Source organism: Streptomyces sp. AN091965 (genome assembly GCF_022698285.1).
Classification (GTDB): domain Bacteria; phylum Actinomycetota; class Actinomycetes; order Streptomycetales; family Streptomycetaceae; genus Streptomyces.
Genome location: NZ_JALDMY010000001.1, coordinates 5,303,199 through 5,360,869, shown reverse-complemented (window position 1 = coordinate 5,360,869; position 57,671 = coordinate 5,303,199). Strand labels below are relative to the sequence as shown.

Annotated in this window: 47 protein-coding genes, 1 tRNA gene and 1 riboswitch (2 of these 49 cut by a window edge); of the genes, 26 read left to right on the top strand and 22 right to left on the bottom strand. The window is 73.8% G+C overall.

The genetic code is table 11. The features are described 5' to 3' along the window. The 6 genes from MQV74_RS22735 to MQV74_RS22710 form a co-directional block, all read left to right on the top strand. On the top strand, positions 1–527 hold the final stretch of the coding sequence (locus MQV74_RS22735; protein ID WP_242720403.1) for a bifunctional SulP family inorganic anion transporter/carbonic anhydrase. 1,906 nt of this gene lie to the left of the window's left edge; only the last 527 of its 2,433 coding nucleotides appear in the window; its start codon lies off the left edge, out of view; the stop codon is at positions 525–527. 190 nt (positions 528–717) lie between these two features. Continuing rightward, positions 718–2,718 (top strand): acetate--CoA ligase, encoded by a 2,001-nt coding sequence (acs, locus tag MQV74_RS22730; RefSeq protein ID WP_242720401.1) that lies wholly within the window; start codon positions 718–720, stop codon positions 2,716–2,718. A gap of 269 nt (positions 2,719–2,987) precedes the next feature. Then, positions 2,988–4,385 carry a Na+/H+ antiporter NhaA gene (gene nhaA / locus MQV74_RS22725; RefSeq protein WP_242720400.1) on the top strand — a complete coding sequence of 466 codons (1,398 nt, stop codon included), beginning with the start codon at positions 2,988–2,990 and terminating at the stop codon, positions 4,383–4,385. 87 nt (positions 4,386–4,472) lie between these two features. Further along, a complete protein-coding gene (locus tag MQV74_RS22720; RefSeq protein ID WP_138961037.1) occupies positions 4,473–4,973 on the top strand; it encodes a phage holin family protein in 501 nt (166 codons plus the stop codon). After that, positions 4,970–5,917, top strand: coding sequence for an alpha/beta fold hydrolase (locus tag MQV74_RS22715; protein WP_138961036.1), 948 nt, complete (start codon positions 4,970–4,972; stop codon positions 5,915–5,917). Before MQV74_RS22720 ends, MQV74_RS22715 begins: the two co-directional genes overlap by 4 nt. Positions 5,918–6,048: 131 nt before the next feature. Continuing rightward, positions 6,049–6,237 (top strand): hypothetical protein, encoded by a 189-nt coding sequence (locus MQV74_RS22710; protein ID WP_138961035.1) that lies wholly within the window; start codon positions 6,049–6,051, stop codon positions 6,235–6,237. Between the two features lie 120 nt (positions 6,238–6,357). On the opposite strand, the gene MQV74_RS22705 is transcribed toward MQV74_RS22710, so the two are convergent. The 3 genes from MQV74_RS22705 to nth form a co-directional block, all read right to left on the bottom strand. Then, complete coding sequence (locus tag MQV74_RS22705; RefSeq protein WP_242720398.1) at positions 6,358–7,560, bottom strand: MarP family serine protease; 1,203 nt, start codon at positions 7,558–7,560, stop codon at positions 6,358–6,360. Between the two features lie 112 nt (positions 7,561–7,672). Further along, entirely contained in the window at positions 7,673–8,314 is a 642-nt protein-coding gene (locus MQV74_RS22700) for an NUDIX hydrolase (protein ID WP_242728996.1), read from the bottom strand. 393 nt (positions 8,315–8,707) lie between these two features. Next, on the bottom strand, positions 8,708–9,847 hold the full coding sequence (nth, locus tag MQV74_RS22695) for an endonuclease III (protein WP_242720396.1): 1,140 nt from the start codon (positions 9,845–9,847) through the stop codon (positions 8,708–8,710). Between the two features lie 438 nt (positions 9,848–10,285). Here nth and MQV74_RS22690 point away from each other — a divergent pair, with 438 nt between their 5' ends. Both MQV74_RS22690 and MQV74_RS22685 read left to right on the top strand, forming a co-directional pair. Further along, positions 10,286–10,960, top strand: coding sequence for a Crp/Fnr family transcriptional regulator (locus tag MQV74_RS22690; RefSeq protein ID WP_006382668.1), 675 nt, complete (start codon positions 10,286–10,288; stop codon positions 10,958–10,960). Between the two features lie 118 nt (positions 10,961–11,078). Further along, on the top strand, positions 11,079–11,903 hold the full coding sequence (locus tag MQV74_RS22685) for a nucleotidyltransferase domain-containing protein (RefSeq protein ID WP_242720394.1): 825 nt from the start codon (positions 11,079–11,081) through the stop codon (positions 11,901–11,903). Here the strand turns inward: MQV74_RS22685 and MQV74_RS22680 are convergent. From MQV74_RS22680 to MQV74_RS22665, 4 genes are all read right to left on the bottom strand, one after another. Then, a complete protein-coding gene (locus MQV74_RS22680; RefSeq protein WP_242720392.1) occupies positions 11,900–12,730 on the bottom strand; it encodes an MBL fold metallo-hydrolase in 831 nt (276 codons plus the stop codon). The genes MQV74_RS22685 and MQV74_RS22680 overlap by 4 nt on opposite strands. A gap of 49 nt (positions 12,731–12,779) precedes the next feature. After that, positions 12,780–13,646, bottom strand: coding sequence for an NUDIX hydrolase (locus tag MQV74_RS22675; protein WP_242720390.1), 867 nt, complete (start codon positions 13,644–13,646; stop codon positions 12,780–12,782). 103 nt (positions 13,647–13,749) lie between these two features. Beyond that, the gene (locus MQV74_RS22670; RefSeq protein WP_242720389.1) at positions 13,750–14,205 is read right to left on the bottom strand and encodes a RidA family protein; all 456 of its coding nucleotides are present in this window, start codon (positions 14,203–14,205) and stop codon (positions 13,750–13,752) included. Positions 14,206–14,261: 56 nt separating this feature from the next. Then, positions 14,262–14,423 (bottom strand): DUF4177 domain-containing protein, encoded by a 162-nt coding sequence (locus tag MQV74_RS22665; RefSeq protein ID WP_242720387.1) that lies wholly within the window; start codon positions 14,421–14,423, stop codon positions 14,262–14,264. 82 nt (positions 14,424–14,505) lie between these two features. Here MQV74_RS22665 and MQV74_RS22660 point away from each other — a divergent pair, with 82 nt between their 5' ends. Further along, entirely contained in the window at positions 14,506–15,480 is a 975-nt protein-coding gene (locus MQV74_RS22660) for an ArsA-related P-loop ATPase (protein ID WP_242720385.1), read from the top strand. 49 nt (positions 15,481–15,529) lie between these two features. Continuing rightward, complete coding sequence (locus MQV74_RS22655) at positions 15,530–16,897, top strand: ArsA family ATPase (RefSeq protein WP_242720383.1); 1,368 nt, start codon at positions 15,530–15,532, stop codon at positions 16,895–16,897. Positions 16,898–17,009: 112 nt separating this feature from the next. On the opposite strand, the gene MQV74_RS22650 is transcribed toward MQV74_RS22655, so the two are convergent. Next, positions 17,010–17,354, bottom strand: coding sequence for a WhiB family transcriptional regulator (locus MQV74_RS22650; protein ID WP_171075821.1), 345 nt, complete (start codon positions 17,352–17,354; stop codon positions 17,010–17,012). A gap of 439 nt (positions 17,355–17,793) precedes the next feature. Here MQV74_RS22650 and MQV74_RS22645 point away from each other — a divergent pair, with 439 nt between their 5' ends. After that, entirely contained in the window at positions 17,794–20,082 is a 2,289-nt protein-coding gene (locus MQV74_RS22645; protein WP_242720381.1) for a transglycosylase domain-containing protein, read from the top strand. Between the two features lie 98 nt (positions 20,083–20,180). Here MQV74_RS22645 and MQV74_RS22640 read toward each other — a convergent pair whose 3' ends face one another. Further along, the gene (locus MQV74_RS22640) at positions 20,181–20,648 is read right to left on the bottom strand and encodes a GatB/YqeY domain-containing protein (RefSeq protein ID WP_242720379.1); all 468 of its coding nucleotides are present in this window, start codon (positions 20,646–20,648) and stop codon (positions 20,181–20,183) included. A gap of 131 nt (positions 20,649–20,779) precedes the next feature. Here MQV74_RS22640 and MQV74_RS22635 point away from each other — a divergent pair, with 131 nt between their 5' ends. The 5 genes from MQV74_RS22635 (at position 20,780) to MQV74_RS22615 (ending at position 29,186) form a co-directional block, all read left to right on the top strand. Further along, positions 20,780–21,715 (top strand): metallophosphoesterase, encoded by a 936-nt coding sequence (locus tag MQV74_RS22635; protein ID WP_242720377.1) that lies wholly within the window; start codon positions 20,780–20,782, stop codon positions 21,713–21,715. A 109-nt stretch (positions 21,716–21,824) separates the two neighbouring features. Beyond that, positions 21,825–21,898, top strand: a tRNA-Pro gene (locus MQV74_RS22630). Positions 21,899–22,624: 726 nt separating this feature from the next. Further along, positions 22,625–26,725 (top strand): nSTAND1 domain-containing NTPase, encoded by a 4,101-nt coding sequence (locus MQV74_RS22625; RefSeq protein ID WP_242720375.1) that lies wholly within the window; start codon positions 22,625–22,627, stop codon positions 26,723–26,725. 533 nt (positions 26,726–27,258) lie between these two features. Next, positions 27,259–28,020, top strand: coding sequence for a glycosyltransferase family 2 protein (locus MQV74_RS22620; protein WP_242720373.1), 762 nt, complete (start codon positions 27,259–27,261; stop codon positions 28,018–28,020). A gap of 572 nt (positions 28,021–28,592) precedes the next feature. Next, entirely contained in the window at positions 28,593–29,186 is a 594-nt protein-coding gene (locus tag MQV74_RS22615) for a CDP-alcohol phosphatidyltransferase family protein (RefSeq protein WP_242720372.1), read from the top strand. Between the two features lie 30 nt (positions 29,187–29,216). Here the strand turns inward: MQV74_RS22615 and MQV74_RS22610 are convergent, their stop codons facing one another. Both MQV74_RS22610 and MQV74_RS22605 read right to left on the bottom strand, forming a co-directional pair. Beyond that, the gene (locus MQV74_RS22610) at positions 29,217–30,146 is read right to left on the bottom strand and encodes an FkbM family methyltransferase (protein ID WP_242720370.1); all 930 of its coding nucleotides are present in this window, start codon (positions 30,144–30,146) and stop codon (positions 29,217–29,219) included. Positions 30,147–30,206: 60 nt separating this feature from the next. Continuing rightward, positions 30,207–31,493 (bottom strand): amidohydrolase family protein, encoded by a 1,287-nt coding sequence (locus MQV74_RS22605; protein WP_242720368.1) that lies wholly within the window; start codon positions 31,491–31,493, stop codon positions 30,207–30,209. Positions 31,494–31,688: 195 nt separating this feature from the next. Here MQV74_RS22605 and MQV74_RS22600 point away from each other — a divergent pair, with 195 nt between their 5' ends. Then, positions 31,689–32,138 (top strand): DoxX family protein, encoded by a 450-nt coding sequence (locus MQV74_RS22600; protein WP_242720366.1) that lies wholly within the window; start codon positions 31,689–31,691, stop codon positions 32,136–32,138. 175 nt (positions 32,139–32,313) lie between these two features. Beyond that, positions 32,314–32,817, top strand: a complete 504-nt coding sequence (locus MQV74_RS22595) for a hypothetical protein (RefSeq protein ID WP_242720364.1) — start codon at positions 32,314–32,316, stop codon at positions 32,815–32,817. 6 nt (positions 32,818–32,823) lie between these two features. On the opposite strand, the gene cobN is transcribed toward MQV74_RS22595, so the two are convergent. Next, positions 32,824–36,474: a cobaltochelatase subunit CobN gene (gene cobN / locus MQV74_RS22590; protein WP_242720362.1), complete on the bottom strand. Its 3,651-nt coding sequence runs from the start codon at positions 36,472–36,474 to the stop codon at positions 32,824–32,826. Positions 36,475–36,540: 66 nt separating this feature from the next. Next, positions 36,541–36,695: riboswitch (cobalamin riboswitch) on the bottom strand. 45 nt (positions 36,696–36,740) lie between these two features. On the opposite strand from cobN, the gene cobG reads away from it, so the two are divergent. From cobG to MQV74_RS22575, 3 genes are read left to right on the top strand one after another with little or no spacing between them, the layout of a single operon-like run. Then, complete coding sequence (cobG, locus tag MQV74_RS22585) at positions 36,741–38,237, top strand: precorrin-3B synthase (protein ID WP_242720360.1); 1,497 nt, start codon at positions 36,741–36,743, stop codon at positions 38,235–38,237. Then, positions 38,234–38,896 (top strand): precorrin-8X methylmutase, encoded by a 663-nt coding sequence (locus MQV74_RS22580; RefSeq protein WP_242720358.1) that lies wholly within the window; start codon positions 38,234–38,236, stop codon positions 38,894–38,896. The genes cobG and MQV74_RS22580 overlap by 4 nt, the downstream gene beginning before the upstream one ends. Further along, entirely contained in the window at positions 38,893–40,419 is a 1,527-nt protein-coding gene (locus MQV74_RS22575; RefSeq protein ID WP_242720356.1) for a precorrin-2 C(20)-methyltransferase, read from the top strand. The genes MQV74_RS22580 and MQV74_RS22575 overlap by 4 nt, the downstream gene beginning before the upstream one ends. Positions 40,420–40,452: 33 nt before the next feature. Here MQV74_RS22575 and MQV74_RS22570 read toward each other — a convergent pair whose 3' ends face one another. Further along, positions 40,453–41,202, bottom strand: a complete 750-nt coding sequence (locus MQV74_RS22570) for a cobalt-precorrin-6A reductase (protein WP_242720354.1) — start codon at positions 41,200–41,202, stop codon at positions 40,453–40,455. Positions 41,203–41,232: 30 nt separating this feature from the next. Between MQV74_RS22570 and MQV74_RS22565 the strand changes: the two genes are divergently transcribed. Beyond that, entirely contained in the window at positions 41,233–42,357 is a 1,125-nt protein-coding gene (locus tag MQV74_RS22565; RefSeq protein ID WP_242720352.1) for a cobalt-precorrin-5B (C(1))-methyltransferase, read from the top strand. A 98-nt stretch (positions 42,358–42,455) separates the two neighbouring features. On the opposite strand, the gene cobM is transcribed toward MQV74_RS22565, so the two are convergent. The 3 genes from cobM to MQV74_RS22550 form a co-directional block, all read right to left on the bottom strand. Then, positions 42,456–43,205, bottom strand: coding sequence for a precorrin-4 C(11)-methyltransferase (gene cobM / locus MQV74_RS22560; protein ID WP_138960994.1), 750 nt, complete (start codon positions 43,203–43,205; stop codon positions 42,456–42,458). Further along, a complete protein-coding gene (gene cbiE, locus MQV74_RS22555) occupies positions 43,202–44,488 on the bottom strand; it encodes a precorrin-6y C5,15-methyltransferase (decarboxylating) subunit CbiE (protein ID WP_242720350.1) in 1,287 nt (428 codons plus the stop codon). Before cbiE ends, cobM begins: the two co-directional genes overlap by 4 nt. 87 nt (positions 44,489–44,575) lie before the next feature. Beyond that, a complete protein-coding gene (locus tag MQV74_RS22550; protein ID WP_242720348.1) occupies positions 44,576–45,082 on the bottom strand; it encodes a hypothetical protein in 507 nt (168 codons plus the stop codon). A 425-nt stretch (positions 45,083–45,507) separates the two neighbouring features. On the opposite strand from MQV74_RS22550, the gene MQV74_RS22545 reads away from it, so the two are divergent. Continuing rightward, positions 45,508–46,233: a response regulator gene (locus tag MQV74_RS22545; RefSeq protein ID WP_242720346.1), complete on the top strand. Its 726-nt coding sequence runs from the start codon at positions 45,508–45,510 to the stop codon at positions 46,231–46,233. A 176-nt stretch (positions 46,234–46,409) separates the two neighbouring features. On the opposite strand, the gene MQV74_RS22540 is transcribed toward MQV74_RS22545, so the two are convergent. After that, a complete protein-coding gene (locus MQV74_RS22540; protein WP_242720344.1) occupies positions 46,410–48,116 on the bottom strand; it encodes a sensor histidine kinase in 1,707 nt (568 codons plus the stop codon). Positions 48,117–49,698: 1,582 nt separating this feature from the next. Here MQV74_RS22540 and MQV74_RS22535 point away from each other — a divergent pair. Further along, positions 49,699–50,085 (top strand): hypothetical protein, encoded by a 387-nt coding sequence (locus tag MQV74_RS22535; protein WP_242720342.1) that lies wholly within the window; start codon positions 49,699–49,701, stop codon positions 50,083–50,085. Positions 50,086–50,291: 206 nt separating this feature from the next. On the opposite strand, the gene MQV74_RS22530 is transcribed toward MQV74_RS22535, so the two are convergent. Beyond that, positions 50,292–51,116, bottom strand: coding sequence for a class I SAM-dependent methyltransferase (locus tag MQV74_RS22530; protein ID WP_242720340.1), 825 nt, complete (start codon positions 51,114–51,116; stop codon positions 50,292–50,294). Between the two features lie 70 nt (positions 51,117–51,186). On the opposite strand from MQV74_RS22530, the gene MQV74_RS22525 reads away from it, so the two are divergent. Next, positions 51,187–53,154 (top strand): S9 family peptidase, encoded by a 1,968-nt coding sequence (locus tag MQV74_RS22525; protein WP_242720338.1) that lies wholly within the window; start codon positions 51,187–51,189, stop codon positions 53,152–53,154. A 57-nt stretch (positions 53,155–53,211) separates the two neighbouring features. Further along, on the top strand, positions 53,212–54,000 hold the full coding sequence (locus MQV74_RS22520) for an SURF1 family protein (RefSeq protein ID WP_242720336.1): 789 nt from the start codon (positions 53,212–53,214) through the stop codon (positions 53,998–54,000). 43 nt (positions 54,001–54,043) lie between these two features. On the opposite strand, the gene MQV74_RS22515 is transcribed toward MQV74_RS22520, so the two are convergent. From MQV74_RS22515 to MQV74_RS22500, 4 genes are all read right to left on the bottom strand, one after another. After that, entirely contained in the window at positions 54,044–55,276 is a 1,233-nt protein-coding gene (locus MQV74_RS22515; RefSeq protein ID WP_242720334.1) for a hypothetical protein, read from the bottom strand. Further along, the gene (locus MQV74_RS22510) at positions 55,273–55,926 is read right to left on the bottom strand and encodes a SigE family RNA polymerase sigma factor (protein WP_078869075.1); all 654 of its coding nucleotides are present in this window, start codon (positions 55,924–55,926) and stop codon (positions 55,273–55,275) included. The genes MQV74_RS22515 and MQV74_RS22510 overlap by 4 nt, the downstream gene beginning before the upstream one ends. A 380-nt stretch (positions 55,927–56,306) precedes the next feature. Beyond that, entirely contained in the window at positions 56,307–57,365 is a 1,059-nt protein-coding gene (locus tag MQV74_RS22505; RefSeq protein ID WP_242720332.1) for an aspartate-semialdehyde dehydrogenase, read from the bottom strand. Beyond that, positions 57,362–57,671, bottom strand: the 3' portion of a protein-coding gene (locus MQV74_RS22500; protein ID WP_030682780.1) for an aspartate kinase. The gene runs 962 nt beyond the window's last position; the window shows 310 of its 1,272 coding nt (coding positions 963–1,272); its start codon lies beyond the right edge, outside the window; its stop codon occupies positions 57,362–57,364. The genes MQV74_RS22505 and MQV74_RS22500 overlap by 4 nt, the downstream gene beginning before the upstream one ends.

Sequence of the window (57,671 nt, the reverse complement as noted above, 5' to 3'; positions counted from 1 at the left end):
CGATCGAGTACGCGGTGGACGTCCTGGCGGTCAAGTCCATCACCGTGTGCGGGCATTCGGGGTGCGGGGCGATGCAGGCGCTGCTCAGCTCGCCGCCGTCCGGGGCGCAGACACCGCTCAAGCGGTGGCTGCGGCACGGTCTGCCGAGCCTGGAGCGGATGGCCGCGTCCAGCACCGCCGAGCCCTCCGGCAGGATTGCCCCGCGGCTCGCCGGGCGGGCGCCCGCGGACGCGGTGGAGCAGCTGTGCCTGACCAACGTGGTCCAGCAGCTGGAGCATCTGCGGGCCCACGAGGCGGTCGCGCGACGCCTTGCCGAGGGGACCCTGGAGCTGCACGGGATGTACTTCCACGTCGGCGAGGCCCAGGCCTATCTGCTGTCCGAGGGCACCGGCGGCGCGACCGGCACGCACGGCGGCTCCCCCGGCGGCCGGCCCCTGCCGCACGAGGTGTTCAGCCAGGTGCGGCCCGCGCCCGGGGCAGGCCAGGTGCGGCCCTCGCCCCGCGCGGAGGCCACACCGACGGGCTGAAACGCGCCGACCGGCCGACAGCGGTGGGCCTCCCCTGCGGGAGGCCCACCGCTCCGCGCTCCGGGGGCGCACCAGATCTCGCGCGCCCCGGCGCGCCGCTTATGTGGACCGCCGTCTGCCTGCCACCCTTTACAGGTCTAAACCAATTTTCGGCAAGCCCTTGTCACCAGGGCCGGGTGTCTGATGAGCTGTGGCTTGGGACACAACGGACACCCTGAGAAAGGGAGATGTCGTGAGTAACGAAAGCCTGGCCAACCTCTTGAAGGAGGAGCGTCGCTTCGCGCCGCCGGCCGATCTGGCCGCGCGGGCCAACGTCAGCGCGGACGCGTACGAGCAGGCCAAGGCTGACAGGCTCGGCTTCTGGGCCGAGCAGGCCCGTCGGCTGACCTGGGCCACCGAACCGACCAAGACGCTCGACTGGTCGAACCCGCCGTTCGCGAAGTGGTTCGAGGACGGCAAGCTCAACGTCGCGTACAACTGCGTGGACCGCCACGTCGAGGCGGGCCACGGCGACCGGGTGGCCATCCACTTCGAGGGCGAGCCCGGCGACAGCCGCGCCATCACCTACGCCGAGCTGAAGGACGAGGTGAGCCGCGCCGCCAACGCCCTGACGGAGCTGGGCGTCGGCAAGGGCGACCGGGTCGCCGTCTATCTGCCGATGATCCCCGAGGCGGTCGTGGCGATGCTGGCGTGCGCCCGCATCGGCGCCGCGCACTCGGTGGTCTTCGGCGGCTTCTCCGCCGACGCGATCGCCGCCCGCATCAAGGACGCCGACGCCAAGCTGGTCATCACCGCCGACGGCGGCTACCGCCGGGGCAAGCCGTCCGCGCTCAAGCCCGCGGTCGACGAGGCCCTGAGCCGGGTGGAGGGCGTCGACAAGGTCCTCGTCGTACGGCGCACGGAGCAGGAGGTGGCCTGGACCGAGGGCCGCGACCTGTGGTGGCACGACGTGGTCGGGCGCCAGTCGGCCGAGCACGCCCCGGAGGCGTTCGAGGCCGAGCAGCCGCTGTTCATCCTGTACACGTCGGGCACCACGGGGAAGCCCAAGGGCATCCTGCACACGTCGGGCGGCTATCTGACCCAGGCGTCGTACACCCACCACGCCGTCTTCGACCTCAAGCCGGAGACCGACGTCTACTGGTGCACGGCCGACATCGGCTGGGTGACGGGCCACTCGTACATCACGTACGGACCGCTGTCGAACGGCGCGACGCAGGTGATCTACGAGGGCACCCCGGACACCCCGCACCAGGGCCGCTTCTGGGAGATCGTGCAGAAGTACGGGGTGACGATCCTGTACACGGCGCCCACGGCGATCCGCACGTTCATGAAGTGGGGCGACGACATCCCCGCGAAGTTCGACCTGTCCTCGCTGCGCGTCCTGGGCTCGGTCGGCGAGCCGATCAACCCCGAGGCGTGGGTCTGGTACCGCAAGCACATCGGCGGTGACAACTGCCCGATCGTGGACACCTGGTGGCAGACCGAGACCGGCGCGATGATGATCTCGCCGCTCCCCGGCGTGACCGAGACCAAGCCGGGCTCCGCCCAGCGCGCGCTGCCGGGCATCGGCGCGACCGTCGTCGACGACGAGGCGAACGAGGTGCCCGACGGCGGTGGCGGCTATCTGGTCCTCACCGAGCCGTGGCCGTCGATGCTGCGCACCATCTGGGGCGACGACCAGCGGTTCATCGACACGTACTGGTCGCGCTTCGAGGGCAAGTACTTCGCCGGGGACGGCGCCAAGAAGGACGAGGACGGCGACATCTGGCTGCTCGGCCGGGTCGACGACGTGATGCTCGTGTCCGGGCACAACATCTCCACCACCGAGGTGGAGTCGGCGCTCGTCTCGCACCCGTCGGTCGCCGAGGCGGCGGTCGTGGGCGCGGCGGACGAGACCACCGGCCAGGCCATCGTCGCCTTCGTGATCCTGCGGGGCACGGCGAACGCGGAGGACGAGGGGCTCGTCGCGGACCTGCGCAACCACGTGGGAGCGACGCTCGGCCCGATCGCCAAGCCCAAGCGGATCCTGCCGGTGGCCGAGCTGCCGAAGACCCGTTCCGGGAAGATCATGCGGCGGCTGCTGCGGGACGTCGCGGAGAACCGTCAGCTCGGTGACGTCACCACGCTGACCGACTCCTCCGTGATGGACCTCATCCAGTCCAAGCTTCCGGCGGCGCCGAGCGAGGACTGATCCCTCAGGCGGTCGGCTGCGGGTCCTCCGTGGCCGAGCGCGCAGTTCCCCGCGCCCCCAGGGGCGCCCCGAGGCACCCGGCGCCCGCGCGCCGGGTGCCTCTTTTTGTCCCTAAGGTGGCTTTTGCCGGACACCCCCGCCGCAGCCACCCCCAAGCGATTAGATAAGCTAAGGATCAACGTCAACAACGCGACAAGAATCATCAGGTGCGCCGGGAAGTCTGGTCGGCATGTGCTCAGCCCTGCCTACCCGACCGGAGGTCGACTCCTGTGGCCGCGCCCACCCCCACCAACCGCAAGTTCCTCGGACGCCTCTCCCTGCCCGAGCGCACCTTCGTGGCGAACGCGCTGCGCACCGAGACGGTCGGCGGCGTCCTGCTGCTCATCGCCGCCGTCACGGCCCTGATCTGGGCGAACACCCCGCTCAAGGAGAGCTACGAGAGCGTTCGGGACTTCCATCTGGGCCCCGGCTCGCTCGGCCTCGACCTGTCCGTGCAGCACTGGGCCGCCGACGGGCTGCTCGCGGTCTTCTTCTTCGTCGCCGGGATCGAGCTCAAGCGCGAGCTGGTCGCGGGCGACCTGCGCGACCCCAAGGCGGCCGCGCTGCCCGTCATCGCCGCGATCTGCGGCATGGCCGTACCGGCGCTCGTCTACACGCTGGTCAACACGGTCGGCGGCGGCTCCACGGACGGGTGGGCCGTGCCCACCGCGACCGACATCGCCTTCGCGCTCGCGGTGCTCGCGGTCATCGGCACCTCACTGCCGTCGGCGCTGCGCGCCTTCCTGCTCACGCTCGCCGTGGTCGACGACCTCTTCGCGATCATGATCATCGCGATCTTCTTCACCAGTGACCTGAACTTCGCCGCCCTCGCCGGCGCCGTCATCGGCCTCGCCGTCTTCTGGCTGCTCCTGCGCAAGGGCGTACGCGGCTGGTACGTCTACGTGCCGCTCGCCCTGGTCATCTGGGGCCTGATGTACAACAGCGGCGTCCACGCCACCATCGCCGGCGTCGCCATGGGCCTGATGCTGCGCTGCCACCGCGAGGAGGGCGAGCCGCACTCCCCCGGCGAGCACATCGAGCACCTCGTACGCCCCCTCTCCGCGGGCCTCGCGGTGCCGCTGTTCGCCCTGTTCAGCGCCGGGGTCGCGGTCTCCGGCGGCGCGCTCGGCGACGTCTTCACACGGCCCGAGACGCTCGGCGTGGTCCTCGGTCTGGTCGTCGGGAAGGCGGTCGGCATCTTCGGCGGCACCTGGCTCGCCGCCCGCTTCACCCGGGCCGAGCTGAACGACGACCTGGCCTGGCCGGACGTCTTCGCGGTCGCCTCGCTCGCCGGCATCGGCTTCACCGTCTCGCTGCTCATCGGCGAACTCGCCTTCAGCGACGACCCGGCCCTCACCGACGAGGTCAAGGCGGCGGTGCTCGTCGGCTCCCTGATCGCGGCCGTGCTCGCCACCGTCCTGCTGAAGCTCCGCAACCGCAAGTACCGCGCGATGTGCGACGACGAGGAGCGCGACGAGGACCTCGACGGCATCCCGGACATCTACGAACAGGACAATCCGGATTACCACTTGCGGATGGCGGAGATCTACGAGAAGAAGGCCGCCGAGCACCGCAGGCGGGCGGAAACGTCAGCCGGGTCGGGCGATCCGGACCACGGTCCGGCATGATCTGTCCAGAACCTTCCGCGCGGCGCCGGTCCCGGGGCGGCAGGATTGCGCACGCTGACCGGCAGACAGAGAAATGAGGAGTACGCGATGAGCGCACCCGACGGTCCCGTCGGCACCGAACGCAGCCTCGGCCAGCTCGTCTCCGCGGCGAGCAAAGAGATGTCGGAGCTGGTGCACGACGAGATCGCGCTGGTCAAGGCCCAGCTGACGCAGGACGTCAAGCGCGGTGCGATCGGCAGCGCCGCGTTCATCGCGGCCGTCGCCGTCCTCATCTTCTCGCTGCCGATGCTGAGCTTCGCCCTGGCCTACGGCATCCGCACCTGGAGCGGCTGGAACCTCGCGATCTGCTTCGTGCTGTCCTTCGCGGCGAACGTCCTGGTGGCGGGCGTGCTCGCCTGGATCGGCGTGATCTTCGCCAAGAAGGCCGCCAAGGGCAAGGGCCCGCAGAAGGCCGCGGCCGCGGCCAAGGAGACGGCTGCCGTACTGCAGAACGTCAAGCCGCATCCGCGCCCCGTGACCCCCGCGACGAGCGCCCTTGAGCTGGAGAAGGGTGAGCGGGCCGACGCTGTGGCACGCTCGACTGCATGACGGACCCCGCCAATACCCCCCAGCACGCCTCCGCGACCGCGTCGGCCGTACGCATCGACGGCCCCTGGACGCACCGGGACGTCGCCGCCAACGGCGCCCGCTTCCACATCGCGGAGCTCGGTGACGGGCCGCTGGTGCTGCTGCTCCACGGCTTCCCGCAGTTCTGGTGGGCCTGGCGGCACCAGCTCGTCTCGCTCGCCGACGCGGGCTTCCGCGCGGTGGCCATGGACCTGCGGGGCGTCGGCGGCAGCGACCGCACCCCGCGCGGCTACGACCCGGCGAACCTGGCCCTCGACATCACCGGCGTGGTGCGCTCCCTCGGGGAGCCCGACGCCGCGCTCGTCGGCCACGACCTGGGCGGCTACCTCGCCTGGACCGCCGCCGTGATGCGGCCCAAGCTGGTGCGCCGCCTCGCCGTCACCTCCATGCCGCACCCCCGGCGCTGGCGCTCGGCGATGCTGCGGGACATGAAGCAGACCGCCGCCGGGTCCTATGTGTGGGGCTTCCAGCGGCCGTGGGTCCCGGAGCGTCAGCTCGTCGCGGACGACGGCGCCCTGGTGGGCCGGCTGATGCGGGACTGGTCGGGGCCGCGCCTCCCGGACGACGAGGCCGTGGAGACGTACCGGCGCGCGATGTGCATCCCCTCGACGGCGCACTGCTCGATCGAGCCGTACCGCTGGATGGTGCGGTCCATGGCGCGCCCCGACGGGATCCAGTTCAACCGGCGCATGAAGCGCCCGGTGCGGGTGCCCACGCTCCATGTGCACGGGTCCCTCGACCCGGTGATGCGCACCCGCAGCGCGGCCGGTTCGGGCGAGTACGTCGAAGCGCCGTACCGCTGGCGGCTGTTCGACGGCCTGGGGCACTTCCCGCACGAGGAGGACCCGGTGGCCTTCTCCAACGAGCTGGTGAGCTGGCTGAAGGACCCCGAGCCCGACCGCTGACGCCTCCCGCCGCCGCGGCGTCACCCGAATGCGGGAACGTCAGTCCTACGAACGCCAATTGCCTGGCGCATAGGCCAATTGGGGCCCCTGTGCGCGGTTACCGACCTTGAGGCACGGGCACACGTCCGGGTATGGGCTGGACGCACGACTACAGTGACGTAGCACGCAAGCGCCGCACGGCCACCGTGGTGAACAGCCACGAGAGGGGCGGCCCGCACGAGCAGGGGCCCGCGGGCACCGCTCAGGCGATCGGCATTCCGCGCATCCTGCGGCGCCGCGCGCGCTGGGTCTCGGCGCGGTTGCGGCACACGCGCGACTAGCGTTCCGCTGGGAGGCGCGGCGCGAAATCTGCGGGCCGTCCGTGGCTGGTCGCGCCCACGCGGCGGAGCCGCACATCGAGGTAGCCCCGCGCCCCTTCGGGGCGCTCCCGCATCGCACCCCTAGAGCGCGCACCCCTGGCTGTCGACCTCCTGGTTGGCGGTGCGGCCCCGCTCGATGTCCTCGCGGATCTCGTCCGCCGTCAGGGCGTAGCCGGTGTCGGGGTCGTCGAGCGACTTGGCGAAGACGACGCCGTAGACCTCGCCCTTCGGGGTGAGCAGCGGGCCGCCGGAGTTGCCCTGGCGGACCGTGGCGTACAGCGAGTACACATCGCGGCGGACCGTGCCCCGGTGGTAGATGTCCGGGCCCTTGGCCGTGATGCGACCGCGGACGCGCGCGGGGCGGACGGTGTACGGGCCGTCCTCCGGGAAGCCCGCCACGATCGCGCCGTTGCCGCTCACGGCGTCGCCCGAGGCGAACTTCAGGGCGGGGGCGGGCAGTGACGGCACGTCGAGCACGGCGATGTCGCGCTCCCAGTCGTAGAGCACGACCTTCGCGTCGTACTTCTCGGCCTCACCGCCTATCTGCACGCGGGGCTCGTCCACACCGCCGACCACGTGCGCGTTCGTCATGACGCGGCGCGGGGCGAAGACGAAGCCGGTGCCTTCGAGGGCCTTGCCGCAGCTGTGCGCGTCACCGCTGACCTTCACGATGGAGCGCTTGGCGGTGACGGCGACCTGGCTGCGGGCCAGCTTCGAGTCGGGCGGCGGGACCTCCTTGATCGGCTCGTTCGAGAACGGGCTGAAGACCTGCGGGAAGCCGTTCCTCGCGAGGACCGAGGTGAAGTCCGTGAACCAGGTGTCGGCCTGGCCGGGCAGGGCGCGGTCGATGCCGAGCAGCACCTTGGAGTTGCGGACCTCCTTGCCGAAGGTCGGCAGCGTCGTGCCCGCGAGGAGGGAGCCGATCAGCCAGGCGACCAGGAGCATCGCGACCACGTTGACCAGGGCGCCGCCGGTGGCGTCCAGGGCTCTGGCGGGCTGCCAGGTGATGTACCGGCGCAGCTTGTTGCCCAGGTGGGTGGTGAAGGCCTGGCCGACGGAGGCGCAGACGATCACCACGACGACGGCGATCACCGCCGCGGTCGTGGTCACCTTCGCACCCTCGTCGGTCACGGCGTCCCAGACGACGGGGAGCAGATACACCGCGACGAGACCGCCGCCGAGGAAGCCGATCACGGACAGGATGCCGACGACGAAACCCTGGCGGTAGCCGACGATCGCGAACCACACCGCGGCGAGCAGCAGCAGGATGTCCAGCACGTTCACCGATTCAGTCCTCGCCTCGCATGAGTCCCCGCCCAGCGGTCGCCGTTACGCGCCACGCCTCGCGGGGCGCGCGCCGTCCTCGGCCTCGGTGGCCTCGGACCCCGCAACCTTGTCATGAGCCCCAGTCGAGCGGGACGCGGCGGTCCCTGTCCCACGGGCGCTCCCACCCGGCGAAGTGCAGGATCCTGTCGATGACCCCGGCGGTGAATCCCCAGACCAGGGCGGACTCCACGAGGAAGGCGGGGCCCTGGTGCCCGCGCGGGTGCACGGCCATCGCGCGGTTCGCCGGGTCCGTGAGGTCCGCCACGGGCACGGTGAAGACCCGGGCGGTCTCGGCCTGGTCGACGGCGAACACCGGGCTCGGCGCGCGCCACCAGCCGAGGACGGGCGTCACGACGAAATCGCTCACGGGGATGAACAGGCTCGGCAGCACCCCGAAGAGCTGGACGCCGCGCGGGTCGAGCCCGGTCTCCTCCTCGGCCTCCCTGAGGGCCGCGCGCAGCGGCCCCTCGCCCTGCGGGTCACCGTCCTCGGGGTCCAGGGCGCCGCCGGGGAACGAGGGCTGCCCCGCGTGCGAGCGCAGCGAGCCCGCCCGCTCCATGAGGAGCAGCTCGGGCCCCCGCTCGCCCTCGCCGAAGAGGACGAGCACGGCGGACTGCCGCCCGCCGCCGCCCTCCGGCGGCAGGAACCTGCTGAGCTGGTCGGGCCGCACGGTGGCGGCCGCCCTTACGACGGGGGCGAGCCAGGAGGGCAGGCCTTCGGTGGTGAGGGGGGTCCGCCCGGGGTGCGGAAGGGCGGGGGTGTCCGGGGCCGGGGTGTCCCGGGGGGCGGTGGCGCCCTGCGCGCGGGAGGCGCCGACGGTCTGCGCGCGGGGAGCGTGCGGCTGCCGCGCCCGGGGGGCGCCCGGGGCGGGGTGGGCCTGGGCGCCGCCCGGCGGGTGGGGCCTGGCTCCGCCCGGGGTCTCGTGGGTGTGGGGGCCCCGCGCCCCGTGGGAGTCCGTGCCGTGCTTCTCGCCGTCGTCGCTCATGTCCCTGCCGCCTGTGTGCGTGTCACTCGCGTGCGTCATCGGAACCCCGGTCCCCCCGCGGTCCCCCGTCCGCCCCTCCATCTCTCCACAACGCCACCGGCCCCGCGGATGGTTCCTCGATCACCCCGTGGCGCCGAGCGGCGGCGCGGCCCTGCCCGGATAGTCCGGCGGGGGCTTGAGGCGCTGGCCCGGGAGACCGCCCTTCTCGTACTTCAGGAGCTTCTCGGCCTTCTCCGGGTCCGTCTCGCCCTCTCCGTACGACGGGCAGAGGGGGGCGATCGGGCAGGCGCCGCACGCGGGCTTGCGGGCGTGGCAGATGCGGCGGCCGTGGAAGATCACGCGGTGCGACAGCATCGTCCAGTCGCTCTTGGGGAAGAGGCCGCCGACGACGGCCTCGACCTTGTCCGGGTCGGTCTGGGACGTCCACTTCCAGCGGCGCACCAGACGGCCGAAGTGGGTGTCCACGGTGATGCCGGGGACGCCGAAGGCGTTGCCCAGGACGACGAAGGCGGTCTTGCGGCCCACGCCGGGCAGCTTGACCAGGTCTTCTAGGCGGCCGGGCACCTCACCGCCGAAGTCGTCCCGCAAGGCGGCGGAAAGGCCCATGATCGACCGGGTCTTGGCGCGGAAGAACCCAGTCGGCCGGATCACCTCCTCGACCTCCTCCGGATTCGCCGCGGCGAGGTCCTCCGGGGTCGGGTACTTGGCGAAGAGGGCCGGTGTCGTCTGATTGACCCGCAGGTCCGTCGTCTGCGCGGAGAGGACGGTCGCCACGAGCAATTGGAACGGGTTTTCGAAGTCGAGCTCCGGGTGCGCGTACGGATACACGTCGGCGAGCTCGCGGTTGATGCGGCGGGCCTGGCGGACGAGGGCCGTGTGCGTCTTGGGCGCGGCGGGGGCCTTCACGCCCTGGGCGGCGGCCTTCGCGCCTGCGGCGGGGGCCTTCGCGGGGGCGGCCTTCTTCGCGGGGGCCTTCTTGACCGGGGCCGCCTTGGCCGGGGCCTTGGCGGCGGACTCCTTCTCCGCCGGGGCCTTGGCGGCGGGTGCCTTCTTGGCCGGGGCCTCCTTGGCCGGGGCTTTGGCTGCGGGCGCCTTCTTGGCCGGAGCCTTCGCGGCGCCCGTCGTCGTCTTCTTGGCCGCCCTCTTGGCCGCCGCCCGCTTCGCGGGCCCCTCGGCGGCCGATGCCGCCCCGGCCGACGCCGCCCCGTCCGTCGGCTCCGCAGTGGGCCGAGCGGCCCGTGAAGCGCCTTGATTCGCCATGCGGCCAGCGTACGGGCCCTCACTGACACCGACGGCGGAGATGCGCCGTTGTCACCGCGGAGGACATCGGCGCCGGGCGCGCGCCGGAGCGCGCCCTCCTCCACGCACCCCCCGCGCCCTCACCGACGCGCCGCACGGAGCCCGTTTTGTCCGGATTTCCAGGAGTGGCGGAAGCCTGTTCGCCCACAGCAGAATTGTCCTGCGTACCCGTGCGCCGCGCCGCCGTGGCCTGTGCTCTCACGGGCCCGTAGGCGGGTGTCCGGCTTCCGGCCGGGCGGCCGCGTCCGGCGCCGATCCCCCGGATCAGCCCCCAATTGGCCCCCTTCCGCATTGCCTCCGTCACAAGTGCGGCAGACTTGAGTGACTGATCACACTGTTTGAACCGTCCGGCAAACTGGGGCACCCGTCCCCTGATGCAGGTCGACAAGGAGAGAACTCGTGGACGACGTTCTGCGGCGCGCCCCGCTCTTCGCGGCGCTCGATGACGAGCAGGCCGCGGAGCTCCGCGCCTCCATGAGTGAGGTGACGCTCGCACGCGGGGACGCGCTCTTCCATGAGGGCGACCCCGGAGACCGCCTGTACGTGGTCACCGAAGGCAAGGTGAAGCTCCACCGCACCTCCCCCGACGGCCGCGAGAACATGCTCGCCGTCCTCGGCCCCGGCGAGCTCATCGGTGAGCTCTCGCTCTTCGATCCGGGCCCCCGCACCGCCACCGCCACCGCCCTCACCGAGGTCAAGCTGCTCGGCCTCGGCCACGGCGACCTCCAGCCGTGGCTCAACGCGCGCCCGGAGGTGGCCGCCGCCCTGCTGCGCGCCGTCGCCCGGCGCCTGCGCAAGACCAACGACCAGATGTCGGACCTCGTGTTCTCCGACGTCCCCGGCCGCGTGGCCCGCGCCCTGCTCGACCTGTCCCGCCGCTTCGGCGTGCAGTCCGAAGAGGGCATCCACGTGGTGCACGACCTCACGCAGGAAGAGCTCGCCCAGCTGGTCGGCGCCTCCCGCGAGACGGTCAACAAGGCCCTCGCGGACTTCGCCGGCCGCGGCTGGCTCCGCCTGGAGGCCCGCGCCGTGATCCTCCTGGACGTCGAGCGCCTGGCCAAGCGGTCCCGCTGACCCGTACGCCGTACCGAACGCACCGCGCCCACCGGGCACGGTGCGTTCGGCGTACGCCCCGCCGTGCCGCCCCGGAAAAGTGCGTGCCCCGGGGGCACCCACCCTGCACAGTGGCCCCATGACTCCCGTCAGCCGCGGTCTCGACAGCCAGGGGTACATCGAGCGCGAGGGCTCCCTGGGACGGATCCCGGACGCCTTCCGGCCCGTCGTCGCCGCCGCGCGCGACCGGGTCGCGGACGTCTTCGGCAAGCGGCTCGACAGCGCCTATCTGTACGGCTCCGTGCCGCGCGGCACCGCCCGCGTCCACCGCTCCGACCTGGACCTCCTGCTCGTCCTGCGCGAGGAGCCGAACGACACCGACCGCGCCGACGCGCGCGCTCTGTCCGCCGCCGTCGACGAGGAGTTCACGGAGGTCGACGGCGTCGGCATCCTGCTCCTGAGCCGCGCACGCGTCCTGAGCGAGCACGAGACGTACGACCACGGCTGGTTCCTGGCCTGCCTCTGCACGCCGCTGCTCGGTGCGGACCTGGCCGAATTCCTGCCCCGCTACCGGCCCGACGGCCGGCTCGCCCGGCAGACCAACGGCGATCTGGCCGCGCTGCTCCCGTCCTGGCGCGAGCGCCTCGCCGCCGCCGCGGCCGCGGGCGACGACACGGCCCTGCGAGCCGTGTGCCGGACGGTCTCCCGGCGCCTGGTCCGCACCGGCTTCACGCTCGTCATGCCCCGCTGGCGCGGCTGGACCGGCGAACTCTCCGAGATGGCGGAGGTGTTCGGCCGCTACTACCCCGAGTGGGCCGACCGGATGCGGACGGCCGCCGCCGTGGCGTACGAGCCCGTGGCCGACCCCGGTGTGCCGCGCGAGCTCACGGACACGCTCGGGCCGTGGCTCGCGGCGGAGTACACCGCGCGGCACGGCGTGAAGACACCGGGGCCCTGGGGCTAGATCAGGCCGTGCTCCTTGAGGTACTCCAGCTGCGCGTGCACCGAAAGCTCCGCCGCGGGCCACAGGGAGCGGTCCACGTCCGCGTACACGTGCGCCACGACGTCGGACGCCGTCGTGCAGCCGTTCTCGACGGCCGTCTCCACCTGCGCGAGGCGGCTGGCGCGGTGCGCCAGATAGAACTCGACCGCCCCCTGGGCGTCCTCCAGGACCGGGCCGTGACCGGGCAGGACCGTGTGCACGCCGTCGTCGACGGTCAGCGAGCGCAGCCTGCGCAGCGAGTCCAGATAGTCGCCGAGCCGGCCGTCGGGGTGGGCGACCATCGTGGTGCCGCGCCCCAGGATCGTGTCGCCCGTCAGGACGGCCCGGTCGGCCGGGAGGTGGAAGCAGAGCGAGTCGGCCGTGTGGCCCGGCGTCGGTACGACGCGCAGCTCCAGGCCCCCGGTGGTGATCACATCACCGGCGGCGAGGCCCTCGCCGCCCAGGCGCAGCTCCGGGTCGAGGGCGCGGACCTCGCTGCCGGTCAGCTCGGCGAAGCGGGCGGCGCCCTCGGCGTGGTCGGGGTGGCCGTGCGTGAGGAGGGTGAGCGCGACCCGCTTCCCGGCGCGCTCGGCGGTCGCCACGACCTCGGCGAGGTGCCCTTCGTGCAGGGGGCCCGGGTCGATGACGACCGCGAGGTCGGAGTCCGGTTCGGCGACGACCCAGGTGTTGGTGCCGTCCAGGGTCATCGCGGACGGGTTGGGGGCGAGGACGTTGACGGCGCGGGCGGTGGCGGGGCCGCTGAGCACCCCGCCACGTGGCTGGCCCGGCAGGGCCGCTGCTTCGGTCATGCGGGGATGGCTCCCGTCGGCATCGGGGTGGTCGGCGCGGGCGGCGCGGTCATGCCGCGCCGCCGGAGGGGATGTGCTTGGTGAACTCCTCGTGGCCCGGCCAGGAGAGCACCAGCTCCCCGTCCTCCAGGCGGGCCCGGGCCAGGACGGGGGTGAGGTCGTGACCGGCGGCCGCGGCCACCGCCTCGGCGGCGGCCCGGTGCGGGGCCAGCCGACGCAGCGTGGCGATGGTCGGCGGCATCATGACGAGTTCGCCGCGGTCGTAGCGGGCGGCGGCCGTCGCGGGGCTCAGCCACTCCGTGCGGTCGGCCTCCGTGGAGGCGTTGCGGGTGCGCTGGCCCGCCGGGAGCGCGGCCACGAAGAAGAACGTGTCGTAACGGCGCGGCTCGAACTCCGGGGTGATCCACCGGGCCCAGGCGCCCAGGAGGTCGCTGCGCAGCACCAGGCCGCGGCGGTCGAGGAACTCGGCGAAGGACAGGTCGCGGGCCACGAGGGCCCTGCGGTCGGCCTCCCAGTCGTCGCCCGTGGTGTCGCCGACGACCGAGTCCGGTCCGGGGCCCGCGAGCAGGACACCGGCTTCCTCGTACGTCTCGCGGACGGCCGCGCACACCGTGGCCTGCGCCGCGGCCTCGTCGACGCCGAGCCGGGCGGCCCAGGCGGCGCGCGGCGGACCCGCCCAGCGGACGGCGCGCTCGTGGTCGCGGGGGTCGACGCCACCGCCGGGGTAGGCGTACGCGCCCGCCGCGAAGGGCATCGACGTACGGCGCCGGAGCATGTGCACCTCCGGGCCCTCGGGGGTGTCCCGCAGGAGCAGCACCGTCGCGGCGGGACGCGGGGGCGCCGGGGTCAGCTCGCCGCTCGCGAGGGCGCGGACGCGGTCGGGCCACTCCGGGGGGTACCACTGCCCATCTGCCATGGGCGGAGGCTATCCGAGGTGGCGCGGATGTTCGAGGGTCACCTGTCGGCGCCCGGGGCGGGTGGCCGGGCGGGGCGGGGCCGCCGCCCGGCCACCCGTGGCGCTACGGCTTGAGCTCGACCTGGATCTCGACCTCCACCGGGGCGTCCAGCGGGAGCACCGCCACGCCCACCGCGCTGCGCGCGTGCACGCCCGCGTCGCCGAGGGCCGCGCCGAGCAGCTCGCTCGCGCCGTTGAGCACGCCGGGCTGGCCGGTGAAGTCGGGGGCCGAGGCGACGAAGCCGGTGACCTTCACGACCCGGGCGATCCGGTCCAGGTCGCCCGCGACGGACTTCACGGCCGCCAGGGCGTTGAGCGCGCACAGCCGGGCCAGGTCCTTGGCCTCCTCGGGCGTGACCTCGGCGCCGACCTTGCCGGTGACGGGCAGCTTGCCGTCCACCATGGGCAGCTGCCCGGCCGTGTACACGTACACGCCGGACCGCACGGCCGGCTGGTACGCCGCGAGCGGCGGGACGACCGCGGGCAGCGTGTGCCCGAGCTCCGCCAGCTTCGCCTCCACCCTTCCCTCCCGTCGCCCACCGCCACCCTCAACGGAGGCGCTGCGCGCCGCGCCGCTCACAGCTGCTTCTCGCGCTTCAGATAGGCCACCAGCTGCTCCGGATTGTTCGGGCCCGGGACGACCTGGACGAGCTCCCAGCCGTCCTCGCCCCAGGTGTCCAGGATCTGCTTCGTGGCATGGACGAGCAGCGGCACGGTTGCGTATTCCCACTTGGTCATACGGCGACTGTAATGCCTGGGACCGGCCTGCTATGGACAGCCTCATGCGTAGCCCGCGAGGGGACTGGTTAGGCTCGAAGACGTGAGCAGGCTCCAGGTCGTCAGCGGCAAGGGCGGTACCGGCAAGACCACGGTCGCCGCGGCCCTCGCGCTCGCCCTCGCGACCGAGGGCAGGCGCACCCTCCTCGTGGAGGTCGAGGGCAGACAGGGCATCGCGCAGCTCTTCGAGACGGAAGCGCTTCCGTACGAGGAGCGGAAGATCGCCGTGGCCCCCGGCGGCGGGGAGGTGTACGCCCTGGCCATCGACGCGGAACTGGCGCTGCTCGACTACCTCCAGATGTTCTACAAACTCGGCGGCGCGGGCCGCGCCCTGAAGAAGCTCGGCGCCGTGGACTTCGCGACGACGGTCGCACCGGGCCTGCGGGACGTGCTCCTCACCGGCAAGGCCTGCGAAGCCGTCCGCCGCAAGGACAAGAACGGGCGGTACGCGTACGACTGCGTGGTCATGGACGCGCCGCCCACCGGCCGCATCACGCGCTTCCTGAACGTGAACGACGAGGTCGCCGGGCTCGCCAAGATCGGCCCGATACACAACCAGGCCCAGGCCGTGATGCGCGTCCTCAAGTCCCCCGAGACGGAAGTGCACTTGGTGACGCTCCTGGAGGAGATGCCCGTCCAGGAGACCGCCGACGGCATCACCGAGCTGCGCGCCGCGGGCCTGCCCGTGGGCCGCGTGATCGTGAACATGGTGCGCCCGGCGCTCCTCGACGAGGCCGCGCTCGACCTCGGCCTGGAGCGCACCCCCCGCACCGCCCTCGCGCGCTCCCTCGCGGCCGCGGGACTCGGCGGGGCCCGCGGCGCCGCCGGGCGGCTCGTCGACCCGCTCCTGGACCAGGCGTCCGAGTACGCCGCACGGCACGCCCTGGAGGCCTCCCAGCGCGCCGTCCTCGCCGGTCTCGACCTGCCCCGGCACGAACTGCCCCTGCTGGCCGACGGGATGGACCTGGCGGGCCTGTACGAACTCGCCAAGGAGCTGCGCCACCAGGGGGTCGCGTGACCTCCCGCCGACCCCGCCCGGAAGCACACTCCCGGAAGCCAAGGAACTCATGAGCCTCGATCCGGCACGTGACCCGCTCGACGTAGACGCGCTGCTCGACGACCGCAGGACGCGCATCGTGGTGTGCTGCGGCTCGGGGGGCGTCGGCAAGACCACGACGGCGGCGGCCCTGGGGCTGCGCGCCGCCGAACGGGGGCGCTCCGTCGTGGTGTTGACGATCGACCCCGCGCGCCGCCTCGCGCAGTCCATGGGGATCGACTCGCTGGACAACGTGCCCCGGCGCGTGGAGGACGTCAAGGGCGAGGGCGAGCTGTGCGCCATGATGCTCGACATGAAGCGCACCTTCGACGAGATCGTCGAGGCGCACGCGGACAAGGAGCGCGCGAAGGCGATCCTGTCCAACCCCTTCTACCAGTCGCTCTCGGCGGGCTTCGCGGGCACGCAGGAGTACATGGCGATGGAGAAGCTGGGGCAGCTGCGGGCCCGGGACGACTGGGACCTGATCGTCGTGGACACGCCGCCCTCGCGCTCGGCCCTGGACTTCCTGGACGCGCCCAAGCGGCTCGGCTCCTTCCTCGACGGCAAGCTGATCCGGCTCCTGATGGCCCCGGCGAAGGTGGGCGGCCGGGCCGGGATGAAGTTCCTGAACGTCGGCATGTCGATGATGACGGGCGCCCTGGGCAAGCTGCTCGGCGGCCAGCTGCTGCGGGACGTACAGACCTTCGTCGCGGCGATGGACACGATGTTCGGCGGCTTCCGCAAGCGCGCGGACGCCACCTACCGGCTGCTGCAGGCGCCGGGCACGGCGTTCCTCGTGGTGGCGTCGCCGGAGCGGGACGCGCTGCGGGAGGCGGCGTACTTCGTGGAGCGGCTCGCGGCGGACGACATGCCGCTGGCGGGTCTCGTGCTGAACCGCGTGCACGGCAGCGGCGCGGCAGGACTCTCGGCGGAGCGGGCGCTCGCGGCCGCCGAAAATCTTGAGGAGCGCGGCATTGTGGATCAGGAGGACGGGAAGGTTGGAGGGCGTAGCTCCTCTGAGGCTCCCTCCTCCGAGACCCCCGCCTCAGCGGCTCCCCCTTCTTCTGAGGCCCCCGGCAGTTCAGCGTCCACCGGCACCCCGCCCGAAGGGCCCGAGCCCGCACCAGCACCCGGATCGGCCCCGTCGGCCGCCGACGCGTCCGCCGACCCTGCCGTCGAGCGGCTCACCGCGGGCCTGCTGCGGCTGCACGCGGAGCGGATGCGTCTGATCGCCCGGGAGCAGCACACGCGTGACCGCTTCACCGCGCTCCACCCGGAGGTGGCGGTGGCCGAGGTGGCCGCGCTGCCGGGTGATGTGCACGACCTCGCGGGCCTGCGCGCCATCGGCGAGCAGCTCGCGGCGGCGCACGGCACCGCAGGACCCGCCGGGGCTGCGTGAGCCCGGCGCCCTGACGGCACCCCGAAGGCACCGGTGGCCCGGCACGGCTCCGGGGCCGCCCGAGCGAGGCGGCACCCCTGGGAGCCGGTCAGCCGATCCGCGTGACGTGGGCTCAGCCCACGGCCGCGTAGCTCTCGTACGTCTCCTCGTCGTCCAAGTCCACGGGCAGCAGGCCCGCGCCGCGCTCGTACTCGGAGCGCGCTGTCTCAAGGAGCCTGCGCCACGAGGTGACGGTGGGGCGCCTGCGCAGCAGCGCACGGCGCTCGCGCTCCGTCATTCCGCCCCACACGCCGAACTCGACGCGGTTGTCCAGCGCGTCGGCCAGGCACTCGGTCCGCACCGGGCAGCCGGTGCACACCGCCTTGGCCCTGTTCTGCGCTGCTCCTTGTACGAACAGTTCATCCGGATCGGTAGTGCGGCAGGCGGCCTGCGCACTCCAGTCGGTTACCCAGCCCATACCGGCGCCGTCCTCTCCCGAATCGAGGCTCCCCCACGGCGGCAGCGGCATATTCACCGCCGCCAGTTGAGGACGTTACGGAAGGTGGGCACAGCGCAACACCCCCTTCGGGCCCAATCTTGAATGGCCCGAACGGACTATGCGTAAGCGGCAGATCACCCGACGGAGTGAGCTGGCGACATGCGCGACCAACCCGGCAAACACGGGCAGTTCAGTTGAGCCACAGCGGACACGGGACGACGCATGGGGCGGACCCGGACGGGGTTCCGACGGACCGGCCGTATACGGGCGGTAACCGAGCCGCATTCGACAAACGCTGAACGAACGGGGAAAGGCCGACGTAGAACGTGGTGCGGGACCGCACTGCTGTGACAGTTGAGAGCAGCTTAGGCCAAGGCATATACGCCTGTCCGGCGAATCAGAACGTAGGCTGCCCCCCATGGGAAACAAGCGATCGGGCGGTGGTCTGTCCCCTGCGCAGCAGACCGCCAAGTTCCTGGGCGTCAGCGTGCTCGCGGGCGCGGTGCTCGCCGGGATCGCGCTGCCCGCCGCGGGAGTGATCGGGCTCGCGGCCAAGGGATCGGTCGAGGGCTTCGACGAGATCCCGGCGAACCTGAAGCAGCCGCCGCTGAGCCAGCGCACGACCATCCTGGACTCCGCGGGCGGCCCCATCGCCACCGTGTACTCGCGCGACCGCACCGTGGTGCCGCTGAAGCGCATCTCCCCGTACATGCAGAAGGCGATCGTCGCCATCGAGGACGCGCGGTTCTACGAGCACGGCGCGGTGGACCTCAAGGGCATCCTGCGCGCGCTGAACCAGAACGCGCAGAGCGGCGGCGTCTCCCAGGGCGCCTCGACGCTCACGCAGCAGTACGTGAAGAACGTCTTCGTGGAGGAGGCCGGTGACGACCCCGCGAAGGTCGCCGAGGCCACCCAGCAAACGCTCGGCCGCAAGATCCGCGAACTGAAGTACGCGATCCAGGTCGAGGAGGAGCTCGGCAAGAAGCGGATCCTCAAGAACTACCTGAACATCACGTACTTCGGTCAGGCCGCGTACGGCGTCGAGGCCGCGTCCCAGCGCTACTTCTCCAAGCCGGCCAAGGACCTCAAGCTGCAGGAGGCCGCGCTGCTCGCGGGCATCGTGCAGTCCCCGAGCCGCTACGACCCGGTGAACGACGCGACGGAGGCCAAGCAGCGGCGCAACGTCGTGCTCCAGCGCATGGCCGACACCCACGACATCTCGCAGGCCGAGGCCGACCGCGCCAAGGAGACCCGGCTCGGCCTGGACGTGAGCCGCCCCAAGAACGGCTGCATCACCGCCGTGAAGGGCGCCGGGTTCTTCTGCAAATACGTCGAGAAGGTCTTCAAGAACGACCCGGCCTTCGGCAGGACCAAGGAGGCCAGGGCCAAGCTCTGGAACCGCGGCGGCCTGCGGATCAGGACGACCCTCGACCCGCAGACCCAGCGTTCGGTGCAGTCCTCGATAAAGGATCACGTCTACCAGACCGACGAGGTGGCGACCGCCGCGACCATCGTCGAGCCGGGCACCGGCAAGATCCTCGGCATGGGCCAGTCGCGCCCCTTCGGCTACGGCAAGAACGAGACCGAGATCAATCTGTCCGTGGACGACGCGATGGGCGGCGGCGCGGGCTACCAGCCCGGTTCGACGTTCAAGCCGATCGTGGCCGCCGCCGCCCTGGAGCGCGGCATGTCAGCGGGCAAGCGCTACTCGGCCCCGTACGAGATGCCGTACCCGTCGAGCGTCGCGGCCTGCGACGGCAAGACGTGGCGGAACACCGGCAACCAGAAGCTCACCAACGAGAACGAGGCCGAGGTCGGCCCCTACCGGCTGCGGGAGGCCACCGCGAAGTCGGTCAACACCTACTTCGTGCAGATGATCGGTGAGCTCGGCATCTGTCCGGTCACCGAGATGGCCGGGAAGATGGGCGTCGAGCGGGCCAACGGCAAGCCGATGGACCAGGCCCCGTCGATCGCGCTCGGCACCCAGGAGGTGTCGCCGCTGACGATGGCGAGCGCGTACGCGACGTTCGCGGCGCGCGGCAGGTACTGCACGCCGATCGCCATCGAGTCGATCAGCACGATCGCGGGCAAGTCCCTCCCGGTGCCGAAGTCGACGTGCTCGCGGGCGATGTCGGAGCGGACCGCCGACACGATCAACACCCTCCTGAAGGGCGTGGTCGAGGACGGCACCGGCAGGCAGGCGGGCCTCGGCTCCCGCGACAGCGCGGGCAAGACGGGTACCACCGACTACCGGTACGCGGCCTGGTTCGCGGGCTACACCCCGAACATGTCGGGCGCGGTCTGGGTCGGCGACCCGGCCCACGAGCGCAAGATGATCGACATCTCCATCGGCGGCCGCGGCTACGGCAAGGTCTTCGGTGGCGAGGTGCCGGGACCGATCTGGCGCGACGCCATGAGCGGCGCCCTCTCCGGCAAGCCCGACCCGCGCTTCGACACGGTCCGGCTGCCGGGCGACCGGGACCGTGACGACCACGACGGCCACGACGGCGGCGGGAACGGCGACGGCGGCGGTGACGACGGAAGCAACGGCGACGACGGCGACAACGGGGACGACGGCAGGCCGGGTGGCGGCGGTGGCAACGGCAACGGCGGCGGGAACCCCTGGCCGGACATCATCGGCGGCAACGACAACGGCGGCACTGGCCACGGCGGCCGGGGCGACGGCGGGCGGCGCGGACGCGACTGAGGCCGGCGGCCCGCGGAAGGCCACACGTTGACGGGGGCGGCCCCTGAGCTCGGGCTCAGGGGCCGCCCCCGTGTCGTGCGGTCCGGGAAGGGCAGTGGTCAGCCGCCCGCGAGGAGGCGCTTGACCGTGGCAGCGACGCGGCCGCCCTCGGCCTGGCCCGCCACCTTCGGGTTCACGGTCTTCATGACCTGGCCCATGGCCCGGGGGCCCTCCGCGCCCGCGGCCTTCGCCTCGGCGACGGCCTCGGCGACGATCCGCTCCAGCTCGTCGTCGGAGAGCTGCTTGGGCAGGTACTCGGCGAGGACCTCGCCCTCGGCGCGCTCGCGCTCGGCCTGCTCGGGGCGGTTGCCCTGGGCGAAGGCGTCGGCCGCCTCGCGGCGCTTCTTCGCCTCGCGGGTGATCACCTTCTGCACCTCGTCATCGGAGAGCTCGCGCTTCTCCTTGCCCGCGACCTCCTCCTTCGTCACGGCGGCGAGCGTCATCCGCAGCGTCGAGGAGCGCAGCTCGTCGCGTCCCTTGATCGCGGCGTTGAGGTCGGCCTGAAGCTTCGACTTGAGCGTGGTCATGGGGCAATTGTGGCAGGTGGGCAGCCCGGTCGGCCCCTTCATTTCCGGGCGGCGGCCCGGGCCCGTCCGTGGCCCGCCCGCCCCCGGCCCTCGCCACCGACGGGACGCACCGGGTCTGACACGATGGAGGCATGCGCGCGCGATACGCAGTACCTCTGGGAATCACGGCGACGGCCGCGGCCGGAATCGCCTACTCCGTGGGCATCGAGACCCGCTTGTTCCGGCTGAGGCGGGTGACCGTTCCCGTACTGCCGCCGGGGATGCGGCCGCTGCGCGTGCTCCAGGTCTCGGACATCCACATGGTGTCCGGACAGCGCAAGAAGCAGCGCTGGCTGCGCTCGCTCGCGGGCCTGCGCCCCGACTTCGTGATCAACACGGGCGACAACCTGTCGGACCCGGAGGGCATCCCCGAGGTCCTGGACTCACTGGGCCCGCTGATGGCCTTCCCCGGGGCGTACGTCTTCGGCTCGAACGACTACTACGGGCCCAAACCCCGCAACCCCGCCCGGTACTTGCTGGAGAAGGTCCAGGGCCGCCACGGTCTGAACGGCAACCCGCCCGCGGTGGGCGTCGTCCACATCGACTGGGAGGACCTGCGCGACGGCTTCGACGCCGCGGGCTGGGTCAACCTCACGAACACCCGGGGCACCCTCAAGATCGACGGCTACGAGATCGCGCTCACCGGCGTGGACGACCCGCACATCAAGCGGGACCGGTACGAGCAGGTCGCGGGCGGCCCCGACACCAGTGCCGACTTCTCGATGGCCGTCGTGCACGCCCCCTACCTCCGGTCCCTGGACGCCTTCACCGCCGACGGCTACCCGCTGGTCCTCGCGGGCCACACCCACGGCGGCCAGCTCTGCATCCCCTTCTACGGGGCCCTCGTCACCAACTGCGACCTGGACACGGACCGCGTGAAGGGCCTCTCCACGCACGAGGCCGGAGGCCACACCTCCTACCTCCACGTCTCCGCCGGCTGCGGCGCCAACCGCTACACCCCGCTGCGCTTCGCCTGCCCGCCCGAGGCCACGCTCCTGACCCTCACGGAGCGCCCCGCCCGGCCCTGACCCACGCCCTCCGGAAAACCGGATTTCGTCTCCGGCCACCGGTCCGCTAAAGTAATCGATGTCGCCGCGACCTGCGCAGCAGAGCTGACAGGCAGCGGAGCATCGACATCGGGGTGTGGCGCAGCTTGGCAGCGCGCTTCGTTCGGGACGAAGAGGTCGTGGGTTCAAATCCCGCCACCCCGACAGCTGAGTATCAGGTCCGGTCTCCTTCGGGAGGCCGGGCCTGATCTGTTTTACGTGGGCGTGTGCCTGCTGAGGATGTCCGCCGGGGTGCGGCCGACGGGGTGTGCCTGTTGCGGCGCGGCCGTCGACGGGCCTTCGAGGGCCCGGGTGTCTCACACCCCCTGCGGGTGGCGGCGTTTCGGGCGGGGGCGGCACGGGCCCCAGCCGGAGTCGTTGAGGGCCGTGTGGGGCGCGGGGCCCGCGGGAGCGGAGGCCGGGGCCGGGGCGTGGGGGAAGCGTGTGTGCGGGCGGGAGGGCCCTGGGGGCGGGGGGTCGTTTCGGCACCGGTCCCTCCCCTCGTGGGGACCGGTACCAAACGACATGGGCGATGTCGCCCCGCGCCGTGGCGGCGCGGATCGGAGAGAGCCGAGGCCCGCGGCCGACGTCGGAGCGGTCCGGGTGTGACCGGGCGCACACGTCGTCCGACGGGGCATGGCGAGACCCTCGCCACCGCTCCGTAACTCCAGCAAAAACCAGCCAGGAAGTTGCAGCGCCATCAGTTGCCTCTCCAGGCGCAGGGCCGGTGGCCTGCCCTGACGCCGCGTGGTTGCTTCGCCCCTGCCGCGATCCTGCCAACTACGGCGGTCGCTGAGGAGGATCCGGTTCCGTCCGGTCCGCTCAGCCGCAGGTCAGCCGTATAGAGTGAGTTTTCCGGTCCGGAAGTCCAGGTGCGGCGGAAGTAAAGGGGTGGAGGCCTTGAGCTCCGACTCAGGGGCACGCACAGCCTTCGCGGAACGTCTCGCGCTGCTGTACCAGGAGGCCGGAAACCCTCCCCTGAAACGTGTTGCCGAGGCGGTTGCCCGACTGCAACGGGTCGATGAGCGAGGCCGCCCCGTGCGCGTGTCCGCGCAGCGGATCAGCGACTGGCGGCGGGCCAAGAACGTGCCCGCCCAGTTCACCGCCCTCGCGGCGGTCCTGCACGTCCTCGTCCCCGAGGCCCGCCGCGTCCGCACGACGCCGGTGTCTCCGGGTCTGTACGACCTCGCGCAGTGGCAGCGCCTGTGGGAGCGCGCGGTGGCCGACCCGGTCGGCGACACCGCCGCGGCCGCGGGCGAGGAGGAACGCCCCCTCGTCGAAGCCCCGGTCCCCAGCGTGTGCCCGTACCGGGGGCTCGCTTCGTACCGCCAGCAGGACGCGCAGTGGTTCTTCGGCCGGGAGCGGAGCACGGACGCGCTGCTCGCCCAGCTCCGCGCGGCGCGGACGACCGGCGGCCTGGTGATGCTCGTGGGCGCCTCGGGCGCGGGGAAGTCGTCGCTCCTGAACGCCGGGCTCGTGCCCACCCTGCGCGGCGGAGCGCTCGGCGACGGCGAAGGCCGGGCGGCCCGGGTGCTGCACCTCGTGCCGGGCCCCGACCCCCTCGCCGAGCTGACCGCGCTCATACCCGAGCTGGCGCCCGTGGTCGCCGCCGCGGAGGAGCAGGCGGCACAGGCGGGCGAGGAGAGCCCGGGCGCGCCCGGCACGCCCGGGTTCGCGGACGCGGTCAGGGAGTGCGTCACGACGTGGGCGCGGCGCGGGACGGCCTCCGAGGCCCGGCCGGTCGTCATCGTCGACCAGTTCGAGGAGGCGTTCACCCTCTGCGCCGACGAGACGGCCCGGCGCACCTTCGTCCAGGTGCTGCACGCCGCGTGCTCGCCCGGCGAGACCGGAGCGACGGGGGCAGCGGCGGCATCCGGGGCAGCGGGGGCGGCCGGGGCGGGTGAAACCGAGCCCGCGCCCGCGCTCGTCGTCCTCGGTGTCCGCGCCGACTTCTACGAGGAGTGCCTCGCCCACCCCGAGCTGGCCGACGCCCTCCAGCACCGGCACATGGTGCTCGGGCCGCTGACCACCGCCGAGCTGCGCAACGCGGTGACCGGCCCGGCCAAGGCCGTGGGCCTCGAACTCGAACCGGGGCTCGCCGAGCTCATCGTCCGCGAAGTGAGTACGGACGGGCCGCGCGGGGCCCATGACACGGGTGTGCTTCCGCTGCTCTCCCACGCCCTGCTCGCCACCTGGCAGCGGCGGAAGGCCGGACGCCTCACGCTGGCCGGGTACCGCGCGGCCGGAGGGATCCAGGGCGCGGTCGCGGCGACCGCCGAGCGCGCCTGGTCCGACCTCGACTCGGCGGCGCGGACGGCCGCGCGGCTGCTCCTGCTGCGGCTCGTACGGCTCGGCGAGGACACCCAGGCCACCCGCAGACGGGGCACGCGGCGCCAGCTCGCCGAGGAGTCGACCAACCCCAACAAGACCGAGGAGTCGCTCGAAGCGCTGGCCCGCGCCCGCCTGGTGACGCTCGACGCGGAGACCGTGGAGATCACCCACGAGGCGCTGCTGCACGCCTGGCCGCGGCTGCGCGACTGGATCGACGAGGACCGCAACGACCATCTGCTGCGCCAGCGGCTCGAAGAGGACAGCAGGACCTGGGAGGAGTCCGACCGCGACGCGTCGCTGCTGTACCGCGGCTCGCGTCTGGAGCAGGCGTGCACCTGGGCGGAGTCCGCCGAGGACACGTTCCTGACGCGGAGCGCGGTGGACTTCCTGGCGGCGTCGACGGGGCTGCGCAAGCGGACGGTCCGGCTCAGACGCGGCGCGGTGTCGACCCTGCTCGTCCTCGCGATGCTCGCGGCCGTCTCCGCGGTGGTCGCCTGGCAGCAGCGGGACGACGCGGTGTCCGAGCGGAACGACGCGATATTCGCCCAGGTGACCGCGGCGGCCGACCGCGCGCAGAGCAACGACCCCTCGCTGTCCGCCCAACTCGACCTGGTGGCCCACCGCTTGCGCCCCACCGACCAGGGCACGATGAACCGGCTGATCTCGATCGTCAACGCGCCCCTGGCCACCCCGCTCACGGGCCACACCGGCGCCGTCTACCTCACCTCGTTCCACCCCGGCGGGCGGCTCCTCGCCACCGCGAGCTACGACCGTACGGTCCGGCTGTGGGACGTGTCCGACCGGTCCCGGCCCAAGCCGCTGGGCAAGCCCCTGACCGGGCACACGAGTTGGGTGAGCAGCGCCGTCTTCAGCCCGGACGGCAAGACCCTCGCCAGCGCCGCGGACGACGGCACGATCCGGCTGTGGGACATCACGGACCCCCGGCGTCCGCGCGCGCTCGGCACGCCCGTGACCGGCCACCGCGGCACGATCTATCTGGTGGCCTTCAGCCCGGACGGGCGCACCCTCGCCTCCGCGGGCGAGGACCGCACCGTACGGCTGTGGAACGTGCGGGACCCGCGGCGCCCGAAGGCGCTCGCCACGCTGACCGGGCACACCGCGCCGGTGCGCTCCGTGGCGTTCGGCCCCGACGGGCGGACCCTCGCGGCCGGCGGCGACAACGGCGCCGTCCGGCTGTGGTCGACGGCCGACCCGAGCCGCCCGAAGCCGATCGGCAGGGTGCTGCACGTCCACAAGGACACGGTGCACTCACTGGCCTTCAGCCCCGACGGCAAGACGCTGGCCAGCGGCAGCTCGGACAACACGGTCCGGCTCTGGGACGTCGCGGAGCCGCGCCGGGCTCGCGCGCTCGGCCCGCCGCTCACCGGCCACACGGGCCCCGTGTGGTCCGTGGCCTTCAACCGCGACGGGACGATGCTCGCCGCCGCCAGCGCGGACAGTACGGCGAGCCTGTGGAACGTCCGGGACGCGGCGCACCCTTCGCAGGTCGGCGAGCCGCTCGCGGGCAGCAGCGGGGAGATGTACGCGCTCGGCTTCAGCCCGGACGGCCGCACCCTGGCCACCGGGAGCGGCGACAACAAGGTCCGGCTGTGGTCGATCCCGACCTCGGACATGATCGGCCGCATCGGAGTGTTCCGGCCCGACGGCAAGGTGCTCGCCACGGTCGCCCGCGACGAGAAGATCCGGCTGTGGAACGTGGAGCGGCCCACCCGCCCCGTGGCCCTCGGCAAGCCCTTCGAGCCCGGCGAAGGCGCCGTGCGCGCGCCCGCGTTCTCCCCCGACGGCCGCACCCTCGCGGTGCTCACGGGAAGCCGCGCCGTACAGCTGTGGGACGTCTCCGACCCCGCTCGCCCCGTGTCGTACGGGGAACCGGTGGAGCTGCGGACGCGGTTCGCGGCCGCGCTGGCCTTCAGCCGGGACGGGCGCACCCTCGCGACCGCCTACGAGGACCGCACCATCCAGCTGTGGGACGTCGCGGAACCGCAGCGACCCCGACGGCTCGGCGCCCCGCTCACCGGCCACAAGGGCTACGTCAACGACCTTGCCTTCGGCAAGGACGGGCGGACGCTCGCCAGCGCCAGCTCGGACGGCACCATCCGGCTGTGGAACGTGGCCGACCGCCGTCACGCCACACCGCTCGGCAAGCCCCTCAAGGGTCATCTGGGCCCCATCAACACCCTGGCCCACAGCCCCGACGGCCGGACGCTCGCCAGCGGCAGCGACGACGGCACGGTCCGGCTCTGGGACGTCACGGACCCCCGCAGGGCGGCCCCCCGCGGCTCCCCGCTGACCGGGCACACCGACGCGCTCGTGTCCCTGACGTTCAGCCGGGACGGCCGCACCCTGGCGAGCGGCGGCAACGACAACACGGTCCGGCTCTGGGACCTCACCCACCCGTCCGAGGCCGCCCCCATCGGGCAGTCGATGAGCCCCAACGCCAAGACGGGCAGTTTCCTGTCGTTCAGCCCGCAAGGGCGCATGCTCGGAGTTTCGAGCGGCCCCGATACCGTGCGGCTCTGGAATCTGGACGCCGACACGGCAATTCGCCGTATCTGCTCGACGACGCGCGGGGTCCTGACGCCGGAGAATTGGCGCGAGTATCTGCCCCGGCTCTCGTATGAGCCGCCGTGCGCGAAGTAACGCCGTGTTCCACCCCGGTTGCGGATCGCCGCCGTGATCCCGATCACAACTCGGCATCTTTAGGGGAAAGTTCACTCCCCATACGCAAGCGACCTTGTTAAGGTTGGGGACAACCCGATCGCTGGTGCATCCCCCGTCGCCAGCGATCGGGTTCTTCCATATCCGGGCACCGCCCCGCACCCCCCTACAAGACCCCTAATTACTCAGCGTTTTTCACTGGCCACAGCTGTCACCCCCTGGCGCGGGCAAAAGATACTTTCCTGTTGCATGCAAGGCTTCCGCCGTGAACTTATGCAACAGCGGCCCCCGGCGCCGTTGCACCCTCGACAACGACTCCGTTGCAACCTCAACAACGGTCGGCCCGAAGCGATCCAGCGCCGCCAGCGATAACGCGTACGGCACCTTTCCCCGAACCGGCGCGCCGCGCCCGCGCCAAGTTGCCCAAGCCGTCCCCGCATTCACCGGCCGAGGACTTTCCGCGCGGCCGCCCACCCCCTCGTCGGAGCCTCTCGCGGAGTCGTAGGGTGAGGGTCATGTGCCAGCGCGTCACCATCATCACCGCTGTCCACGCACCGTCCGCCCGCTTCCTGCCGGACGCGTACGCGTCGATCCGCGCGCAGGAGCTGCCCGCCGGCTGGGAGTGGCACTGGCTGATCCAGGAGGACGGCAAGAGCGACCTGGTCGCCCCCCACGTGCCCGACGACGAGCGGGTGACCTTCCGGCAGGGGCGCCCCGGCGGCCCCGGAGTCGCCCGCACCCTCGCCCTCGCCCACGCCGAAGGGCCGTACGTGAAGGTCCTCGACGCCGACGACCAGCTCGAACCCGGCGCGCTCGCCCGCGACCTGGCGGCCCTGGAGGCGGACGGCACGCTCGGCTGGGCGACGTCGCGCGTCCTCGACCTGCTTCCGGACGGGTCCACGGCGGGCTTCCCCGGCGACCCCGACCACGGCCCGATCGAGCGCGCGGCCGTCCTCGACCTCTGGAAGGCGAACGGCTTCCGCGCCCCGGTCCACCCCGCCTCGCTCTGCGTGCGCCGCGATCTGCTCGTCGCCCTGGGCGGCTGGATGGCGCTGCCCGCCTCGGAGGACACCGGCCTGCTGCTGGCCCTGGGCTCGGTGGCCCGCGGCTGGTTCTCCGCCGAGGTCGGGCTGCTCTACCGCAAGTGGGAGGGGCAGGTCACGGGCCAGGCCGCGCACACCGAGACGGCGGAGCACGCCGCGCGGATGGCGGTCGTGGAGTCGCGGGCCAGAGCGCTCTCGCACTTCCAGTGGCGGTACGCGCCCGGGGTGGCCTGACCCCTCGGGGAGCGGCTTCCGCCATACCGGGAGCCTCCGCCGGAATTGCCGACGCGGTGCCGCAGGAGTCCGCTGTCACGGTTCCGCCGGAGTTCGCGGGCGCGGTTCCGTCGGAGTCCGCCGTCACGGTTCCGTCGGAGTTCGCGAGGGCGGCGCTATCGGAGTTCGCGGGCGCGGCGCTGTCGGAGCTCTTCGTTCCGATGCCGATCGGATCATTGCCGGGGCCGCCACGGCCCTGCGCTTCCTCTTCAGGAAGCCCCCCTTCAGGAAAAGAACGCCATCGCGCGCGCTTTGCCTGCCGGGCAATACGGGCCGTCGAGCCCACGGCCAAGGATCTCGGCCCGCGCTCGGCCGCTCACGCCGAATGGGAGCCTATGCAATACAAGATGCAGTATGCACCGATTTACGGAGGCGGCTCGATCGGCACACAGCCTCCCACATAGCCTCTGACCACGGCTTTTCCCCCCTCCGGGCCAGGAACCGGACCACACCGCCCTGGTAGGATCCCCGATCGGCCGATGAACAGGATCAGGACAAAACGATCCGGGCCAGGGATTTTCGGAGGCACCTCGGTGGCGCGTGCAGGATTCGACCGGGTACTCACGATCCCCAACGCGCTGAGCGCACTGCGGGTCGCCGGGGTTCCCGTATTCCTCTGGCTCGTCCTTCAGCCCTGCTTCGGAAATCCGAATCGCGACGGATGGGCCGTCGCCCTCCTCGCGCTCAGCGGCGCGACGGATTACCTCGACGGCAAACTGGCCCGCAGATGGAACCAGATCACCCGCCTCGGCCAGGTCCTCGACCCCGCGGCGGACCGCCTCTACACGGCGTCCACGCTGCTCGCCCTTCTGCTGCGGGACGTCGTTCCCTGGTGGTTCCTCGTCCTGCTCCTCGCGCGCGACGTCTTCATGGTGTTCAACGTCGCCGCCCTGCGCAGGAGGGGATACGGCCCGCTCCAGGTGAACTTCATGGGGAAGGCGGCCACCTTCAACCTGATGTACGCCTTCCCCCTGCTCCTCCTGGCGAGCGGGGACGGCCCGGTCGCCGACGCGGCCCGCGTCTGCGGCTGGGCGCTCGCCCTGTGGGGCGCGGCCCTCTACTGGTGGTCGGCCGCGCTCTACACGACGCAGGTGCGGCGGCTGCGGCGGAGCACCGCGCCCGCGTAGCGCGGGCCCGCGCGGCCACGCGGCCCGGCCTCACTCCAAGGCCTCCGCGTCCACGCGCGAGAAGATCAGGTCGGTCTCCTCGCGGACCGGCCCGCGCCACCGGAGCGGACCGTCGCCCGCGTACCGTACGGCCGCCGGATAGCTGCCCGGCGCATAGTCGTTGAGCAGGCGGTACGTGTGGAACCCGTGGGCACGCATGGTCGCCAGGAGCTCGTCCACGTCGTCGCCGAGCTGTGCCATCCGCTCCGGGGTGACCTCCACGGCGATCTCCACGTCCGGCCGGAGCCGGTCGAGGACGGGGGCGAGGCCCCGGACGACGCCGCCCTCGGCCCCCTCGACGTCCACCTTGATGACCCGGGCCCGCGCGATCTCGTCCGGCTCCAGGAGCTCGGGCAGCGGGACGGCCTCCGTCTCGAAGCGGGACGCGACGGGCCCGTCCCACGGAACGACGCTGTTCGCGCCCATGTTGTGGGTGCTGGCGAGGACGAAGGTGAGCTTCCGCCTGCGGTCCGAGACGGCCGCGTTGACCGCCCGGATGTTGGCGCAGCCGTTCAACTCCCGGTGCAACAGCACGCGCCGGTGGAACTCGGGCGAGGCCTCGACGGCCACCACGCGCCCCCCTTCGCCGACGAGGCGGGCCCCCAGGACGCTCAAGTAGCCGATGTTCGCGCCGACGTCCACGAAGACGTCGCCGGGGCGCAGGCGGCCCCGCAGCCAGCGCGACATGTGCGGCTCCCAGACGCCGAACAGATAGAGGTAGCGCTGGATGAGGTCCCGCGTGTCGACCGCGAAGCGGGCGCCGAAAACCGACTCGACCACCCGCTCACGGGGGTGCTCCCGCAGCCAGGGGTTCAGATACCGGGTCGCGAGCGCGGCCTTGCCGAGGGTGCCCGGAGCGTCGCGCACGTACCGTCGGCCGAGCGTGGCCAGGACCTCCGACACCGTGCTGCCGCTGCTCATCGCACTCGCCTTTCCCACGGGGGCCACGCGGACCGCGGCGGGCCGCCCCCGGGGTCGGGGTCAGGCGGTGGCCGCGGCCGTCCGATCCTGATCGAACGGCAGGTCCAGCATACGAATCGCGTTTCCGCGCAGCAGCTTGTAGGCCACGTCCGCGGACAGGCCGCCGACGTGCTCGGCCGCCACCCGTTTCGTGTGCGGCCACGTCGAGTCGACGTGCGGGTAGTCGGTCTCGAAGGTCGCGTTGTCCACGCCGACGGTCTCGATGGCCTCGATGCCGTGCCGGTCGCGGAAGAAGCAGCAGAAGACCTGTCGGTAGTAGTACGAGGACGGGGGTTCGGGGACCAGGTCGCGCACCCCGCCCCAGGCGCGGTGCTCCTCCCACACGTCGTCCGCGCGCTCCAGGGCGTACGGGATCCAGCCCATCTGCCCCTCGCTGTAGGCGAGTTTGAGCCGTGGGAACTTCACCAGGACGCCCGAGAACAGGAAGTCCATCATCGAGGCCATCGCGTTGTTGAAGGACAGCGCGGCCTGGACGGCGGGCGGCGCGTCCGGCGAGGCGGCGGGCATCTGGGAGCTGCTCCCGATGTGCATGTTCACGACCGTGCCCGTCTCCTCGCACGCGGCGAAGAACGGGTCCCAGTACCCGGAGTGGATCGACGGCAATCCCAGATGGGTCGGGATCTCGGAGAACGTCACCGCCCGCACCCCGCGCGCGGCGTTCCGCCGGATCTCCGCCACGGCGAGCCCCACGTCCCACAGCGGGATGAGGCACAGCGGGATCAGCCGCCCGCCGCTGTCCCCGCACCACTCCTCCACCATCCAGTCGTTGTACGCGCGGACGCAGGCCAGGGCGACCTCCTTGTCCCGTGCCTCCGCGAACGTCTGCCCGCAGAACCGCGGGAAGGTGGGGAAGCACAGCGAGGCCTCGACGTGGTTGAGGTCCATGTCCTCCAGGCGCGCCTTGGGGTCCCAGCACCCGCGCCGCATCTGCTCCCGCGTGATGCCGTCGAGCGTCATCTCGTCCCGGGAGAAGCCCACGGCGGCGATGATCCGCTTGTACGGGAAGACCTCGCCCTCGTACCGCCACCAGTCGGTGATCTGGCCGTCCGGATCGGTGGTGAAGCGGTACTTCCCGCCCACGTACTCCAGCTCTCCGATCCCGGCGGTGAAGGGCTGGGGGCCCTTGTCGCGGTACTTGGCCGGAAGCCAGGTCGCGAAGAGGTGCGCGGGCTCGATCACGTGGTCGTCCACGCTGATGACCCGGGGGACGTCCCGCGCCCCGGACCCAGGGCCGCCCGGGTCATCGCCCACGCCGGTGCCGTTGTTGCCGCTCACGTTGCCGCTCATGCCGCAGCTCCCTGCCCGCCGGTTCGACCGGGCCGCGCCCGATGCCGTATCTGACGACCCATCAGATCGAGAGTAGGGGGCCGCGCGGGCGCACGGCAAGCGCGCGCGAAGCCTTGCAAGTTGCGCCCCCTTCGGCTCAACTGACGCTCCGTCAGCTCAAGCGCCCGCACCCACCACCGCGAAGGGGCCCTCACCATGCAGACGATCTGGCTCGGCGGCGCCGAGTGGCTGGCGGTGCTCAGGATCGGCCTCGGCCTGTGGTGGCTGGAGAGCTGGCGGCACAAGGACAAGAAGAGCTGGTTCTCGGGCGGCGGCATCACCTGGGCCGCGGGCATCGCCGAGAAGCACCGCTGGCCCGTCGTCCGCCAAGGCTTCGACAGCGTGGTCACACCGCGCCCGCGCCTCATGGCGTACGTCGTCGCGTACGCGGAACTGGCCCTGGGCCTCGGCCTGATCGCGGGCTTCCTCACACCGGTCGCCCTGGCCGCGGGCCTGGTGCTCAACCTGATCTACCTCGTCCTCATGATCCACGACTGGGCGGAGCAGGGGCAGAACCTGATGATGGCGCTGATCTCGGCGGTGGCCTTCTTCGGCATGGGCTGGCAGACGTGGTCGCTGGACGAGACGCTGGGGTTGTTCGTGTAGGCGCCGGAGCCGCCCCTGTGGGCACGGGGGCCGTTCTTGCGTACGTCGGGGCCGCAGCCGCTACGGCGCCCCGCATCTGACGGCCCCTCAGCCTCGCTCTGGCTTGTTGGCGGCCGCCGTGTCACCCTGCCCGCCACGCACGCACCCGTCCGCCCCGCCCCGCCAGGAGGTGGCCATGAGCGCACCCGTCCGCAGTGACCAGCCGGAGCCCGCCACCGGCGAACAGGCCCTCCAGGACCGGCACCTGGCCCGCGCCGGGAGCGCGTACGGCCGGGCCGTCGCCGCCTGCCGCGCCGCGGGCATCGAGCCCGGCCAGGCGGAGGCCGTGCCGACGGGCCCGGCCGCGCGGGCCGCGAACGCGGTGCGCCTGGCCGCGCGGTCGATCGCCGAACGGGAGGGCCGGGCCCCGGACCCCGCGGCCGACGCCCGCTGCGCCCGCAACGCCGCGGCCGCGGCGGCGACCGCCGCCCAGGCGGCCCGCGCCGCCGCCCCCGGCCCCCTCGCGGACACCGCCCTCCAGGCCGCCCTCACCGCCTCCGGAGCCTCCGCCGAAGCGGCCGGGGGCCGGAGTCCGGGCCGCGCCGAAGCCCTGACGGCGCGCGCGGAGGCGACGGAGGAGAGCGCTGTGGCAGCGGCACGGGAGGCGGGCTGGACGGGGGCCGCCCCGGCCCGCCCGTAGCCCGGCTCAGGCGTCGTCGTCCTCCAAGTTGCCCTCGGTCTCCAGGTAGATCTGGCGGAGGGCCTCCAAGGTGGTGGGGTCCGGCTTGGACCACATGCCTCGGGATTCGGCCTCCAGGAGGCGTTCGGCTATGCCGTGGAGGGCCCAGGGGTTGGCTTCCTTGAGGAAGTCGCGGTTGGTGGGGTCGAGGACGTAGGTCTCGGTGAGCTTGTCGTACATCCAGTCGGCGACCACGCCGGTGGTGGCGTCGTAGCCGAAGAGGTAGTCGACGGTGGCGGCGAGTTCGAAGGCGCCCTTGTAGCCGTGGCGGCGCATCGCCTCGATCCACTTGGGGTTCACCACGCGGGCGCGGAAGACGCGGGACGTCTCCTCGACCAGGGTGCGGGTGCGGACCGTCTCGGGACGGGTGGAGTCGCCGATGTACGCCTCGGGCGCCTTGCCGCCGCGCAGGGCCTTCACCGTGGCGACCATGCCGCCGTGGTACTGGAAGTAGTCGTCGGAGTCGGCGATGTCGTGCTCGCGGGTGTCGGTGTTCTTGGCCGCGACCGCGATGCGCTTGTACGTCGCTTCCATCTCGGCGCGGGCCGGGCGGCCCTCCAGGCCGCGGCCGTAGGCGTAGCCGCCCCAGACCGTGTAGACCTCGGCGAGGTCCGCGTCGGTGCGCCAGTCGCGCGAGTCGATGAGCTGGAGCAGGCCCGCGCCGTACGTGCCGGGGCGGGAGCCGAAGATGCGGGTGGTGGCCCGGCGCTCGTCGCCGTGCTCGGCGAGGTCCGCCTGGACGTGGGCCCGCACGTGGTTGGCCTCGGCGGGCTCCTCAAGCGACGCCGCGAGGCGCACCGCGTCGTCCAGGAGGCCGATCGTGTGCGGGAAGGCGTCGCGGAAGAACCCGGAGATGCGCAGGGTGACGTCGATGCGGGGGCGGTTCAGCTCGGCGTACGGGATGGCTTCCAGGCCCGTCACGCGGCGGGACGCGTCGTCCCAGACCGGGCGGACGCCGAGCAGGGCCAGGGCCTCGGCCACGTCGTCGCCCGCGGTGCGCATCGCGCTGGTGCCCCACAGGGAGAGGCCGACCGAGGTGGGCCACTCGCCGTTGTCCGCGCGGTAGCGCTCCAGGAGGGAGTCGGCCAGGGCCTGGCCCGTCTCCCAGGCGAGCCGGGACGGCACCGCCTTGGGGTCGACGGAGTAGAAGTTGCGGCCCGTCGGCAGGACGTTGACCAGGCCGCGCAGCGGGGAGCCCGAGGGGCCCGCCGGGACGAAGCCGCCGTTCAGGGCGTGCACGGCGTGGTCCAGTTCGGCCGTGGTCGCCGACAGGCGCGGCACGACCTCGCTGGCCGCGAACTCCAGGATGGCCGTCACCTGGTCGCGGCGGTCGGCGGCGACCGAGGCCGCCACCGCGGGTACGGCAGCCGGGTCCCAGGCCGCCTCCTCCATCGCCACGACGAGGGCGCGGGCCTGCTCCTCCGCCGCGTCGGCCGTGGTGCGCGTGGCGGCCGACTCGTCGAGGCCGAGGGCCTCGCGCAGGCCGGGCAGGGCCGTGGTGCCGCCCCAGATCTGGCGGGCGCGCAGGATCGCGAGGACCAGGTTGACGCGATCCTCACCGGCCGGCGGGGCGCCGAGGACGTGCAGGCCGTCGCGGATCTGGGCGTCCTTGACCTCGCACAGCCAGCCGTCGACGTGCAGCAGGAAGTCGTCGAAGCCGTCGTCGTCGGGGCGGTCCTCAAGACCCAGGTCGTGGTCGAGCTTCGCGGCCTGGATGAGGGTCCAGATCTGGGCGCGGATGGCCGGGAGCTTCGCCGGGTCCATCGAGCTGATCTGCGCGTACTCGTCGAGGAGCTGCTCCAGGCGCGCGATGTCGCCGTAGGAGTCGGCGCGCGCCATCGGCGGGACGAGGTGGTCGATGAGGGTGGCGTGCACGCGGCGCTTGGCCTGGGTGCCCTCGCCCGGGTCGTTGACCAGGAACGGGTAGACGAGCGGGATGTCGCCGAGGGCCGCGTCGGGGGCGCAGGCGGCGGACAGGCCCGCGTTCTTGCCGGGCAGCCACTCCAGGTTGCCGTGCTTGCCGAGGTGGATCATCGCGTCGGCGCCGAAGCCGCCGTCGGCGGCGGCCGCCGCGATCCAGCGGTACGCCGCCAGGTAGTGGTGCGAGGGCGGCAGGTCCGGGTCGTGGTAGATCGCGATGGGGTTCTCGCCGAAGCCACGCGGCGGCTGGATGAGGATCAGCAGGTTCTCGAACCGGAGCGCGGCCAGGACGATGTCGCCGTCCGGGTCGCCGCCCCTGCCCACCCGGCTGCGGTCCAGGAACATCTCGCCGGGCGCCGGGCCCCAGTGCTCCTCGACGGCCGAGCGCAGCTCCTCGGGGAGCGTGGCGTACCAGCGCCGGTAGTCGGCGGCCGGGATGCGGACCGGGTTCTTCGCCAGCTGCTCCTCGGTGAGCCAGTCCTGGTCGTGGCCGCCCGCCTCGATCAGGGCGCGGATCAGCTCGTCCCCGTCGCCGGAGACCAGGCCCGGAATCTCGGCGTCGCCGAAGTCGTAGCCCTCGGCGCGCAGTCGGCGCAGCAGCTCCACGGCGCTCGCGGGCGTGTCCAGACCGACCGCGTTGCCGATCCGGGAGTGCTTCGTCGGGTACGCGGACAGGACGAGGGCGATCCGCTTGTCGGCGGCCGGGATGTGCTTGAGGCGCGCGTGGCGCACGGCGATCCCGGCGACGCGGGCGGCCCGCTCGGGGTCGGCGACGTACGCCGGGAGGCCGTCCGCGTCGATCTCCTTGAAGGAGAACGGCACCGTGATCAGCCGGCCGTCGAACTCCGGCACCGCGATCTGGCTGGCGGCGTCCAGGGGCGAGACGCCCTCGTCGTTCTCCTCCCAGGCGGCGCGCGAGCCGGTCAGGCACAGGGCCTGGAGGATCGGCACGTCGAGCGCGGTGAGCGCGCCCGCGTCCCAGGACTCGTCGTCGCCGCCCGCGGAGGCCTCGGCGGGCTTGGTGCCGCCCGCCGCGAGGACGGTGGTGACGATGGCGTCGGCGGCCCGCAGCGCGTCGATCAGCTCGGGCTCGGGGGCGCGCAGCGAGGCCACGTACAGCGGCAGCGGCCGGGCGCCCGCCGTCTCGACGGCGTCGCACAGGGCGTGCACGAAGGCGGTGTTGCCGCTCATGTGGTGGGCGCGGTAGTAGAGCACGGCGACCGTCGGGCCCTCGCCCGCCGGGGCCGGGCGCTCCAGGGGTCCCCAGGTCGGCGCGGGCGCGGGCGAATCGAAGCCGTGGCCAGTGAGCAGGACGGTGTCGCTGAGGAAGCGGGCGAGCTGCTCCAGGTTGGCGGGGCCGCCGTGCGCGAGGTAGGCGTGCGCCTCCGCGGCGATGCCGACGGGGACCGTGGAGGCGGCCATCAGCTGGGCGTCGGGCGCCTGTTCCCCGCTGAGGACCACGACGGGACGGCCGTCGGCGAGCAGCAGGTCGAGGCCCTCCTGCCAGGCGCGGATGCCGCCGAGGAGGCGTACGACGACGAGGTCGGCGCCGTCGAGCAGGCCGGGCAGGTCGTCCAGCGGGAGGCGGGACGGGTTGGCGAACCGGTAGGTCACCGGGCCCGTGGCCGCGCGGGCGCTGAGGAGGTCGGTGTCGGACGTCGACAGGAGCAGGATGCGGGGCCCGGTCGTGTGCTGCATGCGGCGTCGGCCTTCCTCGGGGTGTCCGCGCCCCGGGTGGTGAGTGGGTCTCTCCTGCCCGGCCGGAGCCGGGCGTGCGGAGAAGGGAGTTCCTGGCTCGCCCGCCCCCTCACGGGGCCGGGCTCACAGTGGCGGGACCGCGCCGGAATCGCACCGGGCTTCCTCCCCTGTCGCCGTCATGGCGATGGTGGATCGGGTGATCCACTGCTGAGCATAGTAAGCGTCGGGCGATTGAGGCAGGGCGCTTCCGCAGTGTGATGGTCGGTATGCTCGCCGCCATGTCCACGGCTCCCCTCCGCCCGTCCCCGCAGGCCACAGCGGCCCCACGGGACCGCGGCGACGCCTGCCCCGGAAGCCTCAGGCTGCACGCGGCGGACGACGGGGCCCTGGCGCGCGTCCGGCTGCCCGGCGGCGTCCTGACCGTGCGCCAGGCCGAGGCGCTCGCCACGGCCGCCCGGGACCTGGGCGACGGCGACCTCCATCTGACCTCGCGCGGCAACGTCCAGCTGCGGGGCCTCGCGGACGGCTGCGGCGCGGCCCTCGCCGCGCTGCTCGGCGCCGCGGGCCTGCTGCCCTCGCCCGGTCACGAGCGGGTGCGCAACGTCGTGGCCTCGCCGCTGTCCGGCCTCGACGGCCGGGGCGCGGGCGACGTGCAGCCCTGGCTCACGGCCCTCGACGCGGCGCTGTGCGCGAGCGAGGCGGCGCGAGGCCTTTCGGGCCGGTTCCTGTTCGCGCTCGACGACGGGCGCGGGGACGTGGCCGGGCTGGACGCGGACGTGACCGTACGGGCGGCCGCGGGCGGCCGGGCCCTGCTCGGTCTCGGTACGCCGCACCCGGTCCTCTCGGTGGCCGCGGCGGACGCGCCCCGTGCGGCCCTCGTGGCGGCGGAAGCGTTTCTGCACCGCGTCCGGGAGAGCGGGACCAAGGCCTGGCGCATCACCGAACTGCCGCTCGCGCCCGGCACGTTGGCGGACGACGTGCGGCGCCGCCTCACCGCCGGGGGCGTCGGCCACGAGCCGTGCACGCCCGGGGGCACCGTCCCCACCGGGGGCGTCGGCCACGACCTGCGCGCACCCGAGGGCACCGCCCCCGCCGGGGGCGTCGGCCACGACCTGCGCGCACCCGAGGGCACCGTCCCCACCGAGGGCGTCGGCCACGACCTGCGCGCACCCGAGGGCACCGCCCCCACCGAGGGCGTCGGCCACGGCCCGCGCTCGCCCCGGGACACCGGGGGCCCGCCCCCCGGAGTCATCGGCTCCGCCCTGTCCGTCCACGTTCCCCTGGGCCGCTTCTCCGGCCTCCAGTGGCGGGAGTTGACGCACGTCGCCGCCGCCGCGGGGCCGGGCGAGCTGCGCCTGACCCCCTGGCGCGGCGCCGTCGTGCCCGCGCCGGGGCTCGGCCCCGCCGCCGCGGAGGCCACGCTCGCCCGGCTCTCCGCCGCCGGTCTCGTCACCGGGCCCGGCTCGCTCTGGCTCCGGGTCGGCGCCTGCGTGGGCCGACCCGGCTGTGCCAAGTCCCGTGCCGACGTACGGGCGGACGCGGCGAGCGCCCTCGCCGCCGCCGGGCGGTCCGGACTGCCGCTGTACTGGTCCGGGTGCGAGCGCCGCTGCGGACACCCGCGCGGCGACCGCGTCGACGTGGTCGCCGCGCCGGGCGGCGGCTACGACCTCTCCGCCGTGCGCGGCGGACGAGAAGCACCCGGCACCTCCATCGCCGACCCCACCCACCTCGCCACCGCCCTGGCGGCGTTTCCCTCCGCATGACGACCGAGAGCAGCGAGAACAAGACCGTGACCACGTACGACTACGAGAAGGACGGCGCGGCCATCTACCGCCAGTCCTTCGCCACCATCCGCGCGGAGGCCGACCTCGCGGCCCTGCCCGCCGACGTCAGCCAGGTCGCGGTCCGGATGATCCACGCCTGCGGCATGGTCGACCTCGTACGGGACCTCGCGCACACGACCGGCGTGGTGGCCCGCGCCCGGGAGGCTCTGCGCGCCGGGGCGCCGATCTTCTGCGACGTCCAGATGGTGGCGAGCGGCGTCACGCGCAAGCGGCTACCCGCCGACAACGACGTGCTGTGCACGCTCTCCGACCCGACCGTGCCCGAGCTCGCGGCGAAGCTGGGCACCACGCGCAGCGCCGCCGCCCTGGAGCTGTGGCGGGACCGTCTTGAGGGCTCGGTGGTGGCCGTCGGCAACGCGCCCACGGCCCTGTTCCGGCTCCTGGAGATGATCGAGGAGGGCGCGCCGCGCCCCGCCGCCGTCATCGGCGTCCCGGTCGGCTTCATCGGCGCCGCCGAGTCCAAGGACGCGCTCGCCGCGCATCCTTCGGGCCTGGAGCACCTGGTGGTGCGCGGCCGTCGCGGGGGCAGCGCCCTCGCCGCCGCCGCGCTCAACGCGATCGCGAGCGAGGAAGAGTGAGCGGCAAGCTGTACGGCGTCGGGCTCGGACCCGGCGACCCCTCCCTGATGACGCTGCGCGCCGTCGAGGTCATCACCGAGGCCGACGTGGTCGCGTACCACAGCGCCCGGCACGGCCGGTCCATCGCGCGCTCGATCGCGGCGAAGCACCTGCGCGCCGACCACGTCGAGGAGCCGCTGGTCTACCCGGTCACCACCGAGACCACCGACCACCCGGGCGGCTACCAGGGCGCCATGGACGAGTTCTACGCCCGGGCCGCGGCCCGGCTCGCCGCGCACCTCGACGCGGGGCGCACGGTCGCGGTCCTCGCCGAGGGCGACCCGCTCTTCTACGGCTCCTACATGCACATGCACAAGCGGCTCGCCGACCGCTACGACACCGAGGTGATCCCCGGCGTCACGTCGGTGTCCGCCGCCGCGGCCCGCCTCGGCACGCCGCTCGCGGAGGGCGAGGAGGTCCTGACCATCCTGCCGGGCACCCTGCCCGAGGAGGAGCTGACCGCCCGGCTCGCCGCGACCGACGCGGCCGTGGTGATGAAGCTGGGCCGCACCTTCCCCAAGGTGCGGCGCGCCCTCGACAGCGCGGAGCGCCTGGAGGGGGCCCGGTACGTGGAGCGGGCCACCATGGCCGGGGAGCGCCTCGCCGACCTGGCGGACGTGACCGAGGAGTCGGTGCCGTACTTCTCGGTGGCGGTCCTGCCGAGCCGGGTGGCGGCGCTGCCGGTGCCGGAGCGGACGGGCCCGGCCACCCCCGCGGAACCGGCGGATCCGGCCCGCGGCGAGGTCGTCGTCGTGGGCACCGGGCCCGCGGGACCGCTGTGGCTCACGCCCGAGTCGCGCGGCGCGCTCGCCGCCGCCGACGACCTGGTCGGCTACACCACCTATCTGGACCGGGTGCCCGTGCGCCCCGGCCAGCTCCGGCACGGCTCCGACAACCGGGTCGAGGCCGAGCGCGCCGAGTTCGCGCTCCAGCTCGCCCGGCGGGGGCGGCGCGTCGCCGTCGTCTCCGGCGGCGACCCGGGCGTCTTCGCGATGGCCACCGCCGTCCTGGAGGCCGCGTCGGAGGCCGCGTACGCCGACGTGCGCGTCCGGGTCCTGCCGGGCGTGACCGCCGCCAACGCGGCCGCCGCCCGCGCGGGCGCCCCGCTCGGCCACGACTACGCGACGCTGTCCCTGTCCGACCGGCTCAAGCCGTGGGAGGTCATAGCCGAGCGGCTGCGCGCCGCCGCCGCGGCCGACCTGGTGCTCGCCCTGTACAACCCCGGCTCGCACAGCCGCACCTGGCAGGTGGGCAAGGCCCGCGAGCTGCTCCTGGAGCACCGGGCGCCGGACACCCCCGTCGTGGTCGCCCGGGACGTGGGCGGCTCCGGCGAGCGCGTGCGGATCGTGCGCCTCGCGGACCTGGACCCGGCCGAGGTCGACATGCGCACCATCCTGCTCGTCGGCTCCTCGCAGACCCGGGCCGTGCGGCGCGGGGACGGCGAGGAGATCGTCTGGACGCCGCGCCGCTACCCGGAGGCGTAGGCGCCTACCCGGAGGCGTAGGCGCCGGGCCCGGTCAGCCGGGCCCGAGGCGGTCCGTGATCCAGCGGACCGCCGCAGCGGGCTCCGCCACCACCGGCACGCCCTCGGGCACCGGCGGCCTGCGGACCACGACCACGGGGATCCCGGCCTCGCGGGCGGCCGTCAACTTCGGCGCGGTGGCGGCGCCCCCGCTGTCCTTGGTGACGAGGACGTCGACGCGGTGGCGGCGCAGCAGCTCCCGCTCCCCGTCGAGGGTGAAGGGGCCGCGGTCGAGGACCACCTCCATGCGGGGCGGGTGCGGGGCCTCGGGCGCGTCCACGGACCGGACGAGGAACCACGGCCGCTCCAGGGCCGCGAACGCCGCGAGGCCCATCCGCCCCGTGGTCAGGAACACCCGCTCGCCCAGGGCGGGCAGCAGCTCCGCGGCCCGGGCCAGGGAGTCCGCCTCGTGCCAGTCGTCCCCCGGCACCGGCACCCAGCCGGGACGGCGCAGCGCGAGCAGGGGAACATGGGCGACGGCGGCGGCCCGCGCCGCGTGGAAACTCATGGTCCCGGCGAAGGGGTGCGTGGCGTCGATGAGCGCGTCCACCGCGTGCGTGCGCAGCCAGTCGGCCAGGCCCTCGGCCCCGCCGAAGCCGCCCACACGCACCTCGCCGGGCGGTAGCCGGGGCGCGGCCACGCGCCCCGCCAGGGAGTTCGTCACGCGCAGCCCCGGCGCCCCGTCCGCCAGGTGCTCGGCGAGGCGGCGGGCCTCGGTGGTCCCGCCGAGGATGAGGATGTGCACGAAGTCCGGTTCCCTTCGGAAGAGCGAGGCATGAGCAGCGAGGCCAAGGGCGGCCGCGGCGCCCAACTCAAGCACACCGGGCTGCGGCCCGGCTGGACCACCGGTTCCTGTGCGACGGCCGCGACGACGGCCGCCTACACCGCGCTCCTTACCGGCGCCTTCCCCGACCCGGTGACGATCACGCTGCCCAAGGGGCAGACGCCGTCCTTCGCGCTCGCGGCCGAGGAGCTGGCGGAGGGCCGCGCGATGGCGGGCGTCGTGAAGGACGCGGGCGACGACCCGGACGTCACGCACGGCGCGCTCGTCCGCGCCACCGTGCGGCGGCTGCCCGCCGGGTCCGGGGTGGTCTTCCGCGCGGGCCCCGGCGTGGGCACGGTCACCCGCCCCGGCCTGCCGCTGCCCGTCGGCGAACCGGCGGTGAACCCCGTGCCCCGGCAGATGATGCGGGACCACGTGGCGCGGGTCGCGGCGGCGCACGGCGGCACCGGCGACGTCGAGATCACCGTCTCCGTCGACCACGGCGAGGAGATCGCCCGCTCCACCTGGAACCCGCGGCTCGGCATCCTCGGCGGCCTGTCCGTCCTCGGCACCACCGGCATCGTCGTCCCGTACTCCTGCTCGGCGTGGATCGACTCCATCCGGCGGGGCGTGGACGTGGCGCGGGCGGCCGGGCGCACGCACGTCGCCGGATGCACCGGGTCCACGTCGGAGCGCACGGTCACCGCCGAGTACGACCTGCCCGAGGACGCCCTGCTCGACATGGGCGACTTCGCGGGCGCCGTCCTGAAGTACGTGCGCCGCCACCCGGTGGACCGCCTGACCATCTGCGGCGGCTTCGCGAAGCTCTCCAAGCTCGCCGCCGGGCACCTCGACCTGCACTCCGCCCGCTCCCAGGTCGACAAGGGCTTCCTCGCCGCCCTGGCCCGGCGCGGCGGCGCGGACGCGCCCCTCGCCGAGCGGGTCGCGACCGCCAACACCGGCCTCGCGGCCCTCCAGCTGTGCGCGGCGGCGGGTGTCCCGCTGGGCGACCTGGTGGCGGTGGAGGCCCGCGACCAGGCCCTGGCGGTGCTGCGCGGGGCACCGGTGGCGGTGGACGTGATCTGCATCGACCGCGCGGGCACGGTCGTGGGCAGGTCAGCCCTGTCCGGCGGCTGATCCGGGAGCGCCCCGAAGGGGCGCGGGGAACTGCGCGACAAGCCACGACGGATCCGCGGGTGAGCGACGGCCCATCGCGGCAGGGCGACGGAGCGCGCTCAGCAGGTATGCCGGTCGCGCTCGGCAGAGTAGAGGTGGCTGTCGCGGAACTGCGCAGCGCCCAGCGTCCGCCCCACCATGATCACGGCGGTCCGTACGACCCCCGCGTCCTTCACCTTCCCGGCGATCTCGTCGAGGGTGCCGCGCAGGACCAGTTCGTCGGGGCGCGAGGCGTACGCGACGACGGCGGCGGGGCAGTCGGCGCCGTAGTGCGGCAGCAGCTCGTCGACCACGCGGTCCACGTAACCGGCCGCCAGGTGCAGCACGATCAGCGCGCCGCTGCGGCCGAGCGTCGCCAGGTCCTCGCCCTCGGGCATGGCCGTGGCGCGCTGCGCGATCCGGGTCAGGATCACGGTCTGGCCGACGGTCGGCACGGTCAGCTCCCGCTTCAGTGCGGCGGCCGCGGCGGCGAAGGCGGGCACGCCCGGGACGACCTCGTAGGGCACCCCCGCCGCGTCGAGCCGCCGCATCTGCTCGGCGACCGCGCTGAACACCGACGGGTCGCCGGAGTGCAGCCGGGCCACGTCGTGGCCCTCCTCGTGGGCGCGGGTCAGCTCGGCGACGATCTCGTCCAGGGTGAGCTGCGCGGTGTCCACCAGACGGGCGTCCGGCGGGCATTCGGCGAGCAGTTCGCGGGGCACCAGGCTGCCCGCGTACAGACAGACCCGGCAGGCGGCGAGCGTCCGGGCGCCGCGCACCGTGATGAGGTCGGCGGCACCGGGTCCGGCGCCGATGAAGTACACGGTCATCGCTCTGCTCCCGCTGTTCCTGCTGCTGGTACGCCTGTTGACTGCTGTACGGGCTTCTGTACGGCCCACTGGGTCACCGGCATGGCCTGGCGCCAGCCGGTGAAGCCGCCGACGGGCACGGCGTGCGCGACGGCGAGCCGCACCAGGTCGCCGCCGTGGCGCCGGTAGGCGTCGGCGAGCAGCGCCTCGGACTCCAGTGTCACGGTGTTGGCGACGAGGCGGCCCCCCTCGGGCAGCGCCCGCCAGCAGGCGTCGAGCAGCCCGGGGGCGGTGAGCCCGCCGCCGACGAAGACGGCGTCGGGCCGGGGGAGTCCGGTGAGCACGGCGGGCGCCGCGCCCGTGACGACCCGCAGGCCGGGCACGCCGAGCCGCTCGGCGTTGCGGCCGATGCGCTCGGCCCGCACGGGGTCGCGTTCGACGGTGAGGGCCCGGCACGACGGATGGGTGCGCAGCCACTCGACGGCGATCGACCCCGAGCCGCCGCCGATGTCCCACAGGACCTCGCCCGGGGCGGGCGCGAGGGCGCCGAGCGTGGCGGCGCGCACGTGCCGCTTGGTGAGCTGTCCGTCGTGCTCGTACGCCGCGTCCGGCAGGCCGGGCACCGCGCCGAGCCGCAGGGCGTCCGGGGCGCGGCGGCACTCGACGGCGACGACGTTGAGGGGGTCGCCGGGCGGCCGCTCCCACGCGTCGGCGGCGGCCGCGTCGGTCATCCGCTCGGCCGGGCCGCCGAGTTGCTCCAGGACCCGCATCCGGCTGGGCCCGAAGCCGCGGTCCCGCAGCAGCGCGGCGACCTCGGCCGGGGTCGCGGCGCCCGCGCTGAGGACCAGCAGGCGGCGCCCCTCGTGCAGGGCCGCGGCGAGCCTGCCCGCCGGGCGCCCCACGAGCGTGACGACCTCGACGTCCTCCACGGGCCAGCCGAGCCGGGCGCAGGCGTACGACACGGAGGAGGGGTGCGGCAGGACGCGCAGCGCGCCGGGCCCCAGCTCCTCGGTGAGGGCGCGCCCGATCCCGTAGAACATCGGGTCGCCGCTCGCCAGGACGGCGATCCTGCGGCCCGCGTGCGCGGCGAGCAGCGCCGGGACCGCGGGGCGCAGCGGCGAGGGCCAGGCGATCCGCTCCCCCCGGCACTCCGGGGGCAGCAGCGCGAGCTGGCGGGGGCCGCCGATCAGCACGTCCGCCGCGCGGAACTCGTCCCTGGCCGCCTCCGGGACGCCGTCCCAGCCGTCGGCGCCGAGCCCCACGACGGTGACGGCGGCGGGCGGGGGTGGGCTGGGGCGGGTCACTGCGCGGTACCTCGGGGTTCGGGGGCAACGGAGGCGCACTCTACTGGGGCCGCGCCCAGCCCTCGCGGGGCGCCCCGCGAGGGCAGCTCAGGAGTGCGTGCCGAACGGTACGCGGAACAGCGACCGTACGCGGTGCGTGCAGGCCCGGCGGACGTCGGGGGACGCGGCCGCGGCGGCGACCGCGAGGGCGAGGGCCCCGATGCCGAGGCCGAGGGCGGCGGGGTTCAGCCAGCCGGGCACCCCCGCGGTGTACGTGCCGTCGCCCGCGACGTGGCAGCCGAAGCGCAGCGGGAAGTACGTGGCTTCGTAGCCGTCGATGCGCGACGCACGGGCGGCGCCCACGGCCTGCCGACAGGCCTGGTCGTGCTCGGTGATGTCGAAGCGCAGCAGCTGGACGGCGCCCCAGGCGTACACGCCGGTGGCGCCCGCCGCGCACAGGGCGGCGCCGGCGCGCAGCGCGGCGGACAGGGCCGGGCGGCGCCTGGCCACGCACACCCAGGCGTACGCCACCAGCGCCGTGACGGCGATCAGGGCGATGAGGACGATGCCCAGGAGGGAGACGAAGTTGTGCTCCTGGAGGGAATCCGATGCCACGCCTTGCCTCCCTTTGTCTTTCCGGGAAGCTATCAGGCGGCGGGGGCGCGCACGGGAGCCGGGCGCCCGCGCGACCGCACAGCCGCGCGCCATGCGCCTGCGCGGCCGCTCCCCTGCGGCCGCGCAGGCGGGGTGCGGTGCTTGCTGGCCACGTCCTCAGCCGTGCCGCACCTGGTGACGGTCCCGGAACGGCGTCGCCGCCTCGGGCGCCGGGACCCGGGTCATGGGCTGCCCAGGCACCAAGATGCCCTGCGGGGTAGGGGTACCGCGAGGGCCGACCGGCCCTCACCCGGGGCCGGTCGGTACCCCTGTCGCCGCGGTGGTGGGCCGTTCGGCCCCTGGCAGGAGTAAGCCCTTACCGTCACCCTCGTAAGGGCCACACCGGGGAGAGGTCGCGGCGAACGCGGCGAACGCAGGGGGCAGTGATGAACACACCCGCCGCGGCGGAGCGACCGCCCGCGGAGCCGAAGGCCCCCATCCGGGTCTTCCTCCTGGACGACCACGAGGTCGTCCGCAGGGGGCTGCGCGACCTCCTGGAGGGCGAACCCGACATCGAGGTGGTCGGCGACGCCGGGACCGGCGCGCAGGCGCTGGTGCGCGGGCCCGCGCTCCGCCCCGACGTGGCGGTGCTCGACGTCCGGCTCCCGGACGGCGACGGCATCACGGTCTGCCGCGAACTGCGCTCCCTGATGCCGGACCTCGCCTGTCTGATGCTCACGTCGTTCGACGACGAGGACGCGCTGCTCGACGCGATCATGGCGGGCGCGGCCGGGTACGTACTGAAGCAGATCAAGGGCTCCGACCTCGTCACGGCCGTACGGACCGTCGCGTCCGGGCAGTCGCTGCTCGACCCGGCGACGACGGCCCGCCTGATGCGGTCCCTGCGCGGCCCCGAGGACGGGCCGCCGCCCGAGGACGCGCGCATCGCCGCCCTCAACGACCGGGAGCGCGGCATCCTCGCCCTCGTGGGCGAGGGCCTCACCAACCGCCAGATCGGCGAGCGGCTCTACCTCTCGGAGAAGACCGTCAAGAACCACATCTCCCGCATGCTGGCGAAGCTGGGCGTGGAGCGCCGGGTCCAGGCGGCGGTCCTCGCGGCCCAGGTGACCCCGCCCCCGCGCGAACCCCGGCCCCGGCCCGGGAACGCGTAGCCCCGACGGGGCGCCAGGGCCCGTCCGATGGGTCGCGCGGCGCCGCGACGCCTGACACGCACGCCCGCCGCACCGCCGAAACGTCCTGGTGGATCCGCTACGAGGTCACGCCGGCGCCTTGCGAGCGCACGCACCGGACGCCGCTCCTCGCTCCGCGCCGCTCCATCGGACAGGCCCTAGGAGCCGCGCCGCAGCGGCACTTGCCACTCCAGCCGGGTGCCCCTGCGCTCCCCCGCCCGCACGGCGAGCACCCCGCCGAGGCGCCCGGCCCGCTCCGCGAGGTTGCGCAGCCCCGCGCCGTGCGCGGCGTCCAGCGGCTCGGGCGCGGGCTCGCCGGGCTCCGCGATGCCCACGCCGTCGTCGACGACGGCGAGTTCGAGCGTGCCCTCGCGCACCGCGAGGGAGACCTCGGCGCGGTGCGCCCGCGCGTGCCGCGCGACGTTGGCGAGCGCCTCGTTCAGCACGGCGACCACGTCGTCGGCGACCTCGCGCGGTACGTCCGTGTCGATCAGGCCCTCCATCCGCAGCGCGGGCGTGAAGCCGAGCGCCCCGGCCGCGTCCTCGATCGCCCGCACCACGCGCACGCGCAGGCCCGCCGCGCCGCCGGGCGCCTCGTGGTCGCGCAGGCCGAAGATGGTGGACCGGATGATCTTGATGGTGGCGTCCAGGTCGTCGACGGCCCGGCGCAGCCGTTCCGCGGCGCCGGGGTGCTCGACGAACCGCTGCACGCTCTGCAGCGTCATGCCCGTCGCGAACAGCCGCTGGATCGCCAGGTCGTGCAGGTCCCGGGCGATCCGGTCACGGTCCTCCAGGAGGCTCATCTGCTCGGCGTCGCGCCGCCGGTCGGCGAGTTCCAGGGCGAGCGCGGCCTGCCCGGCGAAGCCCGTCAGGGGCGTGGTCTCCGCCTCGGAGAAACCGGGGCGCCCGGCGCTGCGGGCCAGCAGCAGGACGCCCCGCACGTCGTCACGCGTGCTCATCGGCACGGCCACCGCCGCGCCCAGGCCGTCCCAGCGGTCCGCCTTGTACGTGACCCTCGGGTCCTTGCGTACGTCGGTCGCCGACACCAGGGCCTGCGCGTCCAGGGCGGCGCCCGCGAAGGTGCCCCGGCGCGGCAGGGTGGCGCCCTGGTGGGCCTGCGCGTGCTCGCCGATGGCGATGACGACACGCAACTCGCCGTCGCCCTCGACCAGTTCGATCACCCCCAGCTCCGCCGACGTCAGCTCCCTGGCCCGCTCGGCCATCAACTCCAGGACCTGCGCCTGCGGCGCGCCCGAAAGGAGGGCGCTGGTGACCTCCGCGCTCGCCTGGAGCCAGCGCTCGCGCAGCCGGGCCTCCTCGTAGAGCCGGGCGTTCTCCACCGCCACGCCCGCCGCGACGGCCAGCGTCGACAGCACGGACTCGTCCTCGGCGTCGAACTCCGCGCCGCCGTGCTTCTCCGTCAGGTACAGGTTGCCGAAGACCTTGTCCCGTACGCGGATCGGTACGCCGAGGAAGGAGTGCATCGGCGGGTGGTGCGCGGGGAAACCGGAGGAGGCCGGGTGCTCGGACAGCTCCGCGAGCCGCATCGGCTCCGGGTTGCGGATCAGCTCGCCGAGCAGCCCGTGCCCCGAGGGCAGGTCGCCGATCTCGGCGCGCAGCCGGTCGCTGATGCCCACCGGCAGGAACTCGTCCAGCATGCGGCCCTGTCCGATCACGCCGAGCGCGCCGTACTCGGCGTCCACGAGGGCGACGGCCGTCTCCACGATGCGTCTCAGCACCTGGGCGAGGTCCAGCTCCCGCCCCACCGAGAGCACTGCCTCCAGGAGGCTGTGCAGCCGGTCCCTCGTCCCCCGCACCGCCCCGATCCGCGCCGCGAGCTCCTCCAGCAACTCGTCCAACCGCAACCGCGTCAACTGCCCGCCCCCACCGGGGTCCTGCCCTCCACCAACGCCGTGGCTACCGCGCGCACCCTGCCCGCCACCAACGCCGTGGCCACCGCGCGCACCCTGCCCGCCGCCGACGCTGGGCCCATAGCTGGCGCTCGGCTGGCCTTGTCCGCTGTCCGCGCCTTGCCCGCCGCCGACGGGGGGCCCGTGGCTGGCGCTCGGCTGGCTTTGCCCGCCGTCCGCGCCCTTCCTGCCGCCCGCACTCGGCTGGCTTGACCTGCCGTCCGCGCTCGGCTGGTCCTGCCCGCCACCAACGCCGCGGCCGCCGCGCGCGCCTCGGCCGCCGCCGACGCTGGGCCCGTGGCTGGCGCTCGGCTGACCCTGCCCGCTACTTGGGCCTTGCCCACCGCCCGCGCTCGGCTGGTCCTGCCCGCCGCTCGCGGCTTGATGGCCCTGTCCGCTGCCCGCGCCTTGCCCGCCGCTGACACTCGGCTGGTTCGGCCCGCCGCCAACGCCTTGCCTATGGCTGGCGCCGGGCCTGCCTTGTCCGCTGTCCGCGCCCTGTCGGCTCTGGCTGCCGCCCGCGCTCGGCTCGTCCTGCCCGCCGCCCGCGTTTTGCTGGCCCATCGGCTCCTCCACCCGAGCAGACGTGCACGTTCCCCGCCCCGCGTTCCGAGGCTCACCGTAGCCGTTGGGTGGCACCCTGCGGAGAAGAACCTCACCACCAGCCGAGGAACCTCACCTCGGGGCTCTCCCCTCCCACCCTCAGGTCTCCCCTCTCCCTCCCCACCACACGGCCACCGCTCACCCGTCGCTGCCCAGGCTCCCTGGCCGAGCCCCGGCCTCCGGCCCTCCATCGGCCTCCGGCCTCGTCCTCAAACGCCGGACGGGCTTGAATCCCCGCCCACCCGCCCCCCTTTTGCCGGCCACGGCGTGGCTCAGCCAAGACGTGGGACAGGTGTGAGTCGGCTAGGGGCCCGCCCACGGCACCGGGGCAGGAACGGGCGGGCGAACAACGGGCCGTGAGCCGCCAGGTCGGGGCTCGGCCGGGACGCCGGGGCAGGAACGGGCGGGCGGGTGGGAAGCGTCCCGGCGCGGTAGCGGTGGGTGGGCCGCGGGCGGGTAGGCCCGGGTGAGGGCGGGTGGGTGGGAGAAGCCCGGGCAGGGCTGGTTCCGCGCGGCGGCTCGTGCTGTCACCATGCTCACCCAGGCGTAGGGGGAGGCGCGGATGGCAGAGGTGTTCTTGCGGCGGCTGTCACGTTGGCAGGCGGAGCAGCAGCGCGAGGACGTGGCGACCGTGTACACGGCGTGCCACGGACAGTCCGAGCACCAAGAGCAGGCCCGGACCCGGGACTTGGACCAGAGTCAGACCCAGGCCCGGACCCCGGACCGGGGCCAGGCGCAGGCCTGGGGCCGAGAACAAGCCCCAGCCGGAGGCCAGGCCCAGGACGGAGGCCGAGCGCAGCGCGGAGGCCGGGGCCAAGCACCGTACGGTAGCGAGACGCAGGCCTCGTACACAGCAGGCAGGGGTCAGGCGCAGGCACCGTACGGGGGCGAGGGGTACGGGCGGGCGGGGTTTCTGGGGCGGTTCGAGCGGCACGTGCAGGAGCGGGACTTCGACATGGTCGCGGCGGACTCCGCAAGCGGCCTGGTCGGCTGCCTGTACGGCTACCGCGCGGCCCCCGACACCCCGGACTTCGCGACGCTGCGCGACGTCCTGCCGCCCGCGGCGACGGGCGCGGCCGCGGCAGGCCGCCTGTTCCTGCTCGTGGAGCTGATGGTGCTGCCGGAGCACCGCCGCAGGCGCGTGGCGACGCGCATGCGGGACCTGCTGCTGGCCCGGCACGGCGCGGACGTGGTCGTCACGACGCTCGCGGCGCCGGCGGCCGGTGAGGGCATCGCGCACGAGGTGCTGCGGGCGTGGTCGTGCACGAAGCTCGGCGAGTTCGGCACGCCGCCGCGGGAGGCCTGGCTGCACCCGGCCTAGGGCCTGTCCGATGGGTCGGCGTGGAGCAAGGAGCGGCGTCTGGTGCGTGCGATCGCAAGGCGCCGGGATGTCCTCGGGTGGGGTCTCCCCTGCTCGAACGCAGCTGAGAGCTCGGGGAAGGAGCTACTAGGGCATTTCGGCAACGCGGCGAGCGTGCGTGCCAGGCGTCGCGACGCCGCGCCGACCCATCGGACAGGCCCTAGGGGTCAGGTCCTGCTGGCCTTGAGGGAGTACATGAGGGGCACGCGCGGGCTCGTGGCCGGATAGCGGTAGAGGCCGTCGCGCGGTTCGAGCGCGGCGAACCTGCGGAAGAGGGTCACGTCGTGCTCGTGCAGGAAGTCGATGCGCAGGCCCGCCTGTGCGAGGGCCGTGACGACCTCGCCGACGGGGTGCTGCCACTCGACGCTGCGGTTGTGGACGGTGACGGCGTCCCCGTCGGCGTACCCGCCGGGCCCGTCGTCGACCCACGGGTCGCGGGCGAAGTAGTCGTGCTCGATCCGCGTACCGGTCGCGTCGTCGAGGACGTCCGTGAGGGGGTGGAACTCGGCGAGGTAGAGGAAGCCCCCGGGCGCGACGAGCGAGGCGGCGGTCTCGGCCCAGCGCCGGATGTCGGGGAGCCAGCACAGGGCACCGACGCCGGTGTAGACGATGTCGTACGCGGAGTCCGGCACGGCCTCGGCGGCGTCGTACACGTCGGCGGCGACGAACGCGGCCCGGTCCTGGGTGAACCCGAGCTCGGCGGCGAGGCCGCGGGCGGCCTCCACGGCGGGTTCGGAGAAGTCGAGGCCGACGACTCGGGTGGCGCCGTGCCGCGCCCAGGAGAGGGTGTCGAGGCCGATGTGGCACTGGAGGTGCAGCAGGGAGCGGCCGGTGACGTCGCCGATCTCGGCCCGTTCGAAGGCGCGCAGCGGGTCCTTGCCCGCGTGGAAGGCAGCGAGGTCGTAGTAGTCGCTGGCCAGGTGGATCGGCACACGCTCGTCCCAGCGCCGCCGGTTGGACTCGCGCCAGTCGGCGGGGTTCGGTGTGTACATGCGCGAAAGTTATCCACAGGCTGGGGACCCTCGCCAGCGGATTGCGGGGAGAGCGAGGCACTATGGGGCCATGAGTGAGACGGGTGAACAGGTGGACGCGGGGGCCGGGGGCGGCGCGGGAGCGGGAAGCGGCGCGGCAGCCGGACGAGGCACAGAAGCCGACGGCAGCGCAGGCGCCGGAACCGGCACGACAGGCGAGGGCGGCGCAGGCGCCGGAGGTGGCGTGGCAGCCGGGGGCGGTGCCGGTGGCGTCGGGGTGCCCGACTGGGAGAAGCGGTTCCGGGCGCCGCGCGTATCGCTGCCGGACTGGGCGGAGGACGCCCCGGACCGCTCCCTGTTCGTGTCGAACGCGACGGGTACGTACGAGCTGTACGCCTGGGACCGCGCGACGGGCGCCCAGCGCCAGGTGACCGACCGGGCGAACGGCACGACGGACGGCCTGGTCTCCCCCGACGGCCGCTGGATCTGGTGGTTCGACGACAAGGACGGCGACGAGTTCGGCGTCTGGCGCCGCCAGCCCTTCACCGGCGGCGCCGACGAGGCCGCCGTGCCGGGCCTCGCCCCCTCGTATCCGGCGGGTCTCGCCCTCGGCCGGGACGGCCGCACGGTCGTGGTGGGCCGCTCCACGGACGAGGACGGCTCGACGGTGCACGTCGTCGGGCCCGACGCGGCCCCGGGCGCCGAGCCCGTCGAGATCTACCGCCACCGCGAGTCCGCGGGCGTCGGCGACCTCTCGCACGACGGCTCCCTGCTCGTGATCGAGCACACGGAGCACGGCGACGCGATGCACTCCGCGCTGCGCGTCCTGCGCCTGGACGGCTCGGTGGTCGCCGACCTGGACGACACCAAGGGCGGCGAGGTCGAGCTCGGCCTGGAGTCCCTCGGCTTCGCACCGGTGGAGGGGGACACCCGGCTGCTCGTCGGCCACCAGCGCCGGGGCCGCTGGGAGCCGATGCTGTGGGACGTGGCCTCGGGCGAGGAGACGGACCTGGCCCTCGACCTGCCGGGCGACGTGTCGGCGGAGTGGTATCCCGACGGCTCGGCGCTGCTCGTCGCGCACGGCTTCGAGGCCCGCGGCGACCTGTGGCGGTTCGACCTGGCCACCCGCGAGCTGACCCGCGTGGAGACCCCGCGCGGCTCGGTGTCCGGCGCGACGGCCCGCCCGGACGGCACCGTGGAGTACATGTGGTCGTCGGCCGCCGAGCCGCCCGTCCTGCGCTCCACCTCCGGCCGGGTCGTCCTGGACCCGCCCGGCGCGAAGGCGCCCGCCTCGGTGCCGGTGGAGGACGCGTGGGTGGAGGGCCCCGGCGGCCGCATCCACGCCCTGGTGCAGCGGCCCGCGGGGGCCGAGGGCTCGCTGCCCACGGTCTTCGAGGTGCACGGCGGCCCCACCTGGCACGACAGCGACGCCTTCGCGGCGGGCCCCGCCGCCTGGGTCGACCACGGGTACGCGGTGGTGCGGGTCAACTACCGCGGCTCCACGGGGTACGGCCGGGCGTGGACCGACGCCCTCAAGCACCGCGTCGGGCTCATCGAGCTGGAGGACATCGCGGCGGTGCGCGACTGGGCCGTCGCCTCCGGCCTCGCGGACCCGCGGCGGCTCGTCCTGTCCGGCGGCTCCTGGGGCGGCTATCTCACGCTCCTCGGCCTCGGCACCGAGCCCGACGCCTGGGCGCTCGGCCTCGCCGCGGTCCCCGTCGCGGACTACGTGACGGCGTACCACGACGAGATGGAGGCCCTGAAGGCGATGGACCGCACCCTGTTCGGCGGCACGCCGGAGGAGGTGCCCGAGCGCTTCGAGGCCTCGTCCCCGCTGACGTACGTGGACGCGGTCAAGGCCCCGGTCTACATCTCCGCGGGGGTGAACGACCCCCGCTGCCCCATCCGCCAGGTGGAGAACTACGTGGACCGCCTCGCCCAGCGCGCCGCGGTCCACGAGGTGTACCGCTACGAGGCGGGCCACGGCTCCCTGGTCGTCGACGAGCGCATCAAGCAGGTCGCCCTGGAGCTGGACTTCGCCGCCCGGCACCTGCCCTAGCCCGCGCGGGGCGCCCCGGGGGAAGCCCTCCCCGCGGCGCCCCGTACCGTGGAGGGCGTGTACCGGTTCCTGCTGACCCCCCGCTGGTGGGGGATCAACGTCTTCGTCGCGCTGGCCATCCCGCTGTGCCTGTTCATGGGCTCCTGGCAGCTCGGCCGCTTCGAGGACCGCGTGGAGGACCACGAGGACGCCAAGAAGCAGGCGGCCGTCGACCCGAGCGCGAAGGCGCGGCCGCTGGCCGGGCTGCTGCCCGTGAACCGGGAGACGTCGGGCGAGCGGGCGACCGCCACCGGGCGTTACGGCAAGCAACTCCTCGTGCCGGACCGGACGTTGGACGACCGGAGCGGGTACTACGTCCTCACGCTGCTGCGCACCGACGGCGGCAAGTCGCTGCCGGTCGTGCGCGGCTGGCTGCCCGGCAAGGCCGACGCGGGCCGGGCGCCCGCGCCGCCCAAGGGGCAGGTCACCGTCACCGGCGCGCTCCAGGCCTCGGAGAGCACCAGTTCGGACGGCGCCCGGACGGCGGGCGGCCTGCCCACGGGCCAGGTCGGCATGATCAGCGCGGCGTCGCTCGTGAACATCGTCCCGGACGACGTGTACGACGCCTGGGTCACGCTCGACCAGGGCACCGACGGCCTGCGGCCGGTCCCGGCGGCCGCGCCGGAGGACTCGGGCCTGAACCTCAAGGCGTTCCAGAACCTGGGCTACACGGGCGAGTGGTTCGTGTTCGCGGGGTTCGTGGTGTTCATGTGGTTCCGGCTCTTCCGGCGCGAGCGGGAGTTCGCGCGGGACGCCGCGCTGGGCCTCGCACCGGAGCCGGAGGCTCCGCAGCCCTCCACGACCTGAGGGCCGGGCCGGGGGTGCGCTGCGGGAGCGGTGCCCCGGCGCGCTACTGCGCCGGAAGCACCCCGGTCTTGTACACCGTGCCCGAGCACGCGTTCAGCACCGTCGCGTCCGCCGACGGGGCGCCCGGCTCCGCCGTGAGGGACACCGCGACGCTGCCGTCCTTGGTGCCGTCCTCGCGGATCAGCTGGGGGGTCACGCCGCCGCCGCTGTCGCCGGTGGCGCCCTCCGAGCCGCTGCCGCCCGCGCCGCCCTCGGACGGGGACGGGTTCGGCGTGGGCTCGCCGCCGTCGGACGGGCACTGCGCCGAGGGCACCCAGGCGAAGCGCACCTCGTACGAGGCGCCGGGCTTGAGGACGAGGGAGCTGGCCTCCTGGGCCGGGTCGGGCAGGCCCGTGCCGTCGCCCGGGGTGTGGTCGACCACGTTGACGGCGGAGGGGCTGGCCGCGCCCTGGGCGGTGGCGGCCACGGCGCCCGCGTTCTCCACGGTGCAGCTGCTGCCGGAGACGTTGGCGACGCGGAAGGTGCCGTAGACCTTGCCCTCGGCGTCGGCGGCCCCCACGGAGCCGGAGGCGCCGAGCTGGGTGGCGTCACAGGCGGGCGAGCTCACCGCGTCGGTGCCGTGGTCGTCGGGCTCGGTGCCCCCGGTGGCGCCGCCCCGGCCCGTCTCGCCCTTGTCCTTGCTGCCCTTCTCCTTGCCCTTGCCGCCCTTGTCCTTGTCGTCCTTCTTCTTTTCCTTCTTCTTGCCGCCCCCGGTCTCCTTGCCGGGGCGGTCGGGGTCCTTGCCCTCGGTGCTGCCGCCCTGGCTGTGCTGGCTGCTGCCCGCACCCGCGATGGACGGCCGCGCGTCGGAGTCGCCCGACGAGCGGGTGACGTGCACGAGCGCGGGCACGGCGGTGGCCGCGAAGAGGACGACGGCGGCCGCGCCGACGAAGGCCTGCCGCTTGCGGGCCCGGCGCACGGGCACCGCGTGCCGGAGCCGGTCCAGGGCCGCGTCGCCCGGCTCGATGTCCTCGACGGCGGTGCGCAGCATCCGCCGCAGCGCCAGCTCGTCGTCGGCGAGGCCGCGCGGCGCGTCGGGGCCGCCGGGGCCGCCGAACGGCGCGGTGCCGCCGTCGAGGGCGGTCAGCCGCCCGAGCCCGCGCAGCTGCTCCGTGACGTCCGGTACGTCGTGTCCGTGGTCGGGGCGGTCGCCGTCGCCCGGCCCGTGCTTCACCGTGTCGTTCCCAGCGTCGTGCTCGTGCTCGTGGTGCTTGCCCATGTCGCCCGCTCCGCTCATGCCGGGGCCTCCATGGCGACCCGCAGGGCGGCGATGCCGCGCGAGCCGTAGGCCTTGACCGAGCCGAGCGATATGCCGAGCGTCTCGGCGACCTGTGCCTCGGTCATGTCCGCGAAGTACCGCAGGACGAGGACCTCGCGCTGGCGGCGCTGCAGGCCGCGCATGGCCTTGATCAGCTCGTCGCGCTCCAGCTGGTCGTACGCACCCTCCTCGGCGCTCGCCATGTCGGGCATCGGCTTGGTGAGGAGCTTCAGGCCGAGGATGCGCCGGCGCAGCGCGGACCGGGAGAGGTTCACCACGGTCTGGCGCAGATACGCGAGGGTCTTCTCGGGGTCGCGGACGCGCTTGCGCGCGGAGTGGACGCGGATGAACGCCTCCTGCACGACGTCCTCGCAGGATGCGGTGTCGTCGAGGAGCAGGGCGGCGAGCCCGAGCAGCGACCGGTAGTGGGCGCGATAGGTCTCGGTGAGGTGGTCGACGGTGGTGCCCGCGGTCACGGCCACCTCATCGCCCTCGCGCTGCGTCGGAATGCGGGCGGGCCGCGTCACGGGCATGGGGGCGATCACCGGCATGCCGCCGGGTACGCGAGGACGGCGGGACGGTCGCAGTGCCGCCGCTCCGCTCGCGGTGAATTCGAGTACCTCTGCCACGCCTGTTGGACACGCTTCCCCCCGTCAGGGTTGTACGCGTCAGGCATGGCGTTCGGCATCGCGCGCGCGACGTGCCTCACAGGCACCGCTCTCCACGGTGCGTCAAAAGCCCCCATGCGTACCAGCTCTTCCCCTATGCCCCAATTGCTTTTCGCAGCGTTCCGGCCGCCCACCGGAGGGCGACGGCGAAGACGCCTGCGCCGCCCGGTCGGTTGCAGGGACCGGAAGCCGAATCTTCGAACGCGCGGACGCCCCAGTTCAAGCGGTCTGGACCAGAGATAGGACACAGAACTTACACAGGTCCTACAGGGTGCTCCGCTTCGGGGAGCCTTTCGGGCAGCCCGGTCTGCCCCCGCGGGCCGCCCCCCGGGGAAGGCCGGTCAGCCGCCCGGGAACTCCCCCGCCACCAGCTCCGCGATCTGCGCCGTGTTCAGGGCGGCGCCCTTGCGCAAGTTGTCCCCGCACACGAAGAGTTCGAGCGCGGCCGGGTCGTCCAGGGCGCGCCGGAGCCGGCCGACCCACGTGGGGTCGGTGCCGACGGCGTCGGCGGGCGTCGGGAACTCACCGGCGGCGGGGTCGTCGAACAGGACGACCCCGGGTGCGGTGGCGAGGATCTCGCGGGCCCGCGCGACGGTCACCTCGCCCTCGAAGCGCGCGTGGACCGTCAGCGAGTGCGTCGTGACGACCGGCACCCGTACGCACGTCACCGCGACCTTCAGGTCCGGCAGACCGAGGATCTTCCGGGACTCGTCCCGGACCTTCATCTCCTCCGACGACCAGCCGTCGTCGCGTACGGAACCGACCCAGGGCACCACGTTCAGCGCGACGGGCTCCGGGAAGGGCCCGGTGTCGTCCCCGACGGCGCGGCGCAGATCGCCGGGCCCGGTGCCGAGGTCGCTGTCCGCGACGAGCCTGAGCTGGCGCCGCAGCGTGTCGACGCCGTCCCGCCCGGCCCCGCTGACGGCCTGGTACGACGAGACCACGAGCTCCCGCAGGCCGAACTCGGCGTGCAGGGCGCCGAGCGCCACGATCATCGAGAGGGTGGTGCAGTTCGGATTGGCGATGATGCCGCGCGGCCGGACGCGCGCGGCGTGCGCATTGACCTCCGGCACGACCAGCGGGACGTCCGGGTCGAGCCGGAAGGCGGCGGAGTTGTCGACCACGACGACGCCCCGCGAGGCGGCGATGGGCGCCCACTGGGCCGCCACCTCGTCGGGCACGTCGAACATGGCGACGTCGACGCCCTCGAAGACGTCCTCGCTCAGCGCGAGGACCTCGACCTCCTCCCCGCGCACGGCCAGCTTGCGGCCGGCCGAGCGCGGGGAGGCGACGAGTCTGATCTCGCCCCAGATGTCGGCGTGCTGCGACAGGATCTGGAGCATCACCGCGCCGACGGCTCCGGTCGCCCCGACGACCGCGAGCGTCGGCTTGCGGTTCATCGCCCGGTGCCTCCATAGACCACGGCCTCGTCCGAGTCGGAGTCGAGGCCGAAGGCGGTGTGCACGGCGCGCACGGCCTCGTTGACGTCCTCGGCGCGGGTGACCACGGAGATGCGGATCTCGGAGGTGGAGATCAGCTCGATGTTCACGCCCGCGTCCGTCAGTGCCTCGAAGAACGTGGCGGTGACGCCGGGGTTCGTCTTCATGCCCGCGCCGACCAGGGAGATCTTCGCGATCTGGTCGTCGTAGCGCAGCGAGTCGAAGCCGACGCCCGCCTTCGTCTTCTCCAGGGCGTCGATGGCCTTG

Excerpts from the sequence above, each read along its gene's own strand:
- nth (WP_242720396.1), bottom strand. The coding sequence starts at position 9,847 with ATGGCGAATCAAGGCGCTTCACGGGCCGCTCGGCCCACTGCGGAGCCG.
- MQV74_RS22580 (WP_242720358.1), top strand. The coding sequence starts at position 38,234 with ATGACGACCGAGAGCAGCGAGAACAAGACCGTGACCACGTACGACTAC.
- cobN (WP_242720362.1), bottom strand. The coding sequence starts at position 36,474 with ATGCAGCACACGACCGGGCCCCGCATCCTGCTCCTGTCGACGTCCGAC.
- MQV74_RS22595 (WP_242720364.1), top strand. The coding sequence starts at position 32,314 with ATGAGCGCACCCGTCCGCAGTGACCAGCCGGAGCCCGCCACCGGCGAA.
- MQV74_RS22680 (WP_242720392.1), bottom strand. The coding sequence starts at position 12,730 with ATGACCGAAGCAGCGGCCCTGCCGGGCCAGCCACGTGGCGGGGTGCTC.
- MQV74_RS22525 (WP_242720338.1), top strand. The coding sequence starts at position 51,187 with ATGAGTGAGACGGGTGAACAGGTGGACGCGGGGGCCGGGGGCGGCGCG.
- MQV74_RS22665 (WP_242720387.1), bottom strand. The coding sequence starts at position 14,423 with ATGACCAAGTGGGAATACGCAACCGTGCCGCTGCTCGTCCATGCCACG.
- MQV74_RS22600 (WP_242720366.1), top strand. The coding sequence starts at position 31,689 with ATGCAGACGATCTGGCTCGGCGGCGCCGAGTGGCTGGCGGTGCTCAGG.
- MQV74_RS22685 (WP_242720394.1), top strand. The coding sequence starts at position 11,079 with ATGACTCCCGTCAGCCGCGGTCTCGACAGCCAGGGGTACATCGAGCGC.
- MQV74_RS22515 (WP_242720334.1), bottom strand. The coding sequence starts at position 55,276 with ATGAGCGGAGCGGGCGACATGGGCAAGCACCACGAGCACGAGCACGAC.
- MQV74_RS22675 (WP_242720390.1), bottom strand. The coding sequence starts at position 13,646 with ATGGCAGATGGGCAGTGGTACCCCCCGGAGTGGCCCGACCGCGTCCGC.
- MQV74_RS22640 (WP_242720379.1), bottom strand. The coding sequence starts at position 20,648 with ATGACCACGCTCAAGTCGAAGCTTCAGGCCGACCTCAACGCCGCGATC.
- MQV74_RS22530 (WP_242720340.1), bottom strand. The coding sequence starts at position 51,116 with ATGTACACACCGAACCCCGCCGACTGGCGCGAGTCCAACCGGCGGCGC.
- MQV74_RS22620 (WP_242720373.1), top strand. The coding sequence starts at position 27,259 with ATGTGCCAGCGCGTCACCATCATCACCGCTGTCCACGCACCGTCCGCC.
- MQV74_RS22650 (WP_171075821.1), bottom strand. The coding sequence starts at position 17,354 with ATGGGCTGGGTAACCGACTGGAGTGCGCAGGCCGCCTGCCGCACTACC.
- MQV74_RS22655 (WP_242720383.1), top strand. The coding sequence starts at position 15,530 with ATGAGCCTCGATCCGGCACGTGACCCGCTCGACGTAGACGCGCTGCTC.
- cobM (WP_138960994.1), bottom strand. The coding sequence starts at position 43,205 with ATGACCGTGTACTTCATCGGCGCCGGACCCGGTGCCGCCGACCTCATC.
- MQV74_RS22605 (WP_242720368.1), bottom strand. The coding sequence starts at position 31,493 with ATGAGCGGCAACGTGAGCGGCAACAACGGCACCGGCGTGGGCGATGAC.
- MQV74_RS22610 (WP_242720370.1), bottom strand. The coding sequence starts at position 30,146 with ATGAGCAGCGGCAGCACGGTGTCGGAGGTCCTGGCCACGCTCGGCCGA.
- MQV74_RS22710 (WP_138961035.1), top strand. The coding sequence starts at position 6,049 with ATGGGCTGGACGCACGACTACAGTGACGTAGCACGCAAGCGCCGCACG.
- cobG (WP_242720360.1), top strand. The coding sequence starts at position 36,741 with ATGCTCGCCGCCATGTCCACGGCTCCCCTCCGCCCGTCCCCGCAGGCC.
- MQV74_RS22715 (WP_138961036.1), top strand. The coding sequence starts at position 4,970 with ATGACGGACCCCGCCAATACCCCCCAGCACGCCTCCGCGACCGCGTCG.
- MQV74_RS22565 (WP_242720352.1), top strand. The coding sequence starts at position 41,233 with ATGAGCAGCGAGGCCAAGGGCGGCCGCGGCGCCCAACTCAAGCACACC.
- MQV74_RS22505 (WP_242720332.1), bottom strand. The coding sequence starts at position 57,365 with ATGAACCGCAAGCCGACGCTCGCGGTCGTCGGGGCGACCGGAGCCGTC.
- MQV74_RS22635 (WP_242720377.1), top strand. The coding sequence starts at position 20,780 with ATGCGCGCGCGATACGCAGTACCTCTGGGAATCACGGCGACGGCCGCG.
- MQV74_RS22720 (WP_138961037.1), top strand. The coding sequence starts at position 4,473 with ATGAGCGCACCCGACGGTCCCGTCGGCACCGAACGCAGCCTCGGCCAG.
- MQV74_RS22645 (WP_242720381.1), top strand. The coding sequence starts at position 17,794 with ATGGGAAACAAGCGATCGGGCGGTGGTCTGTCCCCTGCGCAGCAGACC.
- MQV74_RS22545 (WP_242720346.1), top strand. The coding sequence starts at position 45,508 with ATGAACACACCCGCCGCGGCGGAGCGACCGCCCGCGGAGCCGAAGGCC.